The 51,031-nt window shown below is 70.6% G+C and carries 44 protein-coding genes and 5 pseudogenes; 24 read left to right on the top strand and 25 right to left on the bottom strand.

Annotation, left to right across the window (positions count from 1 at the left end; genetic code table 11):
• Nucleotides 1–146, top strand: a pseudogene (locus AB0435_RS23925) (IS3 family transposase); the annotation flags it as partial.
• A 175-nt stretch (nucleotides 147–321) separates the two neighbouring features.
• Here the strand turns inward: AB0435_RS23925 and AB0435_RS23920 are convergent.
• The 9 genes and pseudogenes from AB0435_RS23920 to AB0435_RS23880 form a co-directional block, all read right to left on the bottom strand.
• Nucleotides 322–1,444 (bottom strand): annotated as a pseudogene (locus AB0435_RS23920) (MFS transporter); the annotation flags it as partial.
• Nucleotides 1,445–2,059: 615 nt separating this feature from the next.
• Complete coding sequence (locus AB0435_RS23915) at nucleotides 2,060–3,835, bottom strand: non-ribosomal peptide synthetase (protein ID WP_366427924.1); 1,776 nt, start codon at nucleotides 3,833–3,835, stop codon at nucleotides 2,060–2,062.
• 50 nt (nucleotides 3,836–3,885) lie between these two features.
• Nucleotides 3,886–5,280 carry a tryptophan 7-halogenase gene (locus AB0435_RS23910; RefSeq protein WP_366427923.1) on the bottom strand — a complete coding sequence of 465 codons (1,395 nt, stop codon included), beginning with the start codon at nucleotides 5,278–5,280 and terminating at the stop codon, nucleotides 3,886–3,888.
• Nucleotides 5,258–6,118, bottom strand: a complete 861-nt coding sequence (locus tag AB0435_RS23905; protein WP_366005316.1) for an alpha/beta fold hydrolase — start codon at nucleotides 6,116–6,118, stop codon at nucleotides 5,258–5,260. The genes AB0435_RS23910 and AB0435_RS23905 overlap by 23 nt, the downstream gene beginning before the upstream one ends.
• A 39-nt stretch (nucleotides 6,119–6,157) precedes the next feature.
• Entirely contained in the window at nucleotides 6,158–6,856 is a 699-nt protein-coding gene (locus AB0435_RS23900; protein ID WP_366005317.1) for an iron-containing redox enzyme family protein, read from the bottom strand.
• Nucleotides 6,771–8,228 carry a PLP-dependent aminotransferase family protein gene (locus AB0435_RS23895; protein WP_366005318.1) on the bottom strand — a complete coding sequence of 486 codons (1,458 nt, stop codon included), beginning with the start codon at nucleotides 8,226–8,228 and terminating at the stop codon, nucleotides 6,771–6,773. Before AB0435_RS23895 ends, AB0435_RS23900 begins: the two co-directional genes overlap by 86 nt.
• Nucleotides 8,225–9,331, bottom strand: a complete 1,107-nt coding sequence (locus AB0435_RS23890) for an alpha-hydroxy acid oxidase (RefSeq protein WP_366427922.1) — start codon at nucleotides 9,329–9,331, stop codon at nucleotides 8,225–8,227. The genes AB0435_RS23895 and AB0435_RS23890 overlap by 4 nt, the downstream gene beginning before the upstream one ends.
• On the bottom strand, nucleotides 9,328–10,422 hold the full coding sequence (gene hppD, locus AB0435_RS23885) for a 4-hydroxyphenylpyruvate dioxygenase (protein WP_366427921.1): 1,095 nt from the start codon (nucleotides 10,420–10,422) through the stop codon (nucleotides 9,328–9,330). The genes AB0435_RS23890 and hppD overlap by 4 nt, the downstream gene beginning before the upstream one ends.
• 161 nt (nucleotides 10,423–10,583) lie before the next feature.
• A complete protein-coding gene (locus AB0435_RS23880) occupies nucleotides 10,584–11,714 on the bottom strand; it encodes a glycine amidinotransferase (RefSeq protein ID WP_366427920.1) in 1,131 nt (376 codons plus the stop codon).
• A gap of 435 nt (nucleotides 11,715–12,149) precedes the next feature.
• On the opposite strand from AB0435_RS23880, the gene AB0435_RS23875 reads away from it, so the two are divergent.
• The 7 genes from AB0435_RS23875 to AB0435_RS23845 all read left to right on the top strand — a co-directional run bounded on the left by AB0435_RS23875 (nucleotide 12,150) and on the right by AB0435_RS23845 (nucleotide 19,069).
• Nucleotides 12,150–12,443 carry a thiovarsolin family RiPP gene (locus AB0435_RS23875; protein ID WP_366005322.1) on the top strand — a complete coding sequence of 98 codons (294 nt, stop codon included), beginning with the start codon at nucleotides 12,150–12,152 and terminating at the stop codon, nucleotides 12,441–12,443.
• 189 nt (nucleotides 12,444–12,632) lie between these two features.
• Entirely contained in the window at nucleotides 12,633–14,003 is a 1,371-nt protein-coding gene (locus tag AB0435_RS23870) for a YcaO-like family protein (RefSeq protein WP_366005323.1), read from the top strand.
• A 19-nt stretch (nucleotides 14,004–14,022) separates the two neighbouring features.
• Entirely contained in the window at nucleotides 14,023–14,730 is a 708-nt protein-coding gene (locus tag AB0435_RS23865; RefSeq protein ID WP_366005324.1) for a TfuA-like protein, read from the top strand.
• Nucleotides 14,727–16,022 carry an MFS transporter gene (locus AB0435_RS23860; RefSeq protein WP_366427919.1) on the top strand — a complete coding sequence of 432 codons (1,296 nt, stop codon included), beginning with the start codon at nucleotides 14,727–14,729 and terminating at the stop codon, nucleotides 16,020–16,022. The genes AB0435_RS23865 and AB0435_RS23860 overlap by 4 nt, the downstream gene beginning before the upstream one ends.
• Before the next feature lie 72 nt (nucleotides 16,023–16,094).
• Nucleotides 16,095–17,393 (top strand): peptide ligase PGM1-related protein, encoded by a 1,299-nt coding sequence (locus AB0435_RS23855; RefSeq protein ID WP_366005327.1) that lies wholly within the window; start codon nucleotides 16,095–16,097, stop codon nucleotides 17,391–17,393.
• Between the two features lie 153 nt (nucleotides 17,394–17,546).
• A complete protein-coding gene (locus AB0435_RS23850; protein ID WP_366427918.1) occupies nucleotides 17,547–18,392 on the top strand; it encodes a sulfotransferase in 846 nt (281 codons plus the stop codon).
• Nucleotides 18,393–18,463: 71 nt separating this feature from the next.
• A complete protein-coding gene (locus AB0435_RS23845) occupies nucleotides 18,464–19,069 on the top strand; it encodes a sulfotransferase family protein (RefSeq protein WP_365843343.1) in 606 nt (201 codons plus the stop codon).
• 9 nt (nucleotides 19,070–19,078) lie between these two features.
• Here the strand turns inward: AB0435_RS23845 and AB0435_RS23840 are convergent, their stop codons facing one another.
• Nucleotides 19,079–20,242, bottom strand: coding sequence for a glycosyltransferase family 4 protein (locus AB0435_RS23840; protein WP_365843341.1), 1,164 nt, complete (start codon nucleotides 20,240–20,242; stop codon nucleotides 19,079–19,081).
• Between the two features lie 515 nt (nucleotides 20,243–20,757).
• Between AB0435_RS23840 and AB0435_RS23835 the strand changes: the two genes are divergently transcribed.
• The 6 genes from AB0435_RS23835 (at nucleotide 20,758) to AB0435_RS23810 (ending at nucleotide 27,082) form a co-directional block, all read left to right on the top strand.
• Nucleotides 20,758–21,729, top strand: coding sequence for an HEXXH motif-containing putative peptide modification protein (locus tag AB0435_RS23835; RefSeq protein WP_365843339.1), 972 nt, complete (start codon nucleotides 20,758–20,760; stop codon nucleotides 21,727–21,729).
• Entirely contained in the window at nucleotides 21,726–22,907 is a 1,182-nt protein-coding gene (locus tag AB0435_RS23830) for a YcaO-like family protein (RefSeq protein WP_365843337.1), read from the top strand. The genes AB0435_RS23835 and AB0435_RS23830 overlap by 4 nt, the downstream gene beginning before the upstream one ends.
• A gap of 152 nt (nucleotides 22,908–23,059) precedes the next feature.
• The gene (locus AB0435_RS23825; RefSeq protein WP_366427917.1) at nucleotides 23,060–24,007 is read left to right on the top strand and encodes a class I SAM-dependent methyltransferase; all 948 of its coding nucleotides are present in this window, start codon (nucleotides 23,060–23,062) and stop codon (nucleotides 24,005–24,007) included.
• A gap of 58 nt (nucleotides 24,008–24,065) precedes the next feature.
• Nucleotides 24,066–25,262: a cytochrome P450 gene (locus AB0435_RS23820; protein ID WP_365843333.1), complete on the top strand. Its 1,197-nt coding sequence runs from the start codon at nucleotides 24,066–24,068 to the stop codon at nucleotides 25,260–25,262.
• A gap of 33 nt (nucleotides 25,263–25,295) precedes the next feature.
• The gene (locus AB0435_RS23815) at nucleotides 25,296–26,153 is read left to right on the top strand and encodes an aldo/keto reductase (RefSeq protein WP_365843331.1); all 858 of its coding nucleotides are present in this window, start codon (nucleotides 25,296–25,298) and stop codon (nucleotides 26,151–26,153) included.
• On the top strand, nucleotides 26,153–27,082 hold the full coding sequence (locus AB0435_RS23810; protein WP_366427916.1) for an NAD-dependent epimerase/dehydratase family protein: 930 nt from the start codon (nucleotides 26,153–26,155) through the stop codon (nucleotides 27,080–27,082). Before AB0435_RS23815 ends, AB0435_RS23810 begins: the two co-directional genes overlap by 1 nt.
• A 683-nt stretch (nucleotides 27,083–27,765) precedes the next feature.
• Here the strand turns inward: AB0435_RS23810 and AB0435_RS23805 are convergent.
• The 3 genes from AB0435_RS23805 to AB0435_RS23795 form a co-directional block, all read right to left on the bottom strand.
• Complete coding sequence (locus AB0435_RS23805; RefSeq protein ID WP_366005349.1) at nucleotides 27,766–29,736, bottom strand: ABC transporter ATP-binding protein; 1,971 nt, start codon at nucleotides 29,734–29,736, stop codon at nucleotides 27,766–27,768.
• Nucleotides 29,737–30,084: 348 nt separating this feature from the next.
• Entirely contained in the window at nucleotides 30,085–31,653 is a 1,569-nt protein-coding gene (locus AB0435_RS23800) for a HAMP domain-containing sensor histidine kinase (RefSeq protein ID WP_366427915.1), read from the bottom strand.
• Nucleotides 31,650–32,342, bottom strand: coding sequence for a response regulator transcription factor (locus tag AB0435_RS23795; protein ID WP_366005332.1), 693 nt, complete (start codon nucleotides 32,340–32,342; stop codon nucleotides 31,650–31,652). Before AB0435_RS23795 ends, AB0435_RS23800 begins: the two co-directional genes overlap by 4 nt.
• Before the next feature lie 234 nt (nucleotides 32,343–32,576).
• Between AB0435_RS23795 and AB0435_RS23790 the strand changes: the two genes are divergently transcribed.
• Both AB0435_RS23790 and AB0435_RS23785 read left to right on the top strand, forming a co-directional pair.
• The gene (locus AB0435_RS23790) at nucleotides 32,577–33,401 is read left to right on the top strand and encodes a polysaccharide deacetylase family protein (protein WP_366427914.1); all 825 of its coding nucleotides are present in this window, start codon (nucleotides 32,577–32,579) and stop codon (nucleotides 33,399–33,401) included.
• A gap of 33 nt (nucleotides 33,402–33,434) precedes the next feature.
• Entirely contained in the window at nucleotides 33,435–34,703 is a 1,269-nt protein-coding gene (locus AB0435_RS23785; RefSeq protein WP_366427913.1) for a glycosyltransferase family 4 protein, read from the top strand.
• 182 nt (nucleotides 34,704–34,885) lie between these two features.
• Here the strand turns inward: AB0435_RS23785 and AB0435_RS23780 are convergent, their stop codons facing one another.
• The 4 genes from AB0435_RS23780 to AB0435_RS23765 form a co-directional block, all read right to left on the bottom strand.
• On the bottom strand, nucleotides 34,886–35,752 hold the full coding sequence (locus tag AB0435_RS23780; protein ID WP_366427912.1) for an alpha/beta hydrolase: 867 nt from the start codon (nucleotides 35,750–35,752) through the stop codon (nucleotides 34,886–34,888).
• Entirely contained in the window at nucleotides 35,736–36,431 is a 696-nt protein-coding gene (locus tag AB0435_RS23775) for a VC0807 family protein (RefSeq protein WP_366427911.1), read from the bottom strand. The genes AB0435_RS23780 and AB0435_RS23775 overlap by 17 nt, the downstream gene beginning before the upstream one ends.
• Nucleotides 36,428–37,081: a TetR family transcriptional regulator gene (locus AB0435_RS23770; protein WP_366427910.1), complete on the bottom strand. Its 654-nt coding sequence runs from the start codon at nucleotides 37,079–37,081 to the stop codon at nucleotides 36,428–36,430. The genes AB0435_RS23775 and AB0435_RS23770 overlap by 4 nt, the downstream gene beginning before the upstream one ends.
• Before the next feature lie 210 nt (nucleotides 37,082–37,291).
• On the bottom strand, nucleotides 37,292–38,323 hold the full coding sequence (locus AB0435_RS23765) for a WYL domain-containing protein (protein ID WP_366427909.1): 1,032 nt from the start codon (nucleotides 38,321–38,323) through the stop codon (nucleotides 37,292–37,294).
• 207 nt (nucleotides 38,324–38,530) lie between these two features.
• Between AB0435_RS23765 and AB0435_RS23760 the strand changes: the two genes are divergently transcribed.
• The 3 genes and pseudogenes from AB0435_RS23760 (at nucleotide 38,531) to AB0435_RS23750 (ending at nucleotide 42,579) form a co-directional block, all read left to right on the top strand.
• Complete coding sequence (locus AB0435_RS23760) at nucleotides 38,531–40,141, top strand: MFS transporter (protein WP_366427925.1); 1,611 nt, start codon at nucleotides 38,531–38,533, stop codon at nucleotides 40,139–40,141.
• A gap of 96 nt (nucleotides 40,142–40,237) precedes the next feature.
• Nucleotides 40,238–40,728 (top strand): annotated as a pseudogene (locus AB0435_RS23755) (winged helix-turn-helix domain-containing protein); the annotation flags it as partial.
• Between the two features lie 699 nt (nucleotides 40,729–41,427).
• Nucleotides 41,428–42,579 (top strand): acyltransferase, encoded by a 1,152-nt coding sequence (locus AB0435_RS23750; protein WP_366427908.1) that lies wholly within the window; start codon nucleotides 41,428–41,430, stop codon nucleotides 42,577–42,579.
• A gap of 649 nt (nucleotides 42,580–43,228) precedes the next feature.
• Here the strand turns inward: AB0435_RS23750 and AB0435_RS23745 are convergent.
• A complete protein-coding gene (locus tag AB0435_RS23745; RefSeq protein WP_366427907.1) occupies nucleotides 43,229–43,762 on the bottom strand; it encodes a DUF6790 family protein in 534 nt (177 codons plus the stop codon).
• Nucleotides 43,763–43,819: 57 nt separating this feature from the next.
• On the opposite strand from AB0435_RS23745, the gene AB0435_RS23740 reads away from it, so the two are divergent.
• From AB0435_RS23740 to AB0435_RS23730, 3 genes are all read left to right on the top strand, one after another.
• Complete coding sequence (locus AB0435_RS23740; RefSeq protein ID WP_366427906.1) at nucleotides 43,820–44,239, top strand: MarR family transcriptional regulator; 420 nt, start codon at nucleotides 43,820–43,822, stop codon at nucleotides 44,237–44,239.
• A gap of 334 nt (nucleotides 44,240–44,573) precedes the next feature.
• Entirely contained in the window at nucleotides 44,574–44,924 is a 351-nt protein-coding gene (locus tag AB0435_RS23735) for a hypothetical protein (protein WP_366427926.1), read from the top strand.
• A gap of 50 nt (nucleotides 44,925–44,974) precedes the next feature.
• The gene (locus tag AB0435_RS23730; protein ID WP_366427905.1) at nucleotides 44,975–45,226 is read left to right on the top strand and encodes a hypothetical protein; all 252 of its coding nucleotides are present in this window, start codon (nucleotides 44,975–44,977) and stop codon (nucleotides 45,224–45,226) included.
• 48 nt (nucleotides 45,227–45,274) lie between these two features.
• Here AB0435_RS23730 and AB0435_RS23725 read toward each other — a convergent pair whose 3' ends face one another.
• A complete protein-coding gene (locus AB0435_RS23725; RefSeq protein WP_366427904.1) occupies nucleotides 45,275–46,174 on the bottom strand; it encodes an aminoglycoside phosphotransferase family protein in 900 nt (299 codons plus the stop codon).
• A gap of 195 nt (nucleotides 46,175–46,369) precedes the next feature.
• Entirely contained in the window at nucleotides 46,370–46,855 is a 486-nt protein-coding gene (locus AB0435_RS23720) for an Imm21 family immunity protein (RefSeq protein WP_366427903.1), read from the bottom strand.
• A 95-nt stretch (nucleotides 46,856–46,950) separates the two neighbouring features.
• Between AB0435_RS23720 and AB0435_RS23715 the strand changes: the two genes are divergently transcribed.
• A complete protein-coding gene (locus AB0435_RS23715) occupies nucleotides 46,951–47,163 on the top strand; it encodes a hypothetical protein (RefSeq protein ID WP_366427902.1) in 213 nt (70 codons plus the stop codon).
• Nucleotides 47,164–47,258: 95 nt separating this feature from the next.
• On the opposite strand, the pseudogene AB0435_RS23710 reads toward AB0435_RS23715, so the two are convergent.
• A pseudogene (locus AB0435_RS23710) lies at nucleotides 47,259–48,069 on the bottom strand (IS5 family transposase); the annotation flags it as partial.
• Here AB0435_RS23710 and AB0435_RS23705 point away from each other — a divergent pair.
• Nucleotides 48,070–48,939: pseudogene (locus AB0435_RS23705) on the top strand (IS481 family transposase); the annotation flags it as partial.
• Between the two features lie 13 nt (nucleotides 48,940–48,952).
• Here the strand turns inward: AB0435_RS23705 and AB0435_RS23700 are convergent.
• The 4 genes from AB0435_RS23700 to AB0435_RS23685 form a co-directional block, all read right to left on the bottom strand.
• Nucleotides 48,953–49,735: an IS630 family transposase gene (locus tag AB0435_RS23700; RefSeq protein WP_366427901.1), complete on the bottom strand. Its 783-nt coding sequence runs from the start codon at nucleotides 49,733–49,735 to the stop codon at nucleotides 48,953–48,955.
• Entirely contained in the window at nucleotides 49,624–50,094 is a 471-nt protein-coding gene (locus AB0435_RS23695; protein WP_366427900.1) for a helix-turn-helix domain-containing protein, read from the bottom strand. The genes AB0435_RS23700 and AB0435_RS23695 overlap by 112 nt, the downstream gene beginning before the upstream one ends.
• 93 nt (nucleotides 50,095–50,187) lie before the next feature.
• A complete protein-coding gene (locus AB0435_RS23690; RefSeq protein ID WP_366427899.1) occupies nucleotides 50,188–50,475 on the bottom strand; it encodes a DUF1330 domain-containing protein in 288 nt (95 codons plus the stop codon).
• Nucleotides 50,476–50,519: 44 nt separating this feature from the next.
• The gene (locus AB0435_RS23685) at nucleotides 50,520–50,822 is read right to left on the bottom strand and encodes a nuclear transport factor 2 family protein (protein WP_366427898.1); all 303 of its coding nucleotides are present in this window, start codon (nucleotides 50,820–50,822) and stop codon (nucleotides 50,520–50,522) included.
• Nucleotides 50,823–51,031: the final 209 nt, after the last annotated feature.

Raw genomic sequence — 51,031 nt, 5'->3', positions numbered from 1 at the left:
AGGAGATCCGGGTGATCCACAAGGACAACTTCAGCGTCTACGGCGCCCGCAAGGTCCACGCCGCGCTGCTGCGCAAGGGTCATGCCGTGGCCCGCTGCACGGTGGAGCGTCTGATGCGCCAGGCCGGCCTGCGCGGGGTGATACGCACATCAGGGCGAGGATGCCGCCCACCCACCACAGCACGCTGATGAACGCGTCACGGTTGAGCCCGGCGTCGGACGACCCGTCGGTGGCGGCGAAGAACACCAGGGCGGTCAGTGCCGTGCCGAGGGCGATGCCCAGGTGCATGGCCGTGTTGAACAGGCCCGAGGCGGACCCGGCATCCTCGTGCGGGACTCCGGCCAGCGACATGTCGGCGAGCGGGCCGCCGACCATGCCGAGGCCGAAGCCGATCAGGACCACCGGAGCGGTCATCGCCACGAGGGTCAGCTCCGTCTGGAACATGTCGGCCTGGAGTCCGTAGGAGGCCATCGAGACAAGCGCGATCAGGGCTCCGGCCTGGGGCAGGCGGCGGGCGAAACGCCCGCCGCTCTTCGCCGCGATCGCCGCACCGGCCAGTTCCCCCAGGGAGAGCAGCACGAAGGCCAGGGCCGCGTGGAAGGGCGTCATGCCCAGGCCGCGCTGGAGGTAGAGGGTCCAGGTCATGAAGAACAGGCCGCACAGCAGGCCGAGCATCAGCTGCGTGGACAGGCCACCGGAGAACTGCCGGGCCCTGAAGAGGGACAGGGCAACGAGCGGGGCGTTGTGCTGCTTGCGCTGCTGGTGGCGCAGGAAGACGCCGAGCGCGAGCAGGCCGGTGGCGAGCATGGCGAAGCACCACAGTGGCCAGTGGTGGGTGTGGCCCTCGGTGAGGGGGAAGAGGATCATGACGACGGCCAGCGCGGACAGCAGCATGCCGGTCAGGTCGAGCCGGTCGGTCTTCTGTCCGGTCGACTCGGGGATGAACTCGTTCCCGAAGAGGAGCACGGCGAGGCCGACGGGCACGTTGATCAAGAAGATCGGCCGCCAGGACAGCCCGAACAGATCGGCCTCGGTGAGCAGCCCGCCCAGGACGGGGCCCAGGACGTTGGCGAGCGAGAGGACGGCTCCGTAGGCCGAAGGCCTTGCTGCGGTTCTCACCGACGAAGGTGACGTGGAAGGTGGCCAGGACCTGCGGGATCATCAGGGCGACTCCGGCACCCTGGAGCACGCGGGCCGCGATCAGCACACCGGTGCCGGTGGCAAGGCCGCACAGCAGCGAGGCCATGGTGAACACGACGGTGCCCGTGAGGAGGATCCTGCGCCGGCCGTAGATGTCGCCGAGGCGTCCGCCGGTGATCAGTCCGACGGCGACCATCAGCGAGTACGCGGCGGTCAGCCACTGCACCACGGCCGGCCCGGCGCCGGTTGACTCCTGGATCGCGGGCAGGGCGGTCAGGACGATCGACTGGTCGAGGATGTCCATGAGCTCGGCAACCAGCAGCACCACGAGGGCGATCCGGGCGGCCAAGGCCATTCTCGGGTGGTGAGGTGCTGGGTGGTCCGGGGGCTGGGTGGTGTGCTGCGGCTCATTGCCGGGCGCGGAGGAAGACACGACGGGAACTCCTGATCCAAAGGAATCGGGGAGCCCAGCCGTCAGCCGCACCGGGGACCGACAGCAAGAAACCCGGGGCAGACGGCAGAGCTGCACCCGGGGAGAGACAGAAAACACGGGGGAGGGTGACGCAACTCAGGCCAGCGCGACGTCCGCCCCCGAACACGTGCGACAAAACAGCACGTGGGGAACACGGACGACTACATGGCCTGATTAATAGGACGTCACCTCAAGATCGACGCAGAAGGAACAGGAAGTCCGGTCACTGCCACCGACACCTCGGCACAGGAACTCATCCACAGTACGACACCCCCGGGCCCCGCCGCACACCAGATAAAGGTCCCGCCTCCTGCCGGACCGAGCCCGCCGCTCTCAACGAAGCTGACACAACCCCAGGCCAGGACGCCTACCACCCGCACCCCAGCACCTGCCTGTCCCCACACCTCAACCCCCACCCCGCCAGCGTCAGCTTCTTCATCCGCCACATCAGGGATGCGCCCGCCCCTCGCCGCTGCGCCCCTCCAGCCACGCGTCCAGGGCCCGCACCGTCGGCGTCTGCAGCACCTGCCGCAGGCTCAGCCGGACGCCGAAGCGGGACTTCACAGCGTGGACGAGCCGGAAGGCACGCAACGAATCGCCGCCCAGATCCAGGAAGCTGTCGTCGACGGCCACCTCGGGCACCCCCAGCACTGCCGCGAAGAGTGTGCACAGTTCCTTCTCCCGCTCGGTACGCGGCAGGCGGCCCCGGCTCCCGGCGGCGTGGCCCGGATCGGGGAGGGCGGCGCGGTCCACCTTGCCGTTGGAGGTGAGGGGCAGGACCGGCAGGACGACCACGGCCGCGGGCACCATGTACGCGGGGAGGACCGCTGCCACCCGGGCGCGGACCGCGGCCCCCGACAGGGCACCGCCCGACGCGGGCACGACGTACGCGAGGAGTTGCCGCGCCCCGGCCCGCCCGCGGGCCACCACGGCAACCCGGCCGACCCCGGGCTGCCGGCCGACGGCCGCCTCGACCTCGCCGAGTTCCACGCGGAAGCCCCGGATCTTCACTTGGTCGTCCCCGCGCCCCAGGAACTCCAGCTCGCCGCCCGCGCCGAGGCGTACGAGGTCACCGGTGCGGTACATGCGGCTGCCGGCCGGGCCGTACGGGTCCGGCAGGAACCGTTCCGCGGTCGCGCCCGGTCGGTCCAGATAGCCGAGGGCGACGCCGCTGCCGGCGACGTACAACTCCCCTGTCCCTCCCGCCTCCACCGGCTTGAGCGCATCGTCCAGCACGTAGGTCGCGGTGCCGGTGCGCGCCTGCCCCAGCGGCAGGGGCCGTCCGCCGTCCCAGGCCCCTTCCTCCAGGAGCAGGTGGGTGGCGAACAGAGTGGTCTCGGTGGGCCCGTACAAGTGCCGGATCCGGATGCCGGGACAGGCGTCGAGGACCCGGCGCACCGCCTGCGGAGGGACCGTGTCCCCGCCGGTGAGCACCTCCCGTACGGAGGCGAAGGCTTCCGGGGTGTCGTGGGCGAGGGCGTCGAACAGGCCGGCGGTGACATGGACGGCCGTGACGCCGTGCCGGGTCAGGAGGGAGCGCAGCAGTGCCCCGTCGAGGGGGACGCCGGGGCCGACCACGATCCGTCCGCCGTTGAGCAGCGGCACCCACACCTCGTAGGTGGAGATGTCGAACGCGTAGGGCGCGTGAAAGAGTACGGCCCGGTGGGCACCGTCCGCCCAGCAGGCGTCCGTGGCGAGGCCGGCCACCGCCGCGTGGGACACGGCGACGCCCTTGGGCACTCCCGTCGATCCGGAGGTGTGCATCACGTACGCCATGGCGTCCCTGTGGCCGAGGGTGTCCGGGGCGGTCCGCGGCTCGGCGGCGAGGGTGGGGTCGTCGACGACGACGGTCCGCGCGTCGTGGTCGAAGTCGACGGGGTGGAAGCCGTGGTCGACGAGGAGGACGGCGGCTGCCGAGCCGGCCGTCACCAGGGCGCGGCGCGCGGGGGGAGAGTCCGGGTGCAGGGGGACGTAGGCGGCTCCCGCCTTGAGCGTGGCCAGGAGCGAGACGACGAGGGCCGGGGTGTGCCGCTGGAGCACGGCGACGCGCTGTTGTCCTCGTACGCCCAGGCGCAGCAGCCTGTGGGCGAGTTGGTTGGCGCGGGTGTCGAGCTCCGCGTAGGTGAGCGTGTGCTCGCCGTGCTCGACCGCGATGGCGTCGGGGTGGTGGGCGGCTTGTTCCGCGAAGAGGCCATGGACGGTGGACGGGCGCGGCGTGCTCACGTGACGTATCACCTCTTCCTGTGCGGAACGCGGGGTACGGGCCCGGGTGTTCACGGAGGTGGCTCGGCCCAGCACATGCCGTCGGCGGAGGGAACGAGGCCGTTCTCACGGACCGGCTCGTCGTCGAAGCTCTCTCCCAGGGCCGCCTGGGCCTGGACCTTGGCGCCGGCTTCGAGGGCCGCCTCGACGAGCGATGAGTCGAACAGGGCGCCTTCCTCGGAGGCACCGCCGCCGACCAGCTCGACGAACGCCTCCAGCGGGGATCCGGCGGCGTGGGTAATCCCCCGGGCCGTCCAGAAGTAGGAGTCCTCGTCCTGGCGCATGTCGTAGAAGGCCATCAGGAAGTCGTGGAAACGGCTGAACTCGTCACGGTAACGGGCCTCGAACTCCTCGAAGCACCGTGTCTCGTCGGGGCTCCCGGCGCCGCCGCCCAGCACTGTGTTGACGGACCGGGCTGCCAGCAGCGCGCTGTAGGTGGACAGGTGCACGCCCGAGGAGAAGACCGGGTCGATGAAGCAGGCGGCGTCGCCGACGAGGGCCATGCCCGGCCGCCAGAACTTTTCCTGGCAGTAGGAGTAGTCCTTGCGGATGCGGATCTCTCCGTAGGGTCCGGTGGTGACGCGGCGGGCGTCGGCCAGGTGGGCGGCGATGAGGGGGCACTCCTGGATCAACCGGTTCAGTGCCTTCTCACGGTCGCCCTGGACGTGCTCCAGGGCGTCGCGGCGCAGTACGGCGCCCACGCTGGTCAGCCGGTCGGTGAGGGGGATGTACCAGAACCAGCCGGAGCCGAAGGCCGCGCAGAGGATGTTCCCGCTGTTCGGCTCGGGGAGGCGTTCGCCGCCTTCGAAGTAGCCGAAGAGGGCGATGTTCTTGAAGAACTCGGAGTAGACGCGGTGCCCGCCGGTGCGGCCGTGGATGCGGCTCCGGTTGCCGGAGGCGTCGATGACGAACCGTGCGTGGATCTCGCGGCGCGTGCCGGCGGGGTCGTCGAAGCGCACGCCGTCGACCCGCCCGTCCGCTTCCAGGACGTCGACGACCGGGCACTGTTCGCGGACCTCGACGCCGTTGCGCCGGGCGTGGTCGAGCAGGATCTGGTCGAACCTCATGCGCTCGACCTGGTAGGCGGTGGAGGTGGGGCCGGAGAACTTCGACGAGACGGCGAACGCGAACGTCCACGGATCGGGGTTCTTGCCCCAGCGGAAGGTGCCGCCGCGCTTGGTCGTGAAGTGTGCCGCCTCCAGTTCGGGCAGGACGCCCAGAAGCTTGCAGACGCCGTGGACGGTGGAGGGCAGCAGGGATTCGCCGATCTGGTAGCGCGGGAACCGCTCCTTCTCCAGGAGCAGCACCCTGGCGCCGCGCATCGCGGTGAGTGTGGCGACGGTGGAGCCGCCGGGGCCGCCGCCGACGACGATCACGTCGTATTCAGGGTCCGGTGCACGGAGCATGTCCTGACTCCTTCGCAGGGGTGACGGCGTGGTGGTCCCCGGAGGACAGGATGCTGCTCGCGAGGAACCGGGGGCGGCTTGTGTTGAGGTAGTGGCCTCCCTCGGCGGTCCACACGACGTGCAGGGCCGTGCCGAAGCGGGCCCAGTGCCCGACGTCGTCGCGGTGCTCGGTGACGGACCGGTCGTCGTCGGCGAGGAGAGCCGTGACCGGGCAGCCGAGGGCGGCGACGTTCCGTTCCGCTTCGCGCAGGGCCGTGGTGAAGCAGTCCAGGGCGGTGCGGACGTCGTAGCGGACGGCACGGGCGATGTCGGCGCGTTCCTCGGGCGGCAGCCCGTCCGTCCCGGCCGGGGCCTGGCCGGCGGCGAACCGGGCGAAGAGGTCCGCGTCCGTCAGGAGGAGGGCGGCGCGAGCCGGGTGGCCGTCCGGTCCGCAGGAAGGGGGAAGGGCTGCCACAGCTACGAAGTGGGCGGCGGGACGGCCCATGGCGCGCAGGGCGAGGCCGGTGGTGAGGGCCGGTCCGGTGCCCGAGCTGTGCCCCAGCAGCACGAGTTCGCCCGGTACCGACGCGGCGATCTCGTGGGCCAGGTCGGTGGTGAGCCGCTGCGCGGGCACGGGCGGCCGGTCGTCGTCGCTGTCGCGTCCCGGCAGGTCGGCCGCGAGGACCCGCAGCGGTTTGCCCTCCTCGTGCAGGGCCCGGGCCAGGGGGAGATAGCCGAACGCTCCGCCACCGGCGTAGGGCAGGCACACCACGGTGGCCGCCGCGGGGCCGGCGGTCAGCCCCGCGGCCTGTGTCAGATCGGTCAGCAGCGGCCGCCCTTCGTCCGCCGCCTCACCCACGGCGAGTCCCCTGTGCCCGGGCGGGCGCGGGGGCGGCGTTCACGAGCCCTGGGCGCCGGTCGTGGCGCCCGCCGCGGCGGCGAAGAGCTGGCGGTACTGCTCGGTTCCCAGGTCGATGAAGATCTCCAGGTCCGCGTAGGCGTCCGCCGCCGAGCCGTGGAGCTCCACGGCCCGTGCCGTCGTCCGGAACATCATGTCGTCGTGGCCGTGGGACCCGTCCAGGTCGAGGTGGGCCTGCGCGCCCCTGGTGCAGGTGGTCCCGAACTCCTTCGCCGCGCAGTCGGTGATGGCCTGCATGTAGCGGTCCGACCACCATTCCAGGTACCAGTCCCACAGGGCGACCGGCGCGGGGCCGCGCTCGTCGGTGGCCAGGCGCAGGTAGCCCATCGTCTTGGCCGTCGCCGGGAGGACCTTGGTCGCGTCGATCCGCTCAAGGCTCACCCCGAGCCCCGCCAGGTCGTTCACGAACATGCCCTCGTGGCCGATCTCGTCCGCGAGGTAGCGGGCGAGTTTGGCGGCGAGCTGGTAGTCGCCGTAGCTCGCCTTGTACAGGGCGTAGGCGTCGGCCACGTTGTTCAGCCGGATCTGCAGGACGACCTCGATCAGGTAGCGCGTGTAGAACGCGCGGTCGGTCCAGGTGCCCTCGTGCCACTCACGGAGCCTGGGGACGGCCCTGAACTGACGCTCGGTGAGTTCGAGGGCGAGGTTCTCCAGCTTCGCCCGGTCCAGCGTTTCCATGGTCAGTCGCTTCCCCTCGCGGATGTGCCGGTCGGTCGGTGCGGCGGGTGGCTGCCGGGGCGTCGTGCGCTGCCGTACGTTCGGCGATCAGCGCGTGGAGCCGGTCCAGGCCCGTGGAGATCTGTTGCTCCGTCAGGACTGAGCAGCTCAGGCGTAGTTGACGCCGGGCATGCTCGCCGGTGGTGAAGTGGCTCATGGGGGTCCACAGCACGCCGTGCCGGACGGCGGAGTGCTCCAGCAGGGCGTCGTCGGCGACGAAGGGCAGGCTCAGGACGACGAAGAACCCTCCGCCGGGGCGGTTCCAGCGCACACCGGGCAGGGAGCCCAGCCGTGCGTCCAGCCCGTCGAGGAGGGCGTCGAGGTTGCGGCGGTAGAGCGCGGTCCTCCGTTCGTTGGCGCGGACGAGGCTGCCGTCGTGCTCCAGCAGCATTCCCCCGACGACGGCCTGGCCCACCGCCGAGGTGTTCACTGTGACCATGCTCTTGATCTTCGACAGTTCGTCGGCGAACAGCCCGCTGCCGCCTCCGGGAAGGGTCACGGTCTGATCGGCGACGGCGAACCCCACCCGCGCTCCGGGGAAGCAGCTCTTGGCCAGCGACCCGAGGTAGACGACGTGCCCCGTGGTGTCCAGGGCCTTGAGGGTGGGCGGGCGGCGGGCGGCGGCGCGGAACAGACCGTAGGGGTTGTCCTCCAGGATCAGCAGCCCTTCGCGCGCGGCGAGGTCCAGCAGGCGCCGGCGCGCGGCGAGGGAGAGCGTCGTACCGGAGGGGTTGGAGAAGTCAGGGACGACGTAGAGGGCCCGGGGTTGCTCGCCGGCGGCGCGGGCGGCGAGGATCGTGCCCGTGAGGTCGGCGAAGTCGATGCCGTCGGGCCCCTCGGCGACGAAGCGCACCGGCATGTCGAGGAGCCGCGCGGCGCCGGTGAGCCCCACGTACGTGGGCGCGACGGCGAGGACGACGTCGCGGGCGTCCGCCCGCAGGGCCCGCAGCACCAGCCACAGGGCCTCCTGGGCGCCGACGGTGACGACGAGGGACTCGGGGTCGGCCGTGATCCCCTCGTCCACCGCGAGGTGCCGGGCGAGGAGGTCGTGGACGATGCCCTTGGTGCGCCCGTACTGGAAGAGGGCGCGCCGCACGCGCGTCTCGTCGTGGCCGAACTGCTCGGCGAGGTGGGCGCGGAAGCGGTCGAGGTAGCGGTGGAGGTCTTGGACGTCGAAGGTCTCCTCGGTGGGCCGGCCGGGTGCGAAGGAGATCGCGTCGGGGAACCGGCCGGCCACTTCGTTGAGGAAGTTCATCGACAGCAGCGCCGGGTCGCCGAGGGACGCGTGCAGGGTGGTGAGGTCGAGCGCGAAGGGGTGGGAGGGGCCGGTCATGCGGGGACTCCCTTCCGGTCGCCGTCCCGGCCGCTCACGCGCAGCCGGCGTGCCGCGGCGGCGTCGGAGCAGCCGGCGAGGGTGAGGGCGCAGCGCAGTTCGCGGTCGACGAGGTCCAGCACGCCGCGGACGCCGTCCTGGCCGCCGGTGGCCAGGCCCCACAGGACGGGGCGGCCGAGCAGGACGCCCTGGGCGCCGAGGGCGAGGGCCTTCAGGACGTCGGTGCCGGAGCGGATGCCGCTGTCGAGCAGGAGCGGGCAGCGGCCGGCGAGGGCGTCGCACGCCGCGGGCAGCATGTCGGCGGTGGCGGCGGCGCCGTCGAGCTGGCGGCCGCCGTGGTTGGAGATGACGACGGCGTTCGCTCCGAGGTCGGCGGCGCGGACGGCGTCCCGGTGGTCGAGGATCCCCTTGACGATCAGTGGCAGGCGGGTGAGTTGCCGGAGCCGGCGCAGGTCGTCCCAGTCGCACCGGGGGTCGAGAATCTCCTTGGTGTGCTCGCCCACGGCGGACCGGCCGGCGCCGTGCCGGTGGGCACGGCCGGGCACCGGTTCGTCGAGGTGGGCGGCGCGGACGCCGTCGGGCAGTGTGAAGCCGTTCCGCAGGTCTCGCGGGCGGCGGGCCATTTCGGGGACGTCCACGGTGACCATCAGCGCGGCGCACCCGGCGTCCTCGGCACGCCGTACCAGCGGGACGACCGCTCGGGCTCCGCGCAGCCAGTACAGCTGGAACCACGTCACCCCGCCGAGAGCCGTCAGCTCCTCGACGGGCACGCTGCTGAACGTGCTGACCGTGAACGGCACCCCGGCCGCGGCCGCCGCCGCGGCGACCGCCGTCTCGCCGTCGGGGTGGACGAGTCGCTGGTAGGCCATGGGGGCGACGGCCAGGGGCAGTTCGGCCCGCGCGCCGGCCAGGTCGGTGGCGGTGGCGGGCTCCGCCGCGCCGGTCAGCACGCGCGGGACGACGGCCACCCGGTCCAGGGCGGCGCGGTTGGCCGCCATGGTGAGTTCGGCACCGCTGCCGCCGTCGATGAAGTCCCGTACCGGGCGGGGCAGTACCCGCGCCGCGGCCGCGGCGTAGTCGTCGACGGACACCGGCGCGGTCACGGGCGGTGGCCCCGGGCCGTGGCGCGTTCGCTCTCCACGGCCTCGTAGAGGGCCTTGATGTTGCCGTCGCCGAAGGTGCGGGCCCCGACCCGCTCGATCACCTCGAAGAACAGGGTGCGCCGGGTGTGGGTGGAGCGGGTGAAGAGCTGGAAGAGCTGCCCGTCGTGGTCCTCGTCGACCAGGATGTCCAGGGCCCGCAGCTCCGTCGTGGTGTGCCGGGCCGGGACGAGCCGCGCCTCGAGCATGTCGTAGTACGCGCGGGGCACGGGCAGGAAGTCGACGCCGTGGCCGCGCAGCGTGGTGACTGTCCGCACGATGTCCGCGGACCGGAACGCCACGTGCTGCACGCCCGGCCCGTCGTGCTCCTTCAGGAAGCGGTCGATCTGGCCCGGTTCGGCCGTGACGTCGGGCTCGATGAGGGTGAGGGTGACGGTGCCGGACGGGCTCTGGACGACTTGGGAGTCCATGGCTTGGGCGCCGATCGCGATGTGCTCGGTGAAGATCACCTCGAAGCCCAGGACACGGGTGTAGAAGTCGACGGTGGGGGCGAGCTGTCCTGCTTCGAGGCAGATCGCGCAGTGGTCGACCGTCTGCAGCGCGCCCTCGCCACCGCTCCCCCGCGGTGCCCTGGGCACAGCGGTGAAGTCGGGGGGCAGCGGGGCGGGCCGGGCAGCGTCGTGGTCGACGAGGGTGTGCGCGATGTCGGCGACGCCGGCGATGGTGGCCGTGGTCCGGCCGTCGTCGTGCCGGCGGGGCGCGGCGAGCGGGCGGGCACCCCTGGCCACGGCCTCGGTGAAGGCGGCTGCGGCGTCCGGGGTGCTCAGGGCGATGTCCGCGACGCCGGCGCCGTGCCGCCGCACATAGGCGTCGGCCGGGTGGTCGTCGGCGAGGGCCTGGGTGAGGACGAGCGTGGTGTGGCTCTGCCGCAGGGCGAGCGACCCGGACGCGGGCATGCCGGCGGCAGGCCCGGCCCGCCCGGCGGTGCGGAACCCGTAACGGTTCATCAGGTGCCCGGCGCTCTCGGCAAGGTCCTCGACGTGGAACTCGACGTGGCTCAGCCCGAAGCCGGGGGGCGTGGAGGAGGACGTCATGAGCACACCGGTCGTGGGGTCGGGGACGTGATCGGGATGCCCCTCGCCGGGCCGGCTGCTCGGATCGTTCCGGGCTCCGGAGTCTGCATGGCCGCTCTCTTCCCGTGGCTGTTCCGTGAGCGTTCGCGTGGCTGAGGGCCTGGCGCCGGTGGCTGGGGCCGTCAGCCGTGGAGGTAGTCCTCCGGCCCTCCGTCCCGGACCGTGTCGAGGGTGAAGCAGTGGAAGCCGCCGCCGAACAGCCGCCGGTGGCGGTGCCGTACGGGGACGACGGTGAAGCGGTGCCGTTCCAGTGTCCGGACGAGCTCCGGGCACGCGTCGTTGACCAGGACCGTGTCGGGGCTGACGGACAGGACGTTCAGATCGATGAACGGGCTGGTCAGGATGAGGTCGTCATCGTCGTACGCGGGGAAGTTGTCCGTCTCCGGCGGCGGCGCGACGATGAGGTCCCAGGTGCGCAGCGGCTGCGGCAGGAGCTCGGCGACCTGCCGGGAGCGCACCAGCAGGACGCCCGGCCGCAGGGCGAGAACCATGCTGTCGATGTGGCTGTCACTGATCTCGTACACCCGGTGGATGCGGAACCTGTCCCGCAGATGGCGTTCGAGCCAGTCGACGGCCAGGGCGTGGTTGGTTGTGGAGATGTTGGCGACGATGTCCCGGCCCAGCCGCAGGCACTGCGCGGCGTCGAACATCATCTCGTGACCGGCGTCGTACGGCGAGGGCCGCGGTTCGCCGATCCGCTCGGTCGCCGCGGAGCGGTTGGCGTAGGAGGGGTCGAAGGAGGCGTCGGTCATCAGCGGACGGGGCATCACCGTCCACCGGGCCCCCTGACGGAAGTAGTCCGCGAAGACGGGGGTGAGGAACTGGGTCTCGAAATATCGGGCCCGGATCATCGGAGGGGTCTCGATGATCTCGTCGCCGGCTATGAGGGTGTTGTCCCGCAGATTGAGCGGTGGCACTACGGCCGCCGACCAGGCGGGGGTACGTACTTCGGTGGTCCGCGCGTCCAGTTCCATCGGCCGGCGTACCGTGACCGACAGTTCCTCCAGGGCCTTGACGATGCCTTCGATGTCCTCGTTCAGCTCGTTCACGTACCGCTCTTTGATTGAGGAGCGGCCGGGTGCGGCCGGTGCGCCGGCCGTGGTAAGCCGGGGGTAGTACCAGGTGGACTCGGCGAAGTTCTCGTGGAAGAACAGGTCGAACGAGAGCTCGCGCTCGTGCGAGGTGTAGTTCGTTGCGGAGCCGACCACGACCTCACGCAGTGGCGACCATTCGTCGTAGCTGTTCAACCGCATCGATGGGCTCTCCTCTGAGATCATCAAAGAATTCCCGCCCGGGGCGCGACCCCGCGAAACGGGCAGGGCCGTGGAGCGCCGACGCCGCCTTGGTATTTTATACAGAACGGGCGGGTGACCCGGCAATGCCCCTCAGAAGATCCGGCCACATCACACGGGGCGCTTCAGCGGCCGAAATACTGCGTTCATACACCACAGTGCCGTCCGGACACTGATTCGACGCCCACAAGGGGGAGTTGACCCTGACTCACCCCTGTGCCATGGTGGAAAAACAGCCATGTACCGGAGGGTTCGCTTTCCTTCTCTCCTCCCTCCGGGCTTTCGGATTCGCGTGCTGCCATACCGTATTTCTGGCCATGCGAACAGGCGACGAAATCACAGGAACAACGGAAACAAAACCTGCAACAAAAACTGCGTGGAAGGGAATAGAGCCTGATGAGGAAAGACATGGATCTCGGGCTCTCCGAGCTCGCACACCTGAACCCGGAGCAGCTGCAGGGCTTCCTGGAGGAGCGTTCCGGAGTCGCCGTGCGTGGCTCGGGGGACGCCTGTTTCTCCGCACCCCGCGCGCAGACGGTACGCGGCGCGAGTGACGCCTACTTCGCGGCTCCTCGGGCGCAGACCGTCCGCGGTGTCGGCGACGCGCACTTCTCCGCGCCCCGCGCGCAGACCGTACGCGGCGCGACGGACGGGTACTTCTCGGGTCCGCGCGCACAGACCGTCCGCTGAATCCGCGCGCGGGAGCGGCCGCCCGGCGTGCCGGGTCCCGTGCTCGCCGCGACGGAAAGGCCGTCCCAGGGGTGGACCCGTGTCCGCCCCTGGGCGCACGGCATCCGCGGCCTCCCACGGGGACGGATCTCCACGACTGTTCCCCGTGAAAGGCCGCGCCCCGGAAGCGACGGAGAGGACCGATCGAACGTGAGGCTGCGGGATCGAGCCCCCAAGGCCGCCGGCCCGGGCGTCCACCGTGAGGTCACCACCCGGGAGACCTGGGAGCGGGTCAGCCCCCACCTGCGGCGGGCCGGCATCACGCGGCTCGCCGACATCACCGGCTTGGACCACCTCGGCATTCCCGTCTACAGCGCGATCGTCCCGCGGTCCAACGACAGCATCTCGGTGTACAGCGGCAAGGGCGCCACCCACCTCGACGCCAAGGTCAGCGCCGTTATGGAGGCCATCGAGCGGTACTCCGCCTGGCTGCCGGTACGCCCCGACCTCGTCGCCTCCTACGACGAACTCGCCACCGCCGGCGAGAGCGTCATGCACCCCGCCGAGTACACCCTCGAACTGACCCGCGGCTACCGCGACGACAACCCCCTGTCCTGGCTGCGCGGGTGGGACCTGCTGGCCGACGAGCCCGTCCTCGTCCCCCAGGACGGCGCGGTCTACCAGGCACGTCTGCACGAGGAGCCCTGCTACCGCATCACCACCACCACGGGACTGGCCTCGGGCAACAGCCTGGAGGAGGCGGTCTGCCACGCGCTGTGCGAGCTGATCGAGCGGGACTCCATGACGCTGGCGGAGCTCGTGAGCAACTACCTGCCCCAAGTGCTGGCCGGCGAGGGGGCCGACGCGCGGATCCCGCCGGGCACCGTCGACCGGCTCCGCGGCCGCCATCCGCATCTGCGCCTGGAGACGGCGCCGCCCGCCGCACAGGAGATGATCGGCCGCTTCCGCACGGCCGGCATCGACGTACGCGCCATCGACGTGACCTCCTCCCTGGCCGTCCCCACCTTCTTCGCGGCCACCAGCGAGGACATCGGACCGGCCACCTCCCAGGGGCACTGCGGCTACGGCACCCATCCCGACGCCGAGGTGGCGCTGCTGCGCGCGCTCAGCGAATGCGCCCAGGCCCGGGCCGTCGACATCCAGGCCATGCGCGAGGACATCAGCCTGCCCGGTGAGAAGGTGGCCAAGTACGAGCTGCACGTGCGGCGCTCCGCCGCCGTGGACAAGAGCGCCTGGGCCTGGCAGCCGGCGAGCCGCACGACCGGCATGGCCGACGTCCGCGCCTTCCCCTGCGACGACGTCCGGGGGGACATCGACTTCATGCTCGGCCGGCTGAGCGAGGCGGGCATCCCCCGGGTCGTCGTGGTCGACCTGTCGCCCCCTCAGATACCGGTCAGTGTGGTGCGAGTGATCGCACCACGGCTCGAGTCCTGGGCGACCGACTACTGCCGGATCGGGACCCGCGCCGCGCACGCGTGGCGGACTGCCGTCCAGGAACTGCTCGCGACCGTGCCGGACGCGGCGCCCGGCACCGCCTCGACCACGACCTCTTCCGTCTGACACCTGGGAGCGCCCCCGCATGGACCCGGTGGTCTTCCTCGGACCGAGCCTCGACCGCGCCACGGCGGTCCGGACACTCGACGCCGAATACCTGCCGCCCGTCGCCCGCGGCGACATCGACGCCCTGCTCGCCCGTCCGCAGCCGCCCTGCCTCATCGGCATCGTGGACGGCCGCTTCCTCGGCAGCCTGGCCGTCTCCCCCAAGGAGGTCCTGCGCGCAGTGGACGCGGGCATCGCCGTCTACGGCTCCTCCAGCATGGGTGCGCTCCGCGCCGCCGAATGCGGCCCGTTCGGGGTGACCGGCATCGGCCGGATCCATGACGCCTACGCATGCGGAGCCGTCGACGCCGACGACGAGGTGGCCCTCGTCTACGACCCCGACACCCTGCACGCCACCTCCGAACCACTGATCAACCTCCGGTTCGCCGTCCGCACGGGAGTCGCGGCGGGAGAGCTCGACGCCGCCACCGCCGAACGGTTCCTGGCCCTGGCGAAGTCCCTGTACTTCCCCGACCGTACGGTGGCGAACGTCCTCCGCATGCTGCGGGCCGAGGGCTTCGCGACGGACGGCATCGCCGCCTACTTCGCGGACCGGGCCCCCGACGCCAAGGCGGAGGACGCCCTCGCGCTCCTCCGGGCCCTGGGCGACCACCACGCGAACCTCACCCGGGGCGGTCCTCCGCCTGCGGCCGGGACGCCGGGGCACCCCGAGGGGGCTCCTTCTTGATCCGCGCCTACCGGTCCCTCCTCGCGGTCCCCGGCGCCGCCCGCTTCAGCGCCGCCGCCTTCATCGGCCGACTGCCGGTGCCCATGCTCGGACTCGGCGTGATCCTGCTGGTCTCCGCACGGTCCGGCTCCTATCGGACGGCCGGCCTCGTCGCCGCCGCGACCATGCTCGGATACGCACTCGCCGCACCGGCAGCGGGCAGAGCGGCGGACCGATTCGGGCAGCGCCGCGTCCTGCTCGCCTCGTCCGTCGCCCACACGGCCGGCCTGCTGGCCCTCCTGTCCACGACGACCGCCGAGGCGTGGGTGCTCTGCCTGGCGGGAGCCGTCACCGGAGCCTCACGGCCCTCCACCGGCACGATGGTGCGTACGCGATGGGCGCACGTTCTTGCTCCCCCCGCCCCGGCGGCCCCGCGGCCGACGACGACGTCACCTCCGGACGCGGATCCCGCCTCGACCGCCCCGTTGGAGACCGCCTTCTCCTTCGAAGCCGTGCTGGACGAGGTGACCTTCATCGCCGGCCCCGTCGTCGTCACGGCACTGGCCACGCACGTGAGCCCGCGGGCGGGCCTGCTGTGCTGTCTGCTGCTGACCGTCGGGGGCTCGACCTCGCTGGCCCTGCAGCGTGCCACCGAGCCACCGCCCCGGCAGGGCCGCTCCCACCGGGGTACCGCCCTCACCGTCCGTGGCATGCCCGCGATCATCGCGGTGGCCTTCTGCGGCGGCCTCGTCGTCGGCGTGCTCGACCTCGCCGTGGTAGCCCGCGCCGAAAGCCTCGGATCCCGTGCGCTGTCCGGACCGCTGCTCGCCGTACTCGCCCTCGGCAGCATGGCCGGCGGGCTCTGGTACGGCAGCCGTACCTGGCGGGCGGCGCCGCACGTGCTGTGGATCCGCTGTCTGGGCGTCCAGGTTCTCGGCCTCCTCCCCCTCGCCCTGTCCGCCGGTGTGCCCACACTGACCGCCGCGATGTTCGTCGCCGGCCTGACGGTCACTCCGATCGGCACCTCGGGACTGGTATTGCTGGAACGGCTCCTGCCGCCGCGTCTGCTCACCGAAGGCATGGGCGCGGAGACCGCCGCCATGGCACTGGGCGCGGCGGGCGGTGGCTGGCTCTCCGGAGTGACGGTGTCGGCCTTGGGCCCGGCCCGCGCCCTGGCCCTGCCCCCCGCGGCGGCCGCCCTCGCGCTCCTGGTCGCCGCCTGCTGCCTGCGGTCGACTGCCGTGTCCGCCGAGGACAGGGCGGAGAGCCCGGCGCCCAGCTGCCCCGAACCCGGTACGGGACAACGGGTATGAGGACACGCCCCCCGCCGACCGGGTCGCCCTGCGCCTCCCTCACCCCCACCAGCTTTGTGAAAGGGAACCTCCGTGTCCCGATTGCTCATTGCGAACGACTTCACCGAAGAGCTCGAGGAATCCGGCGAACCGCGGCTGGCCACCGCCCGCTGGCACGCCAAACGCGCGCTGTTCTTCGCGCGGGACCACGACGTCCTCATCCTGCCCGAGGCTCCGGACGACTCCTTCGTCCACTACGTCACGGCCCTCACCGGCACCGACCGCTCCACCCTCGCCGTCATCACACCGCCCGGCGCCGCCCTGACCCCGGCGACGCTCACCGATCCGGCCTTCCGCGATCGGGTACGCGCGGCGCTGACGGGCCGCACGGTCGACGCGGTGATCCCGCTGCACCCCGACGCGGCCGCGGTGGACCTGGCCCGCGGCCTCGGTCTGTTGGAGGCGGTGGCCGGGCACGGGTTCATCGCCCAGGGCGGAGGGTCGCTGGCCAACAGCAAGGCCGTCTTCCGTGCTCTCGCGGCCGGTACCGGCACCCCCGTCCCCGACGGCACGGTGTGCGCCGCCGTGGAGAGCGCGACGGGAGCCGTGCACGCCCTGCTGGAGGGAGGGCACCCCGTCATCGTCAAGCACGAGTACCGCCAAGCCACCAAGGGCAACGAGATCCTCAGCCCGTACGGCGGCATCGCCCCCCGTGGAGCGCCGCGGCTGACCGTCCTTGACGACCGGCCCGCCGTGGCCGCGTACCTGCGAGACCACTGGGGCCGCATGACCAGCGACGGGCGTCACCGGCTCGTCGTGGAGCGCTACTTCCCCGACTCGGCGACGGTCTTCGCCGAGTTCACGCTCACGGACGAGGGGATCGCCGCGGCCGGGCAGGGGGAGCTGCTGTACGAGCCGGGGCCCAGCGCCCAGATCATGCCGGTGCAGACCGTTCCCCCGGAGCTGACCGCCGAACTCCTCTCAGGGGGCCGCGAACTGTGCAGGGCGCTGCACGCCATGGGCTACCGGGGGACGGTCAGCACCGATGCCATCGTCACGGCGGACGGCCGGCTGTTCTTCACCGAGTTCAACGGCCGTACCACCGGTTCCACCCATGTCTACGCGGAGATCGGCGGCAGGATCGTCGGCCCCGGCCACTACCCGCTCCACCGCGTGCTGCTGGAGCACGTCGCCTGGCCGGTCCCCTCGTTCGACCGGGCCGTCGCCGCGCTCACCGAGGCCGGCCTCGCCTACCGCCCCGGAACCCGCACCGGGGTGGTCATCAACACCGCGTTCGACACCGCCTACCGGGACGTCTGCTTCTGTGTCGTCGCGGAGGACCTCGCCGGGGCCAGGAAACAACGGGAGCAGGTACTGAGCCTCTTCGCGTGAGCCGTCATCGGGTCCGGGGTGGTGCCGGTCCGCTGCGGCTCACAGCGGCAACAGGCAGGTCCCATCCTCCCGCACGGCGCGGGCCGGTGCGGACCCACACTCCGTCATAATTCCCGTGGCAGCGGGCTTCGGCCCAGGGAGTGGGGATCTCCGGTGGCGGCTTCTCAACGGGTCAACAGCGCTGTGGCGTTCATCGTGGGCTCGGGACATTCCGGTAGCACGCTGCTCGGCCTGATGCTGGGCACGCATCCGTCGGTGTTCTTCGCCGGTGAGGCGCAGAAGAGTCTGCTGGCGGGAGTGCCGGGGGTGCCGGAGTGGAAGGCATACTGTCGGCGGTGCGGTCCCGGCTGTCCCGTGTGGGGCGGGGTGCGCCCGCCGGGCCCCGGTGACCGGGGTCTGTACGACGTGCTGGCCCGTCGCTCGGGGCGCCCCGTCGTCGTGGACTCGTCGAAGGACGCCGACTGGTCCTGGCACCAGGCCGCCGGGCTGGGCGGTGTCGTCCCGGCCGTGCTGATCGTGCTCGCCCGGGACGGGCGTGCCGTCGTCAACTCCTGGCGCCGGAAGTACCCGGACCGCTCCGTCCGCGACCACACCGCCGACTGGGCGGCCCGCATGCGCGACGCCGAGGCCCTGGCCGCACGCTGGCACGGCCCGGTGTGCCGGGTCCACTACGAGGACCTGGCCACGAGGCCCGAACCGGTCCTGCGCCGCGTATGCGCCGCCCTGGGCCTGGACTTCCGGCCGGAGATGTCCGCGCCCTGGCACGGCGAACACCACCCGCTCTCGGGAAACGCCGGGACCTGGTCCCTCCTGGCACGCGCCGCCCCACCGCCCGGGAACCCGGACAGGCCGGGACCCGACCTGTCGAGCGCGGCGTACTACGCGGACCACCCGGCGGACGTCGTGCTGGACCTGCGCTGGAAGCGGGAGATGTCCGCCGCGGCCCTGGCGGAGTTCGAGGAGGTGGGCGGCGAGACGAACGTACGCTACGCACGGTGACCGCGGAGGCGGCGACGGGCCGCCGTCCAGGCGCCGTTGACAACGGCCGGCGTTCCGGCACGGTAGCGGCCATGAGCCTCCGCCCGCCACCTGCCATGAAGCCGAAGGTCTTCGGCATCGGCCTGTCACGCACCGGAACCCTCTCCCTCACCGCCGCCCTGTACACCCTGGGCTACGACACCGCCCACTATCCGGCCGATCTCGCGACCCATGCGACGCTGCTGGCCGGCACCGCGCGCTTCCCGCTGCTCGACCGGTACGACGGCATCACCGACATCACCGTCGTGCCCTACTACCAGGACCTGGACGTCCTGTGGCCGGGAGCGAAATTCGTCCTCACGGTCCGCGAGGAGGAGAGCTGGCTGTGCTCCTGCCGCCGGCACTGGGAGCGGCCGGTGGCGAACAAGGCGGCCCGCGGTGAGCGCTACCAGGAGCTCCAGTACTTCCTGCGGGCCGCGGTGTACGGCTGCCATGCCTTCCACCGGGAACGGTTCCTTCAGGTCACTCGGCGGCACACCGCCGAAGTGCTGCGCCACTTCGCGGGACGGGACGACGACCTGCTCGTTCTCGACGTCGCCGGCGGGCATGGCTACGAGCGGCTGGCGCCCTTCCTCGGGCTGGCGGTCCCGGGCGAACCGTTCCCCCACGGGAACCGCGGCGAGGACCGCCGGCGGTGAGCGTCGCGGTCACGCCGGACCGCTGTCACTCCGGGGCAAGGGCGCCGTGGCCCCCTCGATGCGCAGGCCGGCCAGGACGTCGTCGGCGCGGCGACGCCAGGTGTAGCGGTCCAGGAACTGCCGGCGGGCCTCGTCGCCGAGCGTCCGACGCAGTGTCTCGTCGGCGATCAGCCCGGTCAGCGCGCGCACCCAGGCGTCGGCATCCTCGGGCGGGCACAGCAGGCAGTTGACCCGGTCCCGCAGGACTTCGCGGAGGACGGGCAGGTCCGAGGCGATGATGGGCCGGCCGTGGGCCATGTACTCGAACAGTTTCATGGGCGAGGTCCAGCGCCCGATCTCGTCGAGTCTGCCCCAGGTGTAGACCTTCCGCTGATGCGGGGCGAGCACCACGTCGAAGTGGGGGTAGTAGGCGGAGAGTTCCGCCGGTGGCCGGTGCCCGTGGAAGTGCACGTTGGGCAGGCCGCAGACTTCCTCCCAGCGGGCCCGGTACTCGGGAGTGCCGCCGACCAGGTGGAACTCGTAGCCGGGGAGCCGGCCGGCGAGCTCGATGACGAGGTCGATGCCGCGCCCGTCGTAGAGGTGCCCGACGTAGCCGACCCGCGGCACGTCCTGGCGTCCGGGCAGTTCGGGACGGGCTCCGGCCGGGACGGGCTCGACCGGGTCGGCGCAGTCGGGTGCCACGAGGATCGGCAGGGTGCCCAGCCCGTCGTACGCCGCCTGGAGATCCCGCGCCAGGGCGTGCGTGATGACGACGACGCGCGCGAGCCTCGGCCGCGCGAGCAGGTCGCGTTCCATCCCGGCCGGCGCCAGGTCCCTGCGCAGCTGGTGGACCTCGTAGACGAACGGGGCCAGGTCCGAGACCGTGGAGAGGCCGTACGGGTCACGCCCGTAGACGAGGTCGGGGACGCCGTCGCGGAGCAGCACGTCCCGCACGGCTTCGGCGCGCTTCCAGTAGCCCGCCGGGGTGTAGTCCGGACAGGGGACGGTGCGCAGGCGGAACCGGTGGCGCACTCCGTAGTAGGCGTACGGATCGTCGGCGGGGTGGGAGCCTGGGGCGGCGTAGAGGGTGACGTCGTGCCCGGCGCCGCTGAAGGCGTCGCACATGCGCATGATGTGGACGCCGTTGGCGAAGACCGAAGGGATGCTCCCGCTGTTCAGGTACGCGATACGCATGCCGTCTACCGCCGGGACGGTGCGAGGGCGGACCGGGGCCGGGGGCCGTCGGCGGTGGCGGGTGGTCGTCGCGACGTGCTGGCAGGTGGTTCCACCGCACTCTCCTCATCCTGGGCCGGGCACGGGGCGAGGGCCGCGCGGGTCCCGCCGTGGCGTCCGGTCACTCGACCGCATCGGGCGACGGGACGTCAAGGGGCCCTGCCCGGGCGGAGGTTGACGATTCCGGCCGGGAACCCGGTTTAGGGGACCGGGCAACCGGCCCGATGACGTGATTACTCCTTGTGCGCGATTGACCACCTTCTTACGGTGAGGATTCAGAGGTCCCCGACCACGGTGGAACCGGGATTCGAAAGGAGATCGCGGTGAACGACATAGAGCAGGTCCCGGAGGAGGAACTGCCCGAGCTGGCGTTGATGATCGACGTCCCCAGCTGACACCAGTCCACCCTCGTTCAGGGCGGCGGACCGGACCTTTCCCGTCCGCTGCCCTCCGCCGGGTACCGGAGGTACACGCCTGTGCGTATCGCACCCGACGCACGCCGGAGCGCCGAGGAACGCACGACGCTGGCCCGCATGACCCGGTCGGCCTTGGCCCGGGCGGGACTGACGGTGACTTCGGCGGAGGCGCGGCACCCTGCCGCAGTCGAGATCGCGCACCTCGCCCAGGGCGTGCTGCGCGCGGACGCGCCCGACCGGGAACGGCTCGCGCGGCTCGGCAGGATGCTCGACCAGGCCCGCGCCTGCATCGCCGCCGCACCTCCGTCCACGCCCACCTGGCCGGTCGACCGCGCCGCGCCCGGCCCGCACCTGGAGCGGAGCGTCGCCCGCGCCCGCAACTCGCTTCCCCGGCAGAAGGGTGCCGCCGGGACGCCACCGGAATCCACCGTGGTCGCCTGGCGCGAGCGCGACAGCGGGACACTCCGCGAGACGGTCGGGCTGCTCGCGGCCGTCTGGCCCGAGGCGCACGCGGAGCTGGGCGAAAGCCTGGCCCAGATCGCCCTGTTGGACGGCCCGACGATCGACGGGTTCACCGATTTCACCGTGCACGGCGCCGTGTTCGTCCGACGTGACCGCCTGAGCCCGGGCCCCGACGCCCTGCCGGGGCCGGTGCGCCTGGCGGAGGCTCTCGTCCACGAGGGCACGCACACCCGGTGCAACGCGGCGTCCGTGGCGGCGGAACCCTTCCTGAGACCCGCGCGGGGCGACGCGCCGCTGGTCGCCACCCCGCTCCGCATCGACCCCCGGCCGCTGACCGGGCTGTTCCAGCAGGTCGTCGTCCTGTCCCGGAGCGTCCTGCTGTACCGCCGGCTGCTCGACATGGACGCGCGAGCCCCCGACACCGCAGCAGTACGCTCACGCCACACACAGCTCACGCGCTCCGTCACCGAAGGCGTACGCACCCTGGCGGACCATCGCGAGGCGCTCACGGGCCACGGGGTGGCCGTCCTGGAGGAGGCCGCCGCCGTGGCCCGGGTGGCCACCCGATGACCGCGCCCTCCTGGAAGCCGCAGGTCTTCAGCCCCTACCCGGCATGGCCCGATGTCGTCTTCGCGCGCGTCGCCGCCCGGTCGCCACAGTTCGACCCGGTGTGCGCGGCGGGCGGGCGGCCCGTCGTCATCGGCAGTGCGGCCGGGCACCGCAAGGACCACGTCGTCGCGAGCGCACGCGGCGAGCTCCTCGAACGTGTCGGCAACATCCTGGCGGGCCGCGCCGCCGAGGCCGGCGCCGCCGTGGTGGCGAGCCACCGCGACCTCCGCCGCCGGGGTGTACCGGCCCTCGACCCCGCCACGCTGGCCCGCGGGGACCCGGCCGCGTCCCGCGACGCCCGACGGCTGTGGGTCACGGGCCGGGTGGTGCCCGGTGGCGCCGGGATCCACGTACCGGCCGGCGCCGTCTACCTCCACCACCGGGCCCCGGCCGGCTGCGACCCCGGGCCCGGCGCCGGGTCGACCGGCGTCGCCTCGCACCCCGGTCCGGAGTCCGCGGCGGACCACGCCGCCTGGGAGGTCCTCGAACGCGACCTCGTCCGCAGAAGCTGGTACGGACTGTCATCGGCTCCCGTCCTGCTGCCGACGCCCGTCCTGCCTGCGCCCCTCGCGGCACTTCTGGACGGACTCGGCGCACAAGTCAGCGTTCTCGACGTTCCCGCCCCGGCGGGCACCCGGTGCGTGGCCGTCTGCCTGCACGCGCCCGACCGTAGTGGGCAGACGTTCGGGGCCCGGTGCGGACCTGACGACGGGGACCTCGCCCCCTTGGTGGAAAAGGCCGCGTACGAAGCCCTCATGGTGCGGTGGAGCATCCACTCGCCAGTGAGCCGCGATGCCTGGGCCCGCTGGCAGGGGCGCGACGCGCCGGACTCGGCCGTCCGCCACGCGCTGTGGGCCTATCACGTGCAGGACAGCCTGGCCCTGTGGACCGCGACCGGTCCGCCGGGGCACGACCGCCGGACCGCCGCGCCGCCGGGCGAGCCGGTCCGCAGCGGACTTGACGCACTGTCCGCCCACAGCGGCCGGGAGCTCGTCCTCGTGGACACGACCTGCGGTCCGGCTCGCAGCCTGGGCGTGAGTGTGACGCGAGTGGTGGCCCCCGGGGCCCACCCGCTGCCGACGGGCCCGGACGACGAACGCGGCCCGCCGTCCCCGCGCGGCCCGCACCCCTTCGGCTGACTCCGCTCCGGCTGACACGCCGTTGCTGACACGCCGTTTCGGCTGACACCCTTCCGGCCGACGCCGCCGCCCGCTCAGCGACCGACTCGCCGGCAGGCCGCCCGGGCTCCCGCCCGGACGCCGCACCGGCCCGGGCCGAGGAGAACACCATCTTGTCCACACACCAGGACCTCACCTCCGAGACGGCGACGGCAACGGCAACCACGGCAGCGGCGCTTCCCGGCGCCCGGCGCACCGGCGAGGAAAGCCTGAATGCGGCGGAGGAAAGCCCGGAGCACGGGCCCGACGGGCCCGGGGACGCCGACCGTCCGGGGCACGCCGACCGAGCCGGGGACGCCGACCACCCCGGACACACCAACCGGCCCGAGCACACCGGCCACCCCGGGTACGCCGACCGCAGCGCCGCCGACTACGACCGCTGGTTCGGCAAACCCGGTATCACCGGCGCGACCGTGGACACCCTCGCGCGTCTCGCCGGTACGGGGCCGGTGCTCGAACTCGGCATCGGCACCGGCAGAGTCGCCCTGCCCCTGGCCGGGCGCGGCCTCGACGTCCACGGGATCGAACGATCCGACGCGATGATCCGGCAACTGCGCGCGAAACCGGGCGGCGACCGGATCGCCGTCACGCGAGGGAACTTCGCCGACGTGCCGGCCCCGGGACGGTTCTCCCTGGTGTACGCCGCCGGTGGCACCTTCCTCGAACTCCCGGACAGGGAGGCAAAAGAGCACTGCCTCGCCGCGGTCGCGGCCCACCTGGCGCCCGGCGGAGTGTTCGCCGTCGACGCGCACGTGCCCGAGGCACTCGCCGTCGCCGCGGCGTCCGGCGTGCCCGAGACCGTCTCGGCGACCGACGACCACCTCATCCTCTGTCATCGCCTGATCGACCCGTCCACCCAGACCTACCACTCCCACTACCTCGTCCACGAGGCGGAGCGGACCCATCACTTCCGGGTCCGCTTCCACTACGTGTCGCCCGGTGAACTCGACCTCCTGGCGGAACGCGCCGGACTCCGGCTCGTACGGCGTCAAGGCTCGTGGGAGGGCAGGCCGTTCGCCAAGACCAGTACGTACCACCTCTCCGTCTACGCACAGCGCTGAACGCAGGTGCGCTGGCGCGGATGACCCTCCCCCAGCCCGAGGCAGCCCAGGAGTGTTCATGCCGGACGCGGACCCCCGTACCGCCGACACCGCCTTCCCCTTGCCACACCGCGACGGGCTCGGTCCCCTCCCGGAATTCGCCGAGCTGCGCCGGACCCGCCCCTGCGCCAGGATCCGCCTCCCGAGCGGAGACCCCGCCTGGCTGGTGACCCGCTACGACGACGTGCGCACCGTGCTGGCGGACCCGCGCTTCAGCCGCTCACGCGCCACCCGGGGCACGGGACCGCGCTTCGCCCGGGTGACGACCCTGCCCGACTCGGTTCTGGCCGCCGACCCCCCGGAACACACCCGGCTACGCAGGCTCGTCGCCCCGGCCTTCACCGTCCGCCGCGTCGAGAGCCTGCGCCAGGACGTGGCCCGGTTGGTCGACGGCCTCCTCGACGAGGTCGCCGAGCACGACCGTCCCGCCGACCTCGTCCCCCTGTTCACCCGTCCGCTCCCGCTGGCGGTCCTCTGCGACCTGCTCGGCGCGCCGCGGCAGGACGGCGAGCGTCTCGAGGCGTGGTGCGACGCGCTGCGAAACCTCACCGCCGTCACCGATTCCGCCGTCACCACGGCGTTCGACGAGATGACCGGCTACCTCACCGGGCTCATCGACGCCAAACGGAGCCACCCCGCCGACGACCTCCTGAGCACCCTCATCTCCGCCCACGACACCGGAGACCGGCTCACCCACGGCGAACTGGTCTCCTTCAGCCTGGTGCTGTTCGCGGGCGGCTACGGCACCACGGCCGAACGCCTCGCCGGCATGCTCCACCTTCTGCTCGAGGAACCGGCGCGCTACCAGTACCTGACACACGCCCCGGACAGGATCCCCCGGGCCGTCGAGGAGCTCCTGCGCTACGCCCAGACGAATGTGCAGGCGAACCTGCGCGTCGTCACCGAGGACGTCGAACTCGGCGGTGTCACCCTGCGCGCCGGGGACGCGGTGATGGCCGTCAACTCCTCGGCGAACCACGACGAAGCCGAGTTCGACGACCCGGAACGGCTGGACTTCGGCCGCGTCCACAACCCGCATCTGGCCTTCGGGCACGGGGTCCACCACTGCGTCGGGGCCCACCTCGCCCGCGTCCAGTTGCAGGAGGCCCTGGCCGGGCTCGTCCGCCGCCTCCCCGCCCTCCGCGCCGCGGCGCCGCCGCTCTGGAAGACGGGCCTGAAGACCCGGGCACCCCGCACCCTGCCCGTCACCTGGTGAGCCGCGCACCCCGGAAGCGGAGGTGACACCCCCATGCGCACCCGTCCCATCGGCCCGTACGGCACCGCCGTGTCCGTGATCGGGCAAGGCACATGGCAGCTGGAACGCGCCGACCGCCGCACCGCCGTCCGGGCCCTCAACACCGGGATCGACGCCGGGATGACGCACATCGACACCGCCGAGTCGTACGGAGGCGGTGCCGTCGAGCAGCTCGTCGGCGAAGCCGTGCGGCACCGACGGCACGAGGTCTTCCTCGCCTCCAAGGTACGGGCCGCCAACGCCAGCGCACACGGCACCGTGGCCGCGTGCGACCGCAGTCTGCGCCGCGTCGGCACCGACCACCTGGACCTCTACCTGTTGCACTGGCCCGGCGGCCATCCCCTGGAGGAGACCCTGGCCGGACTGCGCGCACTCCACCGGGCGGGGAAGATCCTCCACTACGGCGTCAGCAACTTCCACGACCGGCACCTCGCCGAGCTGTTCGCCCGCACAGGACCGGACGAGATCGTCTGCGATCAGGTCCTCCACCACCTCGGCGACCGCTCCGCCGAACTCCGGGTCGCCCCGGCCTGCCTGGCCCGCGGCATCGCCGTCGTCGGCTACAGCCCGTTCGGCCTGGGCTCCTTCCCGCCCTCCCCGCGCGCCGCCGCCGTCCTCGACTCGGTCGCCCGTACCCACGGCGCCACCCGGCACCAGATCGCCCTCGCCTTCCTCGTGCGCGAGCCGCACTCCTTCGCCATCCCGAAGACCGCCACGCCCTCCCGGGCCGAAGAGAACGCCGCGGCGGCCGAGATCACCCTCAGCGACGAGGACATCGCACGTATCGCGGCGGTCTGCCCCGTCCCCGCCGACGACGGCACGCCCTCCAGCGCCTCGGGCCGGCGGCCGTGATGCGGGCGCTGGTCACCGGGGCCGCCGGTTTCATCGGTTCCCATCTGTGCGCGCACCTGCTGGCGTCCGGCGACACAGTCACCGGTCTCGACTCCTTCACCGACTTCTACGACCCGGCCCGCAAGGAACGCAACCTCCGTTCGCTGGCCGGCTTCCCGGGGTTCTCCTTCCACCGCGCCGATCTGCTGACGGCCGACCTCGCTCCGCTGGTCGCGGGCGTGGACGCGGTCTACCACCTCGCGGGCCAGCCCGGGGTGCGGCCGTCCTGGGGAACGGAGTTTCCGCTGTACACGGCCCGTAACGTGCTCGCCACCCAGGCCCTGCTGGAAGCCGTACGGCAGTACCCGGTCGGCAAGTTCGTCTACTCCTCCAGCTCCTCGGTCTACGGCGACGCGCGCACCTGCCCCACGGCCGAGACGGCCCTCCCCCGGCCCGTCTCCCCCTACGGTGTCACCAAGCTGGCCGGTGAGCACCTGTGCGAGCTCTACCGGGGAACGTTCGGGGTACCGACCGTGTCCCTGCGGCTGTTCACCGTCTACGGGCCCCGGCAGCGGCCGGACATGGCCTTCGCGCGTCTCCTCGACGCCGCCTCGGACGGCGCCCCGTTCCCGCTGTACGGCGACGGGGAGCAGACCCGCGACTTCACGTACGTCCTCGACGTCGTCACCGCCATGCGGGAGACGGCCCGATCCGGGTTCACCGGGATCGCCAACCTCGGCGGAGGCTCCCCGGTATCCATGAAACAGGCCATCTCCACCGTCGAGAACATCGTGGGCCCCGTGAAGATCCTGCCCCGGCCGACGAGCCCCGGGGACGCGCGCCACACGAGCGCCGACATCGGCGTCGCCACCCGGGAACTCGGCTACCGGCCCCGCACCACACTGCACGACGGAATCCGGGCCATGGCCGAGGAGCACTGCCGACGGTGACCTCCTACGCCCGCTCGCCGACGTGGGCGACGGACTTCCTCCACCGACGCCCCGAGCCGGAGTACGTCGCCTGCTGCTGAAGGCAGTCGATGAGGCCGAGGCGCGCTCCGGTGGGCAGGGTGGTGCAGGTGCAGATGGCGGCGGCCGACGCCTACCAGGCGCAGGCCGGGGATGCCAGAGATGCGGGAGCGGTGATGGAGCAGGGAAAGCATCCAGGCCGTGCGGCGGCCCGGCGAACAGTGTTGCTGAGGACGTCCGCACGGTCGGGCTGAGCGGCGATCCAGCTCAAGTAGCCGGTGATACTCGCCATGACGGCTTTCCCCGGGCGTTCCCAGGCCGGGTGCCCGCAGGGTCCCCCGACTGCCCCGGCTCCCCCAGCTCGACGCTCAGCCGGTACCGGGCACACGGCACGAGCAGTCCGGCGACGGCCCTGTAGACCGCAGCGAAGAAGAACAGCGCCACAGGCCTGATCCGAAGATTACGGACTCGCCCAACAGCAGTGTGACCGCAGGAATTTCACGTGTCGGGCGGCGCCTTGACGCCCGGAGGCCCTGGCCAACTCCCCGGCCGCGTGAGAGCCAGAGGGTTCCGGGGCGAGCGGCGCGCGCGTCCTGCCACTACCCCGAGCTCAGAGGACCGCACGCACGTCGGCAGGGCCACCGCCTCCCGCGTTGGACGACCGCTCAGGCGACTGCCTCCCCCGCCGGCGCGACTGCCGGTACTTCGCCATCCGCGCCCGCGGCCCCGCCCGGGCCGTCGGCCGAAGGTCCGGCCGCGGCGCGCGCGGACCGGGTCTCGGACTGGGTCTCGAACTGCGTTCGGTACAGCTCCGAGTACCGGCCGTCCAGGACCAGCAGTTCCTCGTGCGTGCCGCGCTCCACGATCCGCCCGGCCTCGACGACGAGGATCTGGTCGGCGGCACGGACCGTGGACAGGCGGTGGGCGATCACCACGGCCGTGCGGCCGCGCAGCGCCTCGGACAGGGCCTCCTGGACGGCGGCCTCAGATGTGTTGTCGAGGTGGGCAGTGGCCTCGTCGAGAATGACGACCCGCTGGCGGGCCAGCAGCAGCCGGGCGATGGTCATACGCTGCCGCTCGCCGCCGGAGAGCCGGTAGCCGCGCTCGCCGACCACCGTGTCCAGGCCGTCCGGCAGCTCGCGCACCAGGTCGTCCAGGCGGGCGCGGCGCAGTACCTCCCACAGTTCCTCGTCGGTCGCGTCCGGCCGGGCCAGGAGCAAGTTGGCGCGGACCGATTCGTGGAACAGGTGGCCGTCCTGGGTGACCATGCCCAGGGTGCCGCGCAGCGAGGCCGCGCCGAGGTCGCGGACGTCGACGCCGCCGACGCGCACGGCGCCTTCGTCGACGTCGTACAGCCGCGGCAGCAGCTGGGCGATGGTGGACTTGCCCGCGCCGGAGGAGCCGACCAGCGCCACGGTCTGGCCGGGCTCGGCGCGGAAGGAGATGCCGTGCAGGACCTCGGCTCCGCCGCGGGTGTCGAGCGCGGCGACCTCTTCGAGGGAGGCCAGGGAGACCTTGTCGGCGGACGGGTAGCCGAACCGGACGCCGTCGAACTCGACCGCCACCGGCCCGTCCGGCACCCTCCGGGCCCCCGGCTTCTCTTCGATCAGCGGCTTGAGGTCCAGTACCTCGAAGACCCGCTCGAAGCTGACCAGGGCGCTCATCACCTCCACGCGCGCCCCGGCGAGCGAGGTGAGCGGCGCGTACAGGCGGGTGAGCAGCAGGGCCAGCGAGACCACGGCGCCCGCCTGCAGGGTGCCGTGCAGCGCGAACCAGCCGCCGAGCCCGTACACCAGCGCCAGGGCCAGCGCGGACACCAAGGTGAGCGCGGTGATGAACGAGGACTGGGCCATCGCCGTGCGCACCCCGATGTCCCGCACCCGGCGAGCCCGCTCCGAGAACTCGGCGGACTCCTCGCCAGGCCGTCCGAACAGCTTCACCAGGGTGGCGCCGGGCGCCGAGAACCGCTCGGTCATCCGGGTGCCCATCGCGGCGTTCAAGTTGGCGGCCTCGTACTGGAGCCTGGCCATCCGCCGCCCCCTGCGCCGCGCCGGTACGACGAACACCGGCAGCAGTAGCAGCGTGAGCACCGTGATCTGCCAGGACAGGGTGAGCATCACAGCGAGTGTGAGCAGCAGCGTGACGATATTGCTCACCACGCCGGACAGGGTGTTGCTGAACGCCCGCTGGGCGCCGATCACGTCGTTGTTGAGACGGCTGACCAGCGCGCCCGTACGCGTTCGGGTGAAGAAGGCGACCGGCATCCGCAGCACGTGGTCGAAGACGGCGGTGCGCAGATCCAGGATCAGGTCCTCGCCGAGGGTCGCCGACAACCAGCGCCCAAGCAGTGTGAAGGCCGCCTCGGCGAACGCGATCAGCGCGATCAGCAAGCTGAGCCGGATCACCGTGCCCTCCGCACGGCCGTGCACTATGGCGTCGACGACCCGTCCGGCGAGCACCGGCGTCGCCACGGCGAGCAGCGCGCTGCCCACGCTGAGCAACACGAACTGTGCGATCCTACGCCGATGCGGCCGAGCGAACGCGGCGATGCGGCGCAGCGTCGCAAGGGCGAAGGGACGGCGCTCTTGCTGTGCGGTCATCACGCTGTGCAGTTGCTGCCAGGCGGTGGTCTCCATACTCATGGGAACGACGATAGAACCTCAATCAACCTTGAGGTCAATCCCCTCACCCGGCCGGAGCAGGTGAGTCTGACCGCCGATGGCCCCGGCGGGTGAGGCCGGGCCTGGTGGTGACGACCACGGGTCCCGCCGCGTCCGCCGCCAGTGCCTGGAACGACAGCCGGCCGAACTGCTGGGCCGTCCACGAGCTGATCACTTCCAAAGCGCGCGGCATCAACCACGTCGCGCCACACCGGAAGAAAGCACTCAACCAGTTCTCACTCTCTTCGAGGACCGGCTCAACACCACGTGAATCCCAAGGACTTACACAAAGATCCGTCACACTCGATCCGCACACGCCCCAGCTCAGGGAGTCGTCTCCCGTGGGCTCGGGAGGGTCAGGGTGAAGGTGGCGCCGGGGTGGGGGTGGTCGGAGTGGGCGGTGAGGGTGCCGTGGTGGCGCTCGGCGATATCGCGGGCGATGGCGAGCCCGAGGCCGCTGCCGCCCGTGTCGCGGGCGCGGGCCTCGTCGAGACGGGTGAACCGTTCGAAGACGCGCTCGCACTCGTCCGGGGTCAGTGGCGTGCCGTCATTGTGGATGCTGACGGTGTGTGTTCGGCCGTCGCCGGTGATGTCCAGGACGACGGCGGTGCGTGCGTGCCGTACGGCGTTGTCGAGGAGGTTGCGCAGCAGTCGGTGGAGCTGTGCGCCGTCGCCGCGGACGGGGGCCTGGTCAGGGCTGCTGCGCAGGGAGACGGGATGACCGTGGTGCTGGTACTCGTGGACGAGTTCCGCAGCGAGGCCGGCCAGGTCGATCAGGGAATGTGCGGCAGGGTGGTCGGGGCGGGCCAGCAGGAGCAGGTCCTCGGTGAGGGTGTGGATGCGCCGCGTGGCGGTGAGGGCGTCGTGGAGCGTCCGGTGCGTGTCGATGGTGCCGGGGTGGGCGAGAGCGGTTTCGAGTTCGTAGCGCAACGCGGCGACGGGAGAGCGCAGTTCATGCGAGGCGTCCGCGACGAAGCGGCGTTGGCGTTCTACGGCGGTCTCCAGTCGGTCCAGGGTGGTGTTGGTGGTCAGTGCCAGGCGGCGGACGGGGTCGCGGGCGTCGGGGACGGGGACCCGGCGGTCGAGGCTGGTGTCGGTGATCTCGGCGACTTCCTGCCGGATGGCCTCGACCGGACGCAGGGAGCGGCGTGCGGCGGTCCAGGCGAGGGCGGCGACCAGCAGCGCGGCCAAGGGGACACCGGTGATGAGCGGGGCGCGCAGTGGAGCGGTGGCCTGCTTGGCGTCGTCGGGGGGCACGAAGACGTAGAGGGTGGAGCGGCACGACCCGTCGGCTTCGGTGGGCAGACCGCATACGTTCGCGGGGGTGTGCACAGCGGTGGCGAAGACGGTCAGGGTGCGGTGGGCGAGCGTATGGGCCTGCCGGTGGGCGATGAGCTCCTTCTGCTGGGCAGAGGTGTTACTGCTGGGGGGTGGCTTCAGCGTTCCGTCGGAACGGTGGAAGCGGTCGTGGTCGCGTTCGTCGACCGCGCCGACGTGGACCGTGTCCCGCTGCGGGCTGCCGGTTGTCCGGCGGGGCGGCTGGGCGGGGGGCGGGGGGAGCAGCGCCGTCAGGTCGGTGAGGTCCTGGGTGCCGCCGGCCGTGGCAATGGTGCGGCCGGCCCGGTCGACCTCGATGAGGGGCCAGCCGCGCAGGGGATCGCTGAGGATTTCCTTGCCGGAGGCCGCTTGGGCGGCGAGTTGAACGGACAGCTCGAATGCCCGGTTCTCTGTCGTCCGGTAGGCGTCCGCGCGGACGTGCTGGAACAGCCACCACGCCCCGCTGCCGAACAGCACGAGGGCGGCGATTCCCGCCACGAGCGCGATGCGTACCTGTCCGGGCAGGGCGCGGAACAGGGCCGGTGTGCGGTGCGAGGGACGCTGTTGGGCGGTCATGACGGCTGTTCGCGGGGTGTGAGACGGTAGCCGTATCCGCGGACGGTTTCGATGCTGTGGGCGCCGAAGGGGGCGTCGACTTTCTTGCGCAGCGCGGAAATGTAGACCTCCACGATGGCGGTGCCTCCGGTGTAGGCCGGGTCCCAGACTTCGTCGAGGATCGCCTCCTTCGACACCGGGCGGTCCGGTGTGTGCAGCAGGCAGGTGAGGATGGCGAACTCTTTCGGCGTCAGGGCGAACTCGGTGGCGCCCCGGCCCGCGCGGCGGGAGGCCAGGTCGGCCCACAGGTCGCCGGCGCGCAGCACGGACCGGCCGGCCGGGGCGGTGGTGCCCCGGCGCAGCAGGGCTCGCAGCCGCGCGAGCAGGACGACCGATGAGAACGGCTTGACCAGGTAGTCATCGGCACCGGTGTCCAGACCCTCTGCCTCGTCGTATTCGCCGTCCTTCGCGGTCAGCATCAGCACGGGTGTGCCGAGGCCCGCGGCGCGCAGGGCGGAGCAGATCCGGTAGCCGTTCAGGCCGGGGAGCATGATGTCCAGCACGATGACCGCGTGGTCACCGGTCAGGGCCCGCTCCAGTCCGGTGGTGCCGTCGCGGACGAGTTCGACGCGGTAGCCCTCTGCTGTCAGCCCGCGCTGCAGGGCGGGCCCGAGCTGCGGATCGTCCTCGACCACCAGGATTCCTTCCATACGGTGAACGCTTTCATATCGCATGCCATTTTCCCTAAAGGCGATCTTTAGGTTCTTTAGGTCATCTTTGGGCTGTTTCATGCATGCTCGGTCTCCACCACGCCGGACATAGGTGCCCGCCTGCTCACCTCCGACCCGGGCTCGGTGGCCCACCTGCTCACCGTCAGCCAAGGCTCGAGGGCCCGTTCCGGGCCGGCTCTCCTGCGCACCCTGATCGTTCAGAAAGCTGCTCTCATGCCGAGCCCGCCCCTCCGCCCCATCCGCCCCATCCGTCCAGGCCACCGCGGCCGCGCCCTGCGGCGCCCAGCAGTGGCCGCGGCACTCTGCCTCATCACCGGGGCAGCCCTGGTGACCGGATGCGGGCAGCAACGCATCACGCCGGCCCAGGCCCGCGCGCAAGCGGACAGGAGCGCCCCCGCCGTGGAGAGCAACACCAGCGAGGCGCCGGTGGACTGCCGGAAGGCGAAATGCATCGCGCTGACCTTCGACGCCGGCCCCGGGCCCCGCACCGCCGAACTCCTGGACATCCTCAAAGCGAAGAAAGTGCACGCCACCTTCTTCCTCCTGGGCAGAAACCACGTCCTCGCCCACCCCGGCCTCGTACGCCGGGAAGCAGCCGAGGGCCACGAGATCGGCAACCACACCTGGACCCACCAGCGCCTCGACGACCTCGCGCCCGACCGGATACGCGACGAGCTCGACCGCACCCAGGACGCGGTCAAAAAGATCACCGGCAAGGCCCCCACCCTCATGCGGCCGCCGCAGGGCGGCACGAACAAGACGGTGGGATCGGTCGCCCGCTCACTGGGCCTGTCCGAAGTCCTGTGGAGCGCCACCGCGAGCGACTACGCCACCGCCGACACCCGCCTGATCGGCGACCGCATCCTCGACCAGGCATCCCGCGACGGCATCATCCTGCTCCACGACATCTACGACGGCACCGTCCCCGCCGTCCCCAGAATCATCGACGAACTGCACGCCCGCGGGTACACCTTCGTCACCGTCCCCCAACTCCTGGCCCCGGCCAGTCCTCATCCCGGCGCCGTCTACCACCCGTGACCCGCCCCACCAGCCAGCCGGAGATGCAGACACATGCGTATTTCCTTCCTGCTCCACAACGCCTACACCGTCGGCGGCACGATCAGATCGACGTTCAACCTCGCCGCCGCATTGGCCACCCATCACGAGGTGGAGATCATCTCGGTCCTCCGCTACCGCCAGACGCCGGCCATGGGCGCACCACCGCAGGTGCGGCTGACACCTCTGGTGGACCTGCGCCGCAACTCCGCGCACTACGACGGCGACGATCCCCGCCACGCACAGCCCGCCCGTGTCTTTCCCCGCGCGGACGGCCGTCACCGGCAGTACAGCCGCCTCACGGACGAACGCATCGGCCTCGCTCTCTCCCGACCGGGAGCAGACGTGATCGTCGGCACCAGACCGGGACTGAACGTGCACATCGCCCGGCAGGCCCACTCCGCCGCCATCAGAGTGGGCCAGGAACACCTCACCCTCTCCGGCCACGGATGGCGCATGCGCCACGAGATACGCCACCGCTACCCCCTGCTGGACGCGCTCACCACCGTGACCGAAGCCGACGCCCGCGCCTACCAGCAGCTCGGCCTGCCCGGCGTCCGGCTGCAGGCGATCGCGAACAGCGTCCCCGCCCCCGCCGCAAGACCGGCCGAGCACACCAGCAAGACCGTCATAGCCGCCGGACGGCTCATCCCGGTCAAACGCTACGACCTCCTCATCAAGGCCTTCGCCGGTGTCGTCGCCTCCCACCCGGACTGGCAACTGCAAATCTTCGGCAGAGGCGACACCACCGGCAACGAGAGGAACACCCTGACCGCTCTCATCGACAGCCTTGGCCTCAGTAGCCACGTCTTCCTCAACGACCACACCGGCGCACTGGAGACCGAGATGGCCAAGGCGTCCATCGCCGTCTCCGCCTCCGACCGGGAGTCCTTCGGCATGACCATCGCCGAAGCCATGCGCTGCGGCCTTCCCGTCGTCGCGACCGACTGCCCCCACGGGCCACGCGAGATCATCACCGACGGCGTCGACGGGCGCCTGGTCCGCCCCGGCGATACTCAAGGCCTCACCGCCGCGCTGTGTGACCTCATCCGCGACGACACCCTGCGCCGGCGCATGGGAGAAGCAGCCCGGCACAACTCCACCCGCTATGCCCCGGACCACATCACCGGGCAACACCTCAACCTCTACCAGGAGTTGCTCAAGCGCGGCCCCGGCCGGCGCTCACTCAGCCCACTGCAGGAAGCCGCCCACCGGGCACGCACCGCCACCATCGACACCGCGCACAGCCTGCGATCCACCGCACGCCGCACGTGGAATAGGTAACGCGCGGGGGCTGCCGGTCCGTACGAAACCGACCATCGATGCTCTGACCGCCGCATCCCGGCCCAGGCCGCGTGATCCATGGGATATCCAGGGTCGCTTACTTCCCTCGGGCATACAGAGCAAGCGAGGTGATCTCCTACTTGCCTTACAAGTACCTGGGGTATCAGGCACGTTGGCCACCCTCACCACTCTGCACCACCCGACAGCCCCCGGACGAACCCGGCGACGAGCGCCGCCACCGCTTCCGGGGCTTCCAGAGTCATGGGGTGGCCGGCGTCGATCCGGGCGAACGTGATCGTCGGCCGGTTGTGGGAGAGCTCGGCCAGTTCTGCAGAGAGCCCCTGGGCGAACCGGGCGGTGAGGTCGGCGAACCATTGCGTCGTGGGCCCCGGTGGTTGTGGCCGACCGGCCTGTACCAGCAGGAGTGGGCACCTCACCCCTTCCAGCCAGGCCGTGACACCGAGCGCGCCGAGTCTGTCGAGCTCGTCGTACATCTCCAGCGCCGCCGTCCGCTCCGGCAGCGTCTGCCACCGGCCGCCGGGCAGCGGTCGTACGGCCGCGAGGGCTGCCGACCGTGCACGGTCGGAGGGAATCCCGTACCGCGCGGCGTGGACAACCTGCCCCTCGACGTACCCGGGTGGCACGACGGCTCCGGCGGAACGCCGGAGCGACTCCCCCACCCGCTCGGCACCGGGGTACTCGCCGGGCCGTCCCCACCGGAAGCCGTCCAGATTCACGGCGGCCCTGACACCGCCCTCGTGCACCCGCGCGTACTCGACCGCGACCATCCCGCCGAGGGAATGACCCACCACCACAGTCTCCGCCACGCCATGCGCGTGCAGCGTGTCCGCGAGGTGTCGCACCACGCCGGGGACCGTCCACGGGGAGACGGTGGGGGAACGGCCGTGCCCGGGAAGGTCGACGGCCAGGACACGATGCCCCGCGGTGAGCAGCGCGGCCGAGGCGTCCCAGTCGGCGAGCGACCGCCCGGCACCGTGCAGCAGGACGAGCGGCGGGCCGTCGCCCCCATGGTCACGAGCGTGCGGCAACGTCGTACTCTCCCTCCCTCCGGCCTTCGCGTCGACCGCTTCCCGCGGTCAGCTGCCAAAGGCCCGTCATCCGGTAGTAGACGCCGTTCACCAGCTGTAGCAGCACCATGGTGACCGGCCAGAGCAGACCGCCCAGTCCGGGCACGGTATTGACCGGCAGCGTGTACGACATCACGACCCGCGCCGCGGCGTCGATGAGCAGGGCGGCGCCCCAAATGACCGTGGAGACCCGCCAGATGCGCCGGAAGACCGGTTCGTTGTGCCACAGCGTCTCCCACGGCGTCCCGTCGGAGCGGAACCGCCCCTCCAGCAGCGGCCGAGCCCCCAGATACGCCAGGGGCCGCCGCGCCCACACCGATGCCAGGAAACACAGGCCGGCCACGGCCGTCACCCAGCCGTCCCTGGCCAGCATGAACCGCGCATCCCCGCTGATCAGCGAGCCCACCGCCCCCAGCAGCATCACGCCCGCCACGAAGGCAGCCATCCCCTCCAGGCGGCGGTCCCGTATCCAGCACACCCCTGTGGTCACCAGGGGCAGCACCGAGCTGGCCAGCAGCGCTGCGAACATACTCGCGCCCAGTGCGCGCAGCCCGTAGAACAGGGCGATGGGCGCGGCCATGTCCCACAGCAGTTGGATCAGCAGACGCCGGTTCCCGGGGCGCCCGGCGTCGGCGGTCACTGTTCCCGCCGGGTGGCGAGGTCGGCCAGGACGGTCAGTTCGTGAACACACTGCGTCAGGGTCAGGCGCGGCGGTCGCGCCATGCGGACGATCGCCGCGTCGATCGCGGACTTCAGGGTGAGGGCCATCAGCCCGGTGTCGAACTGGCGGAACTCCCCGCTCTCCTGACCCGCGCGCAAGATCGGTTCCAGGGCTTCGACGTTCGCCCGTGCCGAGGTCTCCAGGCCGTAGCGCAACGAGCCCTCCGCGTCCCTGGCGTTCATGCAGATCTCGTACATCGCCCGCACCGAGGAGGGGTTGCGAGCGACCCACTCCACCTGCGCCTCGATCCGGGTCCTCAGTGCCCCGGCCGCTGTTGTCTCGCCCGCGACGCGTTGCGAGATCGTACGGTGAGCGCGCAGCCCGACCTCTTCCAGGACGGCGTCCATCAACTCCCCCTTGGTGCCGAAGTGGTAGGAGATCAACCGGGTGCTGGAGATCCCCGCCCGCTGCCCGATCCGCACGAATGTCGCCTGCCCGTACCCGCTCTCGGCCAGCGTCTCGATGGCGGCTTCCACGATCTGCGCCCGCCGCGCGCTCGCGGCAAGCGACCGCTCGGGGACACGGGCTGAAGTGGTGCCCGGCTCGTTCGTTCCGTCTATTACTTTCATGAGTAATAAATTCCTCAGCCGAGTAACACTCAAACCTGACAGAGGCGAAGTCCCGTAGTGCGCGGCCGTGTTGTGCCGTACGGGCAGCGGTCCGCCCGCCGGCGCCACCCGCCGTGGCCGTCGCTGCCGGGCCGGCCTCGGGGCGGACATTCCGGTGGCAGCCGAGCCGGACTCACCCGCCACCGGTTGATGAACACACCGTGTGCGCGATCACAGGGCCGGTTTGCCCGGCCGGACGGGCGTGCGGGCCGGAGGTCCGGCGTGCTCGTCGGTCGGGGGGATGTCGACGTCGATGCGTCCCATCACGCGGCGGGCCGCCTCGGCGAGTTCGGGCGGGCTCTCGACAGTGAACCGGCAGCTGAAGGTGACCAGGAAGCCGATGAGCGCCGACCACGACCAGGCCCCCATCCGTATCCGGGTGATCCGCTCGTCGACCGCTTCGAAACTCGCCGCGCCCGGGGCCCACTTCGCCACCAGCGCCGCGGGGCACTCCATCAGGACGGTGCCCCAGCAGGGCCAGGTGTCCGGGGTGTCGCCGCGGTCGGGCTGGCTCTGGACGAAGCGGGTGATGTCCCTCTCGGGGACGTCCCGCTGGCTGAAGCGCCACCCGGTGGGGGCCATCTGCCCGATGCGGTCGAGCCGGTAGGCGTGCCAGGAGTTCCCGCGCTGGTCGTAGGCCACCATGTACCAGCGTCCGGACCAGACGACGAGCCGGTGGGGTTCGGCGAGGACCTCGCTGTCGTCCATCTCGTCGAGCTCGATGGACCGGTAGGAGAACCTCACGAGCTCCCGTTGCTGCGCGGCGGCGCTCAGTTGCGCCACCAGCCCGGGATCGACCTGGGGCGGGGCCAGCTCCCAGGCGTTCTCGATCTGTTCGATGGAGAAGGTCGCGAGGCGGCGGGCCAGGTGGGGCGGCAGGAGTTCCCTGATGGAGTTCAGCGCGCGCTTCGTGGCGTCGCCCATGCCGGCCACGGAGGCAGGCGCCGTCTGGAGGGACAGCGCGATGGCGATGGCCTGCTCGTCATCGACGATCAGCGGAGGCAAACGCGCCCCGCGGGACAGCCGGTAGTAACCGGAGGGGCCTTTCGTAGCCGTGACGGGATACCCCAGTTCGCGGAGCCGGTTGATGTCGCGGCGGACGGTTCGCGGGGACACGCCCAGCCGCTCGGCCAGCCCGTCGCCGGTCCACTCCTTCTGTGCCTGAAGCAGGCTGAGGAGTTCCAGTGTGCGGTTGGCGATCACGAATTGCCCTCCGGATCGAGGTCAGTAGAGGTCAACACGCGTCCTCTTCTCCTGCGATGGTGCCTCTGCTTCAGGGGCGGCACACGTCCCCTCCTGCTCCAGTATTTCGCCCTCGGCGTTCCACCGGGTGCGTTGCATCGAGAAGAACGGAAGAACGCAGTGTCTCAAAATCCAACTCGGTCCTCATCGGCCAATCGGGACGCTTGGCTGGGTTTGGTCGCGATTTCCCTCGGTGTGTCGCTGGTGGTCGTGGACTTCACCATCGTCAACGTGGTGATGCCGCCGATCATCGACGACCTGAAGATCTCGGCGTTCGGCGCCCAGTGGGTCCAGGAGTCCTACGCGATCATCCTGGCCGCTCTGCTGCTGCTGATGGGGCGCCTTTCGGACATCGTGGGAGCACGCCGCCTGTTCGTCGTCGGCACCGTGGTCTTCGGGCTGGCGAGCATCGCCGCGGCGGTGTCGCCCACCGGGGAATTCCTGATCATCAGCCGGTTCGTGCAGGGCATCGGCGGTGCGATCGTCATGCCGACGTCGCTGGCCCTGCTCAACATGACCTTCCGGGGTCCCGACCGCGGCAAGGCCTTCGCCATCTGGGGGTCCACGATCGGTGCGGCCGCGGCTGTCGGACCGTTGCTGGGCGGCTGGCTCGCCGAGTACTCCTGGCGGTGGGCCTTCGGCATCAACATCTTCGTCGTGGTACTGATCCTTGCGGGCGTCATGAGGTTCCTTCAGCAGTCCCCCCGGCAGTCGGGCAGGATCGACGCCGTCGGCGGTGTGCTGTCGGTGCTGGGTCTCGGACTTCTCGCCTTCGGCCTGATCGAGGGACGCAACTACGGGTGGTGGGAGGCACACAAGAGCTTCGGTCCCTTCGGGGACGGGGTGAACCTGTCGGTCGTCCCGGTCGCCCTGGCCATCTCCGTGGTGAGCCTCGCGCTCTTCCTCCAACTGCAGGTCCGGCTGACGCGGAAGAACGGCACGGCGCCGCTGATGGACACCTCACTGTTCGGCATCAAGTCCTTCAGTACGGGTAACATCGCGACGCTGATCATCGCGCTGGCCGAGTTCGGCATCCTCGCCGTGCTGCCCCTGTGGCTTCAGTACACCCTGGGATATTCCGTGGTCCAGACCGGCCTGATGGTCTTGGTCGTCGCGGTCGGCAGCTTCTTCGCGAGCGGTGCGAGCTTCGGCATGGCCGAGAAGACCGGTCCCATCGGCCTGGTCCGCATCGGCCTGGTGCTCGAAGCCGCTGGTCTGCTGATGTTCGGCCTGCTGGCGAGCAGCGACTCCCAGTGGTGGGTCATCGGAGTCGCCCTGTTCCTGTACGGCATGGGGGTCGGCTTCGCCACCGCGCAGGTCACCAACGTTGTCCTGGCGGACGTACCGCCGCGGCAGGCCGGCCAGGGTTCGGGAATCCAGAGCGCCGCGCGTCAGCTCGGCTCCGCGCTCGGCATCGCGATCCTGACGTCGACGTTCTTCACGGCGCTGGAGTCCGACCTGTCCGACCGGCTTGCCCAGCAGGGAACGCCCGGAGCGAAAGAGCTGTCCTCGGCGGTCTCCGACAGCGCGGGCGCGATGATCTCCGGGCTGAGCCAGAACCCCGGGACGGCATCGGCCGCCGACGCCGCCCGCGATGCCATGTCCTACGGGGTCCAGATCAACGGCTACACCTGCGCCGCACTGCTGGTGCTCGGAATGCTGGCGACTTTCCTCGTCCCCCAGCGCAAGCCGGACGCCCAGCAGTGGGGCGGCGAAAACGCTCCCGGCGGGGCGCCGGACACCGGCGCCAACGACCAGCAGGCTCCCGCCTCCTACTGATCCGAAACGGTTCGGGTCCTGGGTCGCTGCAAGGGTGTGAGCGATCTGGTGGGGGACGCGCGGCAGCTGTCGCCGTCGGCGCAGGAGGCTCTGCGTTTGCGGGCGGTGGCGGCGTTGGTGGCGGGGAGGGACCGTGAGAATGTGGCGGCGGTGTTCGGAGTGTCGCTGAAGGCTGTCGACCAATGGTGGGCGAAGTGGCAGGCCGGTGGGCGGGAGGCGCTGGTGACGCGGTCGCGCGGTAGGCCTGCCGGGGTGCGTCAGGTGCTCGGGGAGGCCGAGCAGGCTGCCGTGCGGCAGACGGCCCCCGATCACCGGCCCTGTGACATGGGGCTTTCCGGTCAGTTGTGGACGCGGCGGCTGGTGGGCGAGCTGATCACGAACCTGTACCGGGTGAGGCTGACCGAACCGGGGGTGGGCAAGCACTTGAGGCGGTGGGGGCTGTCCTTCCAGCGTCCGGACAAGCGGGCTGTGGAACAGGACCCGGAGGCCGTCCGGCGCTGACACCAGGAGACCTGGCCGAAGATCCGGGTGAAGGCGAGGAAGGACGGCGGCGAGATCTCTTCGCCAGCCAGGTCGGCATCCGCTCCGGTTCCAGCGCGAGGGCGTATTTGACGCCGAGGCGGCACCGCACCGCCTCCTCCGCCTGCCGATCCGACATGCTCAGCAGGAACTGCAGGACACAAATAGTGGCGAGATGGGCGGGCGATAACCCGGGGCGTCCGTCGCACGGGTGCCAAGCTTCGAAGTCCTCATCCCGCCGCAGTCAGTCCAACCGGTCGCGTACCCACATCGCCGTGGTCCCGCGGGGATTGCACACTCGGGCGCCCTGCGCGGTCAGGACGGGAATCTGCATACCAGAGCGAGGACGCACGCCAGGCACCTCAATAACATTCGTTCACCTTCGAAACCGAGCCGAACATGCCGGTTGATCACGCCCATTCGCTGAGGATTCTCAAGATCTCCGACAGAGTCACTCACTGGACAAGCCATTGCACCTTGGTCCCCCGCGCCCACCACCGTACGCGGCGCCCGGCATCGCCCGCTCAACGGCCCGCCCCGGCCCCGCCACATGATCTCCGGCTAGAGCACAGGTCCGGTTGTCCGGTTGTCCGTCCCCTCCGGTCAGGGCTTCCGGACAACTCCCGGCCACTCCAGCCTGTTCAACGCACGTCAACGCACACGGAATCACCCACCGAGCAGAGAGAACACACGCGAACAAGCGAACAGCCGCTGCGGTGCCGCCGGCTGATCGGCAGCACCAGTGGCAGGGACGGGAGCCGAGCATTATGACGGTGCAGCACACCACCGAACGCGATGGCAGGACACCCCCAGCACGGTCCCCCGCAGCCGGCTCCCGACTGCCCTCCCTGACCGGGCTGCGCTTCGTCGCCGCCGCCCTGGTCTTCCTGCGCCACGCCATCTACACCGACGTCTTCGCCGATCCCGGCGTGGTCAGCGTCCTGCACGGTCTGTCCGTCAACACCGGCCAGATGGGCGTGTCGTTCTTCTTCGTCCTCAGTGGCTTCGTCCTGACCATGGCCGCGCGGCCACACGACACCACCCGCCGCTTCCTGCGTCGTCGCCTGGTGAAGATCTACCCCAACCACTTCGTCGCCTTCCTCCTGGCCGCGATCCTCATCGTGCCGGCGTTCCGCTGGGAGGACGTGGTCCCCAACCTGCTGCTGGTGCAGACATGGTGGCCGCGGTACAAGACCCTCTTCAGCGGCAATCCGCCAAGCTGGTCACTGGCCTGCGAGGCCTTCTTCTACCTGGGCTTCCCACTCCTGCTGCGCACCATCAGGAAGATCCGTCCCGTACGGCTGTGGCCGTCGGCGGCCGGAACCATGGCCGCCATCGTCGCCGTCACCCTGACCGTCGCCCTCGCCGTACCCGGCACACCTGCAATGCCCGACGGCCAGCCCGCAGGACTCACCCAGTTCTGGCTCATCTACGCCTTTCCGCCGGTCCGCGCCCTCGACTTCCTCCTCGGCATGCTGCTCGCCCGGATCGTCCTGAGCGGCCGCTGGATCCGGCTCTCCCCTCTCCCCGCCGCCTCGCTGGTACTCGTCGCCTACCTCGCGGGTACGCAACTGCCGTACCTCTACGGCCTCAACGCCCTGACCATCGTCCCGCTGGCCCTGCTCATCCCCGCGGCCGCCACCGCCGACCTCAACGGCCGCACCGGCCTGATGGGCAGCCGCCCCGCCGTCTGGCTCGGCGAGATCTCCTACGCTTTCTATCTGGTGCACGGCGTGCTGCTGATCTGGGGCCGACGGCAACTCGGCGCCGACAAGGTCTACAGCGTGCCCGCCGGCATCGGACTGCTGCTGCTCGGCCTCGGCGCCAGCATCCTCGCCGCAGTCCTGCTGCACACCCTCGTCGAGCGCCCCATGATGCACCGCTTCAGCTCACCACGCCGCCACAGCACACCCTGGTAGCTCTGCTTCAGGTCCCGCCAAGAGATCCCGTGGCACCAGGGAACGAACTGACACACAGCTCACAGAATCAGTCCGATCCTGTGTGGCCACCTCTCGGGAGCAGCGGAACCGGGGGTGGTGGGCGGCCACGCGAGCACTCGCAGTACCTGACCGGCGAACAGAGTAGATGCCGGCCCCGATGACGATGACCTTGTCCCATAGCGCCTGGGCCACCAGGCCGTCCCCGTCCCCGTGCCAGTCCCGGCCCGGGACACAGGCCGATACGCCGGGACCGGATCGATGGCCGCCGCTGGAGTGACCATCGCCTCGACTGGGATGGTCTCTGCCATTCGTAGCCCGGAAACGTCCTTGCCGCGTTCTGCCTCTGCCATCATCAACCATCAACGCGCGCGTTGGCTCGGAGTGGCGGTCGGCCCCGCAGACGTTACCTCGGGCGCTGACAAGGCGTCAGGCGAGTGCTGCTCGGGCACACACCCCCACAGATAGCAGCGGGTTGTCAGGCGCGCATGACACTTACGGGACGCCGCGAGGCGCTCCCACTTCGTTCCGGTCAGAAGGAAGTTGGCCTACGGGGTCGAGCCGACGGCACTGCGAGGCGGCGCGCAGTGCCGGCTCGGGCGCTCGCGAACGGTGAGCGCCCGGCGGGGCGTCAGGCGAGGGCTGTGGTGGCGGGCTGCTGCTCGGCTGTGGGCAGGCGTCGCGAGCGGCGGGCGAGGATGATCATGACTACGGGGAAGAGCAGGTCGCAGACCAGGACTCCGCCGGTGTTGCCCGGAGCGTGGTCGCCGTTGGCGAACCACTGGTAGACGTGGCCGATCGCCGCGCCCCAGAGGAACATGCCGGCGCCCAGGCCGATGGTGATGCGCTCGCGGGCCGTGGCCGAGGGAGAGGCGGCGCGGAAGCCCATGACGGCGAGCCCGAGGTTGGCGAAGGCGATCTCGAACTCGAACGGGGTCCGGTTGAAGCCGATCGCGGTGGCCATCACGTCCGGGACGGTGACGAACGCGATCGTCATCCACAGGCTCCCGCAGCCGAGTGCGGCGACGGCCCAACACCGCTGCCAGGTTTCCAGTGCCGCTTGACGGGAGGGGCCGTGCCGGGTGCGGATCAGCGCGCCTAAGACCGCCACCAGTACCCAGACCAGGGGGAAAGCGGACTGCGCGACGTATGAAATCTTGACCATACCCACAAGTCTTGCATGGTTAATATTAACCTCGCAAGACTCTGGTACGCTCGGATCATGGATGACGGACTGGCCGACTTGCTGCATCGTGTGGTGTTCCTGCTCGGGGAGGCCGCGCGGCAGCGCGACGACGGCCCCGCCGGCCTGAGTTACAGCCAGATGCGGCTGCTGGGAACACTGGAGGACATCCAGCCGGTGACCCAGCACCAGCTGGCACAGGCGCTGTCGGTATCCGATCCAGCGATCAGCCGGGCACTGCGCCCGCTGGAAGCGGCCGGGCTCGTACAGGTCCGCCCCGATCCCGACCACGGCCGGCGACGGCTGGTCGGCATCACCGACGCCGGCCGCAAGGCCTTCCACGACACCGGAAAACCGCTCTACGACGAGCTGCGCAACACCCTGCTCGAAGCCGGCTTCCCCTACGAGCGGTATCTGCGCGACACCGCCCTGCTGGCGCAGCTCCTTGAACCGTCCTGAACCCGCAATCGCCGTGGTCACGCAACGCGATCTCCACTGGCGGCTTCCCCTTCCGGCACAGGTGTTTACCCATGGTGTGGTCCCTGGCGGCCGCCGGAGCAACCCTTACACGCCTCACTACTGACTACCCGCCTGACCTACCTGCCCCGACTGTGACCGAGGGTGCCACGACATTCCCCAGCTCCACCGCGAACTGCGCGAGCAGGGATTCACAGGAGACGTCCCGTGCGTCCGCCCGTTCCAAGAACCCCGCCGCCCCAGGACGAGGCACACACCAGCGCCTCGTCCAGCACCCCTGCCGGCACCGAGACCCCGGCGCGTCGTCCGCTGAATCATGACGATCCCTGGCCACCTGCCGGCTACGGACGCAGCCGAGCTCAAGGAGACCAGGGCCGCCGGTCCGCACATCGACGCCGCCGCACGCCATGTCCGCCACTTCGCCGTCATCATGCGGGACCTCCTCGGCGACCAGCTGCCCGCCTGGACAGACCGCGTCCTCGAAGACGAGCTGCCTTCCCAGCACTTCCTGGTCAACGGCATGCGCCGCGACTTCGACGCCGTCACCTTGTCCACCCCCTGGAGCTCAGGCCAGGCCGAAGGCCACGTGACACGCATCAAGCTTCTCAAGCGGCAAGGCTACGCCGCGCCAACCTCGACCTGCTCCGCCGCCGCATACTCCTCGTGATCTGACCCCGGTCTACGATCGTCTCCCTCACCGCACGCTAGGTTTCTCCCATGCCGCTCACCCCTGAAGATGAGATACACAGCCGCGAAGAGCTGGTCGCCTTCGTCCGTGACCTGCACCAGAACTACCTCCGCCGAGGGCATGACTGGGAGAATCAAACCCTGGACCGCTTCTTCCAAGCCCTCGCTTCATGGATGGAAGACTCGGACGGCTGGTACCGGAACTTCGGCAAGGAGCTTCCGGCTGGCGGCGACTGGACCTTCATCGCACGAGCCCTGAGCGCGGCGACCGTCTACGAGTAGTTGAGCAGGCCCATCGCGCATTCGGCCTACTCACGGCGGCTTCGCGCCTCAGCCCCCTCCCAACACCGTCCGGATCACCTGCCGGGCGTTGTGCGCCATCGCCGGATTCGTCTTGCGGTAGTACGGCAGCGCGATCAGCGCCTGCGAGAGCGTCCGTCCCCGTCCGCGGATCCAGGTCGCGTCGTCCACGCCCAGCGCCTCGCGGAAGACTTCCCTCGCATCGGCCGGCAACAGATTCCACGCCGGGAACAGATCGCACGCCGGATCGCCCGCGCCCAGGCACCCGAAGTCGATGACCGAGGTCAGCCTGCCTCCGTCCACCAGCAGGTTGCCCGGCATGAGGTCGGCATGCAGCCACACCGGCGGGCCGTCCCAGCCCGGGGCCCGCAGTGTCTCCTCCCATACGGTGGCGGCAGCGTCGCAGTCGACGCCCTCTTGCGGGATCCTGCGCAGCCCCTCGATCGCTGCCCGGGTCTCCGCGTCGAGGGAGGCGACCGGTCCGCCGCGATGGGCCTGCGGCGCACCCGGCAAGGTGATGCTCCGCATCGCTGCCACAAATGCGGCCAGATCCCCGGCCAGCAGGAGAGGATCGCTCAACGCCCCCGCCTCGGGATTCTCCCCCGCCAGCCACCGGTACACCGACCACGGCCACGGATACCCTTCGGCGGGCTCCCCATCCCCGAGCACCTCGGGGATGGGGATGGGCAGGTGGGGCGCGAGCCGGGGCAGCCACGTCCGTTCCATCGCTACGTCGTTGGCCCCACCTTGCACCAGTGGCAGCCGTACGACCTTGTCATTGCCCAGCCGATACATGGCATTGACGGTACCGCCGGACAGAAATCGTTCCACCGCGAGCCCCGCCCACTGCGGGAACTGCCCGGCGATCAGCCGCCGTACAAGGTCATCGTCGATAGGGTGCGTGCCGGGATGCATCTGCCCTGTGCTCATGACATGTCATCCGACCGCCGGACGACGACGAGCGTCAAACGCTTTTCCCGGCAGCATCACTTTCGCAACACACCCTACGTAGTGATTGCAGGAGTCGCCTACCTGGCTGAGGCATTGGGAACAGCTGCGGGATCTTGCCGATGGCGCGATGGGTGTCCGGTACCCCCTCGACCTTCTCTCTGCACCAACGATGCGTCAGCTCAACTCGACGAATCGGTGCAGGCGAAAGCACGTGTGATCGTCGGGCTCGATGCTTGCCGAGTCCACCCGATAGCTGCCGACACCGAGATCGAGAGTGGCGCTGTCGACCAGGATTCCGACCTCGGTGCCGAAGTACGCGGCGTCGAACATGACGAGCTCGCCCGCGGTGCGCAGAACGGGGCCTTCCTCCCACTCGGCGGTGCCCAGCCTGGTCGTGATGATGTCGGCGGCGTCCTCTGTGCTCTCCGCGTAGCACCAGCGGGCGAGGACTTGATGCTCGGGAAGGTAGGCGGTGGCGAGCGGTTCGTCCGCCAGGATCAGCGCCTCGGCTCCGTCGGGCAGTTCGAGGACGTCGACGAGGTCCGTCACCTCGCAGGCCCGGTCGTAGTGGTCCCCTTCCGTTCCCGACCAGTACGGCAGCGCATCGCGCGGGACCACGACGAACGGGCTGCCCTCCGTCTCCAGCCACATCAAGGACATGCCGTCTCCAGTTCGAAAGTCTTTGCTGCGTCGCGACAGCGTATGCGCTGGCTCGGACAGAGCGATCTCGTGCCCGTGCTGGCCGGGGGTGCCCGGTGACGAGCATCGAGCAGGTCGCGACGTTCGGAACGATGTGGGTAGTTCTCACGGTCAGCCACAACCTTGCCGATCACATCTTCGGTCAGACGGACCACCAGGCCGCCGGCCGCATCCACCACCAGCCACGGCAGCGACGGCGCGGGGCCCGCAACCACGGCCCCCACCCGAGGCAGCCGTACCCGTCCGTCAATCAGATCTCGATGAAGTGAAGGAGTGTCATGCACATCCGCATGCTCTTGAACCACCGCCGCCCCGTCGAGCCGGGGCCCGAGTTAGGGACTGTGTGAGGTTGTGATCCGCCAGGTGTCTTGAGGAGGTCGTTGATCCAGATCATCGAGGCGCGGAGGTGGAGGCCGGCAAGGTAGCTCTCGGGTCTCTTGTCGTGCCGGGTCGCGATGCCTCGCCAGGCCTTCAGCTTGTTGATCAGGCGCTCGACGGTGTTGCGCTCTTTGTAGAGACCGGTGTCGTGGCTGACGGGCCGGCCGCCCCGGCTGTCCTTCTTCTTCCGGTTCGCGGCCTGGTCCTTCTTCTCCGGGATGACCGCCTTGATGCCGCGTTGCCGCAGGCAGAAGCGGTTACCGCGGGAGGAGTAGGCCCTGTCCACGGCGACGGCTCCGGGCCGGGTGCGGGGACGCCCGGCGGGCAGACGGACCCGGACCTTCCCCAGCACAGGGACAAACTGCGGGCTGTCGGCGGCCTGCCCTGCGGTCAGCACGAGCGACAGCGGTCGGCCTGCGATCCGCGGAGAGCTGGAATTCTACTGGTCAGCCCACCCCGGGACCTGCCGAGCCGGGCCTCGCTCAAGCGGAGTCTGCGGCGCCGCCGCACGCGTCGCCGTTCTTCCTGTTCGGCGCTGTTCCCGCCGTCCTGACCGTTCTGTCCCTGCGGGCCGCCCCCTTTTGCCGGGCCCGCTCCTGATCGGCGGCGGCTCCCTCCAGGGCGTCCAGGATCTCCTTGCCAATACGCATCCCGGCTGCATCGTGGTGAGCGTGGACGGCCGTGGAGTCCACGCTGACCAGGGACAGGTCCGTCTCACCCCGGCGGGCGGCCTCGGAGATCAGGCCCTCCAGCAGTGCGGTGAAGACGCCCGCATCCCTCCACACCCGGAAACGGCCCGGGCCGCCGAGCGCTTCCAGGTCTCACCGACCACGGCCCAGCGGTGGGCCGGCCGCTACCGCGAGCTGGGCGAGGCAGGCATGACCGACCGGTCCTCGCGCCCCCACACCAGCCCGTCCCAAACCCCGACCCGCACCGAGCGGCGCATCATCAAGGTCCGCGTCCTGCGCCGCTGGGGACCGGCCCGCATCGCCTACCTCCTGGGCCTGAACCCCGCGACCGTCCACCGCGTCCTGACCCGCTACCGCCTCGCCCGCCTGACCCACCTGGACCGCGCCACCGGCCGCGTCATCCGCCGCTACGAACGCGAGAAGCCCGGCGAGCTGGTGCACGTCGACATCAAGAAGCTCGGCAACATCCCCGACGGCGGCGGACACAAGACCCTCGGACGTCAGGCAGGCCGCAAGACCCGCTCCGGCGCCGGCTACAGCTACCTCCACAACGCCGTCGACGACCACTCCCGCCTCGCCTACAGCGAGATCCTCACCGACGAGAAGAAGGAGACCGCCGTCGCCTTCTGGAACCGAGCCCACGCCTTCTTCGCCCAGGCCGGGATCACCGTCGAACGCGTCCTGACCGACAACGGCGCCTGCTACAAGAGCCACATGTGGCGCAACTGCCTTACGGAGCAGGGGATTTCACACAAGCGCACCCGGCCCTACCGGCCCCAGACCAACGGGAAGGTGGAACGCTTCAACCGCACCCTCCTGGACGAATGGGCCTACGCCAGGCCCTACCAGAGCGAGACCGAGCGACGCGCCGCATACCCAGCCTGGCTGCACACCTACAATCACCACCGCGGACACACCGCGCTCAAGGGCCAGTCACCCTCCAGCCGCGTCCCCAACCTCACGGGTCAATACACCTAGTAGATCGTCGCTGCTAATGCTTGGGATAGAGGTGACGCAGTTTGATGCGTGCATCGTGGGTGGTGAATTGCCAGTTCACCTGGCGTTGGTCGGTGTTGGTGGCGTTCTGCCAGGACGTGAGTTCGGCGTTGAGTGTGTCGAGGTCGCCGATGCGGCGGTCGAGGCATTGCCGGGTGAGTGCGGAGAGTTCGATCTCCGCGATGTTGAGCCATGAGCCGTGTTTGGGCGTGTGGTGGATCTCGAGGCGTTGGGCCAGGGCGAAGGCTTCTTGCGGTTCGAATGCCTCATACAAGGAGGCGATGTTGTGGGTGTTGAGGTTGTCCATCACCAGCACCACGGTCTCGGCGTCGGGGTAGTCCACCTTCAGTAGCCGCTTGACCTGGCCGGCCCAGTCGGTCCGGGTCCGTCGGGTCAGGGCCTGGGTGCGGCGCCATCCGCGTAGGGGTTCGGTCCATACGAAGATGGAGCAGGTGCCGCAGCGGATGTATTCGCTGTCCTGGCGGGCGTCGTTGCCGGGGCGGGCGGGGAGTGGGGTGCGGGCGTGGTCGAGGAGCTGGTAGGGCTTCTCGTCCATGCACACCACCGGGCGTGCCGGGTCATAGGGGCGGGCGTAGACGGCCAGGACGTCTTCCATCCGGGCTGTGAACTGTGCGTCCGCCCGGGGTGGGATGGTCCAGCATTTCTTCAGGTGAGGGCGCAGTTCCGTTTTTTTAGGATCCGTCCGATGGTGGAGTGGTCCAGATCGGGGATGTCCTCGACCAGCGCGACATGCTTCTCCAGCAGCCGAAGCGACCACCGTGTATAGCCGGAGGGCGGCTGGGAGCAGGCCATCGCGATCAGCCGGGCCTCGACCTCCCCGGTCACCGGTGAGGGAACCGGCGGCAGGTCACGCTTCTTCCGGCTGATCGTGGCGTGAAAATCGCCACCGGTCTCGGCGAAACGCCTGGCGACCAGCCGCAACGTCTCACCGGAAACACCGAGCCGCGCCGCGATCACCTCTCCCGGGTCCACCTCACCCACCGAGGTGTCCAGCGCGAGCAGCACCCGCGCACGCATGATCATCGACGCTGGATGAACGCCCGTCCTGGTCAGCCGGACCAACTCCTCACGATCCCGCGTAGTCAACCTGACCGGCCGCTTCTTCTGCGAACCCATCACGACCATCCTGCCTGGCAAGGGGGTTGGAACCTGACACCCACCAGCCTCCCAGACATCACACAGCTAAGCAGCGACGATCTACTAGTGCAGTCAACTGACCAGTGCAACCATCGACGTCGCATACTCGGTGCGGAGCAGCAGGATCGCTGATAGTCCGACGACTTGTACCACTACAGCGCGCTGGCCGGATCGGGGAACTCCAGCATGACAATGTCGCCGTACCAGGTCCCATCCCCCGACGAACTGTCCGCCGTACACGAGGAATTGACCGCCGTACGGTGCCGTCGTGGCCTCGACCCGCTCGGTGTACTTCGCGATTTCCGGGCCGATCTCGACATTCTTCAGATAGCCGATCGCGTACCCACGCGGCGCCGTCATGCCGGCACCTTGTCCAGGAAACCGCGCACGTCCTTGATCAGGCCCTACTCGTCCAGCACCAGGACGTCGAATCCGATCACCAGCGGCTCGGCTCCTTCCGGACCCAGGCCCCAGCGGAATCGCATCTGACGATGGTGGGCGTCGGCCTCACCGACCTGGCTGAACACAAACCCCGGAAACTGCGCCTGGACGCCGTCGACAACCGCCGCGATCCCCTCGTGGCCGGAAACCTCGGCCATCGGGTCGGTGTAGGTCGCCTCGGGCGACCAATGCTCGGAGAGCAACGTCGCCCGCTCGTCACCGGTCGTGTTCCAGGTGGCCAGGTATTGCTGGACGATGTCCTTCATATCCTTCATGTCCTTCTCCCGTTCGTCTTGATCGGCTGATGTCCGGAATCCTGGCCCGGGCCGGTCCTCCGGTCCATGACCTCACAGGTCATGGCACCCCGAACACGGCCCCTTAGTGGTCTGCGTCGTAAATCCTTCGGGGGTTGATCATGCGGCTGGGGCGGCGGAGGATTCTTCTGGGTGATCGGCGGTGTGCCGGTCGAGTCTGG

The sequence above is a fragment of the Streptomyces sp. NPDC051173 genome, from assembly GCF_040689515.1.
Lineage (GTDB): Bacteria > Actinomycetota > Actinomycetes > Streptomycetales > Streptomycetaceae > Streptomyces.
The sequence above is the reverse complement of the archived record's forward strand: the minus strand, read 5'-3'. Positions and strand labels throughout refer to the sequence as shown.

Excerpts from the sequence above, each read along its gene's own strand:
- AB0435_RS23910 (WP_366427923.1), bottom strand. The coding sequence starts at position 5,280 with ATGCTCCGTGCACCGGACCCTGAATACGACGTGATCGTCGTCGGCGGC.
- AB0435_RS23900 (WP_366005317.1), bottom strand. The coding sequence starts at position 6,856 with ATGGAAACGCTGGACCGGGCGAAGCTGGAGAACCTCGCCCTCGAACTC.
- AB0435_RS23895 (WP_366005318.1), bottom strand. The coding sequence starts at position 8,228 with ATGACCGGCCCCTCCCACCCCTTCGCGCTCGACCTCACCACCCTGCAC.
- hppD (WP_366427921.1), bottom strand. The coding sequence starts at position 10,422 with ATGACGTCCTCCTCCACGCCCCCCGGCTTCGGGCTGAGCCACGTCGAG.
- AB0435_RS23880 (WP_366427920.1), bottom strand. The coding sequence starts at position 11,714 with ATGCGGTTGAACAGCTACGACGAATGGTCGCCACTGCGTGAGGTCGTG.
- AB0435_RS23875 (WP_366005322.1), top strand. The coding sequence starts at position 12,150 with ATGAGGAAAGACATGGATCTCGGGCTCTCCGAGCTCGCACACCTGAAC.
- AB0435_RS23865 (WP_366005324.1), top strand. The coding sequence starts at position 14,023 with ATGGACCCGGTGGTCTTCCTCGGACCGAGCCTCGACCGCGCCACGGCG.
- AB0435_RS23845 (WP_365843343.1), top strand. The coding sequence starts at position 18,464 with ATGAGCCTCCGCCCGCCACCTGCCATGAAGCCGAAGGTCTTCGGCATC.
- AB0435_RS23840 (WP_365843341.1), bottom strand. The coding sequence starts at position 20,242 with ATGCGTATCGCGTACCTGAACAGCGGGAGCATCCCTTCGGTCTTCGCC.
- AB0435_RS23830 (WP_365843337.1), top strand. The coding sequence starts at position 21,726 with ATGACCGCGCCCTCCTGGAAGCCGCAGGTCTTCAGCCCCTACCCGGCA.
- AB0435_RS23820 (WP_365843333.1), top strand. The coding sequence starts at position 24,066 with ATGCCGGACGCGGACCCCCGTACCGCCGACACCGCCTTCCCCTTGCCA.
- AB0435_RS23815 (WP_365843331.1), top strand. The coding sequence starts at position 25,296 with ATGCGCACCCGTCCCATCGGCCCGTACGGCACCGCCGTGTCCGTGATC.
- AB0435_RS23810 (WP_366427916.1), top strand. The coding sequence starts at position 26,153 with ATGCGGGCGCTGGTCACCGGGGCCGCCGGTTTCATCGGTTCCCATCTG.
- AB0435_RS23805 (WP_366005349.1), bottom strand. The coding sequence starts at position 29,736 with ATGGAGACCACCGCCTGGCAGCAACTGCACAGCGTGATGACCGCACAG.
- AB0435_RS23800 (WP_366427915.1), bottom strand. The coding sequence starts at position 31,653 with ATGACCGCCCAACAGCGTCCCTCGCACCGCACACCGGCCCTGTTCCGC.
- AB0435_RS23795 (WP_366005332.1), bottom strand. The coding sequence starts at position 32,342 with ATGGAAGGAATCCTGGTGGTCGAGGACGATCCGCAGCTCGGGCCCGCC.
- AB0435_RS23790 (WP_366427914.1), top strand. The coding sequence starts at position 32,577 with ATGCCGAGCCCGCCCCTCCGCCCCATCCGCCCCATCCGTCCAGGCCAC.
- AB0435_RS23785 (WP_366427913.1), top strand. The coding sequence starts at position 33,435 with ATGCGTATTTCCTTCCTGCTCCACAACGCCTACACCGTCGGCGGCACG.
- AB0435_RS23770 (WP_366427910.1), bottom strand. The coding sequence starts at position 37,081 with ATGAAAGTAATAGACGGAACGAACGAGCCGGGCACCACTTCAGCCCGT.
- AB0435_RS23750 (WP_366427908.1), top strand. The coding sequence starts at position 41,428 with ATGACGGTGCAGCACACCACCGAACGCGATGGCAGGACACCCCCAGCA.
- AB0435_RS23745 (WP_366427907.1), bottom strand. The coding sequence starts at position 43,762 with ATGGTCAAGATTTCATACGTCGCGCAGTCCGCTTTCCCCCTGGTCTGG.
- AB0435_RS23740 (WP_366427906.1), top strand. The coding sequence starts at position 43,820 with ATGGATGACGGACTGGCCGACTTGCTGCATCGTGTGGTGTTCCTGCTC.
- AB0435_RS23735 (WP_366427926.1), top strand. The coding sequence starts at position 44,574 with ATGACGATCCCTGGCCACCTGCCGGCTACGGACGCAGCCGAGCTCAAG.
- AB0435_RS23730 (WP_366427905.1), top strand. The coding sequence starts at position 44,975 with ATGCCGCTCACCCCTGAAGATGAGATACACAGCCGCGAAGAGCTGGTC.
- AB0435_RS23725 (WP_366427904.1), bottom strand. The coding sequence starts at position 46,174 with ATGAGCACAGGGCAGATGCATCCCGGCACGCACCCTATCGACGATGAC.
- AB0435_RS23720 (WP_366427903.1), bottom strand. The coding sequence starts at position 46,855 with ATGTCCTTGATGTGGCTGGAGACGGAGGGCAGCCCGTTCGTCGTGGTC.
- AB0435_RS23695 (WP_366427900.1), bottom strand. The coding sequence starts at position 50,094 with ATGGGTTCGCAGAAGAAGCGGCCGGTCAGGTTGACTACGCGGGATCGT.
- AB0435_RS23690 (WP_366427899.1), bottom strand. The coding sequence starts at position 50,475 with ATGACGGCGCCGCGTGGGTACGCGATCGGCTATCTGAAGAATGTCGAG.
- AB0435_RS23685 (WP_366427898.1), bottom strand. The coding sequence starts at position 50,822 with ATGAAGGACATCGTCCAGCAATACCTGGCCACCTGGAACACGACCGGT.